This window comes from Acidimangrovimonas sediminis, from assembly GCF_002871005.1.
GTDB classification, from domain to species: domain Bacteria; phylum Pseudomonadota; class Alphaproteobacteria; order Rhodobacterales; family Rhodobacteraceae; genus Acidimangrovimonas; species Acidimangrovimonas sediminis.
This window is the reverse complement of record NZ_PHSN01000001.1, coordinates 230216-285155: the sequence shown is the minus strand read 5'-3', so window position 1 is coordinate 285155 and position 54940 is coordinate 230216. Positions and strand designations below refer to the sequence as shown.

The window sequence follows — 54940 nt, the reverse complement described above, 5'->3', positions numbered from 1 at the left end:
TTCGGCCCGATGTTCTGTGTCTTCTTCATCCAGAGGCGGATCGTGTAGCTATGCCCGATGGTCAGGTTGCCATAGGCGATCCCGCCGGCCGCGGGCGCGGCATAGCCCAGCCCGCTCTGGTTTTGCGTGGAGGACCCGAACTGCGCCCCGGTGTTCGCGTTTGCCCCGGAGGTGTTGTCGTAGATCTCAAGGTAGGCAAGGAAGTCGCACCCGTCGTCATGGTTGCAGCCGATGGCGAACCGCGCCGCGGCACTGACGAACCTTCCGGTCGCCGTGAACGTCACGCTCAGTCGGTTCTGGAACGAGGTGGTCAGATCGGAGGTGTCCCCGCCGGATGCGGAGATTGCCTGCTTGCGGCCCTCCATCTGCCCGAGGTTCACGGCGTTGCCGTCCTCGATCGCCGCCGGGACCGCGACCTGGCCGGTGAACGTGGCGCCGGCCGCCGTGGGCGACCAGGTGCCCGCCGCCTGGTCGAAGGTGCCGAGCACGATCCACCCGCTGTTCGTGCTGTTGCGCATCTTCAGCGTGCTGGTCGTGGAATTGTAGACAAGCTGCCCGGCCCATGTGGTGGAGGGATCGTCACTTCCGATGTTGGTCGAGATCACCGCCTCCAGCATGGTGAGGAGCTCCCGGAAGGCATCGGCCCCCGCAACGCCCGAGGTCAGTTGAAGATCGGTCTGGCTCATGCTGCCTCTACCCCATATCCGAGTGCCTGATAGTCCAGCTGGGCGGTGTGCGTGCTGACCGCGCCCGCGCTGTCATAGATGGTGATGGTGAACCCGCCGGGCCCTTTGCCGGTGATCTCGTAGCGATCGCCGCTCTCAAGGTTCGAGAGGGCGACCTGCAACGCCTTGAGCGAATGCAGCGGGCTTGCGAAGGCGATCGTCGCGGATCCCGTGACGTCGATATCGGCCCCGGAGATCCAGCGGTCCGGCATGTCGATCGCCACGGATATGCTTCTGACCACCGGCGTCAGCGAGCTGTCCTCGCTCGACAGCTTGAGGCGGAACCGCCAGGCGCGGGCGGTGATGTCCGACACGACGAAGGTCCGCCAGTCCGTCCACACGGGCGATCCGGCGGGATCGTCGTCGGTCGTGCTCACCTGGATCTGCACGTTGATCCGGTCGTAATCCTCGGCGGTGCCGTCCCAGGGCGCCGTCCATTCGTTCCAGGGGAGCGACAGCTCCTCCCACGAGACGTCATCGCGGTGGAGCTCGACCACGACGCGGGGCGTGATGCGCATCCTCATCGCCTGCGAAACCTCCGGCATCGCCCGCCGCGCCTTTGCCGCCCGGGGGCACGACGTCTGGTCCTGCGACCTCGACCCGGCCGAGGACGGCAGCAACCGGCACATCCGCTGCGACGTGCGCGACGGGATCCTCACCGAAGGCTGGGACCTGCTCGCGGTCCTGCACCCGCCCTGCACGCGCCTCTGCCGCTCCGGGCGGCGCTGGATGTCCGGTCCGGGCAAGTGGACCGCGCCGAAGGTACTGCCGCAGGGCCGCAGCTGGGCCGACATGCGGGCGGAGTTCGAGGAAGGCGTGAGCGTCTTCACCGCGTGCTGGTCGGCGCCGATCGCACGGGTCGCAATCGAGAACCCCGAGATGAACGATCTCGCGCGGGATCGCATGCCCGCGGATCTTCCGGCACCGCACATGGTGCAACCGTTCTGGTTCGGTGAACCACGGTACAAGGCCACCGGCTGGTATCTGCGCGGTCTGACCCCGCTGGAGCCGACCGACATGCTGGAGGAGCCCGAGCGCGGCTCCGACGCGTGGAAGCGCTGGAACGAGGTTCACCGCATGCCGCCCGGGCCGGAGCGGGCACGGCTGCGCAGCCGGTCATTAACCGGGATGATGGCCGCCGCAGCGGATCAGTGGGGCGGTCAGGCCGCTGCCGCAATCACAGCTTAACAGGGTGTCGCACACCATGCTGACCTTCGATTTCACCCCCCGCCTCCTGCCCGCGCCACAGGCCGCGCACTACATCGGCGTGTCGGTCAGCACCCTCGCGAAACTGCCAATCCTTCGGCGCGAGCTGCGCGGCAAGCGGGTCTATGACCGGCTCGACCTTGACGAGTATGTTTCGACGCTGCCCTATGAGGGCGCCCCAGAGAGCGAAAGCGAGGAGCAAAGCGCGTGCGACAAGGCATTCGGCCTGTGAAGCTTCCCCGCGTCAACAGGGTCGGCCGCTATCGGTATCACCGCGTCACCGGCGCCCGCCTCCCCGCCCTGCCGGAGACGCACCCGGATTTCGTAGCGGCATGGGCCGCGGAGGACGCGAAGGGCGCGCCGCAGAGGACCAGGGGCAAGCCCGGTTCGATCGCCGCCACCTGTGGGGCCTACCTGAAGTCGGAACAATATCTCGGCCTCTCGTCCGCCTACCGCCGCATCATCCGCCGGAACATTGACGAGATCTCGGAGAAGTACGGTGACGCGCCGATGTCTGGCGTGCTCGACCGGCATATTGAATCGGATCTGGCGAAGCTCAAACCGCATCCGTCCCGGCAGCGCCTCAAGGCCTGGCGCCAGCTCTGCACCTGGGCGAAGGATGCCGGACTGATCAAGCGCGACCCGTCAATCGCGATCAAGGCCAAGCGGGCGCCGAAAACCGAGGGCCACGTTGCCTGGACGAAGGACGACATCGCCAAGGTTCGCGAGAAATGGCCGATCGACAGCCCGCGGCGGCTCGCGGTCGAGCTGGCCTTCTGGACGGGCTGTCGGATCTCTGACCTTGTCACGCTGAATCGCGGAATGGTCGGCTCGGATGGCGTGCTGACGTTCCGCCAGGCGAAGACGGGTGGCCTTGCGCACGTGCCCTGGAGCTGCGCCCTCCCAGCGTTCGCGGACGTGGAGACCCATCGGCACCTGATGGCCTGCATCGAGGCGCAAGGAGGCGCCATGCTTTACTTGACGACGGCAGCAGGCAAGCCGCGCTCCGCGAAGGCCGTGGACAACTGGATCGCCGAGAGCGCGCGAGAGGCAGGCCTCACCGGCAGGAGCGCGCACGGGCTACGCAAGGCGCGGCTGACCGACCTCGCGGAGCGTGGCGCGCCGGCGCTGGCGATGATGAGCTGGGGAGGGCACGAGACGCTTTCCGAGGTCCAGCATTACATCGAGGCGGCGAACCGGAAGCGGTCGATTTATGGGGTGGAACAGGAGCAGAACATGCAAAAAGCTCGTTCCTAACTGCAAAATCACCACTTTTATAAAGCAATATCAGCAGCTTAAAAATTAGGTGGCGACCCCGGGAGGACTCGAACCCCCAACCTTGGACTTAGAAGGTCCCTGCTCTATCCGGTTGAGCTACGGGGCCGCTGCCGTCCAGATGCCCGAGCGCGCCGCAGGGTTCAAGTGAAACCTCGCGCAGACGCGGAGCGCGGCGCCCGAGCCGGGCGCCGTCGCGGGGGAGATGGGGCGCAAGGCAGGGCGTCAGCCCAGGGTGAGGGTCATGAACACGCTGTTGGGATCAGCCACATAATCGGCGAAGGGCGGGCATTCGGCGAACCCCGCCGCGGCATAGAGCGCGCGGGCCGGGGCGAAGGCGGGCTCCACCCCGGTTTCCAGCGACAGCCGTGCAAAGCCGGCCGTGCGCGCCTCGTCGATCAGGTGGGCGACCATGCGCCGGGCGTGACCGCGACCCCGAGCCTCGGCCGCGATATGCATCGACTTGATCTCGGCATGATCGGGTGTCAGCGCCTTCAGCGCCCCCATCCCGACCACCGCGCCCCCGTCGCTGAGCACGTAGAACCGGATCCCCTTCCCCGCCAGCGCGGCCGGGTCCAGGGCATGCACGCTCTCGGGCGGCGAGGTGTCGCGCATCAGCTGCAGGTGCCGCGCCAGCAGGTCGGCGACGGCGGGCGACAGCGGATCGCCGGTGGCGATGGTGGCCCCACCGGCCGTGGGAAGGGCCGGCGCGCTCATGGCTTGCTCCTCCCCTTCAGCGGCCCCATGTCCTGACCGTTGATCATGAGGTGCCCCTCGGGCGAGGACTGGATCGACCAGTTCAGATCGCCGTTCGCGCCGGGTTTCGAGAACCCGCGCGCCAGCATCAGCATCGGCACTGCCTTGGACTTGAGCTCATCCGGCATCCCGTCGACCGCCTTGAGCAGCGTGTCGTATCCCTTGGCCGTCACGAGGAAATCGAAGCTGGGCGTGCTGCCCTCGGGCGCGATAAGGGCGTTACCGTCGACCGTCAGCGCGTAGCCGTCGCCGATCACCGCGCTGTCCGAGGTGGCAAGCTTGAAATGCCCGTCGGGCAAGATCGCGGCGGCCAGCTTGTCCTTCATCTCGGGGCGTCCCGGGTCGGTGCCGCTGCGCAGCGCCTCGACCAGGATCTTCGCCGGCGCGGCAAGGTCGAAGCCGCTGCCGCGCAGATCCAGCACCACCTTCTCGGGCATCAGCGGCACGGTCCAGGGCGGCATCATCCCCTCGGGCACCGACAGGCCGTCGAGGGTGAGGGTTTCGCGCACGCGGCCGTCGGGCACGACCCCGGCCATGTCCACGTCGGCCGCCAGGTGATCGATGCCGAATTCCCCGATCGGCGTCTGGATCTTCACCGTGTCGGCACGGCTCGTGCCCTTGACCGCGTCGAAGAGCGGCAGCGCGGCCGAAATCGCATCGGCCAGCTCGTCCTTCGCCGCCTTGACCTCGAGGTCCGAGGGATGGGCAAGGAACCAGCGGTAGAGGCCGAGGATCCCGGCGATGCGCACCCCCTTGCCGTCAATGCTCTGCTGGCCGGTCTCGGCGGTCGCGGTGAAGCTCAGGCCCCGGCCCGACGGGCTGCCGTCGGCCTTCAACGGCGGGTCCATCGAGACCGTCTCGGTCAGGCCGGAAAAGCTCTGATCGACGCTGAAGTCGGCACTGTCGGCGCTGCCCCCGACGGTGGCGCGCGCCTCGACCCGGTCGAGCGCATAGCTGGTCCGGGTCGCCGGCGCGCCCTTGTCGTGGGTGGTCGAGGTCATCTTGACGTCACGCAGGCCGGTGCGGCTCTCGCGGAAGGCCATCAGCGCCTCGTCGAAGCTGCCGGTCGAGGTGACATCGGCGATCTGCAGCGACTGCTCCATCTTGCCGCGGACCTTCAGCGAGGCGTCGAAGTCCTTGATATTCATATCGGTCTTCCACAGGCCGCCGCCAAGATCGGTCAGCCTCTGCGTCAGCCTCGGCAGGGTCACGCTGACGTCCGGCGGCAGCTTCGCGATCAGCGGGGCCGGGTCGATCGTCAGGGTGTAGTGGTCGCCGTCCGGCACCACCGACACGACCCCGGGCACATCGCCAAAATAGCCCGAGATCGCGGTTTCAAGCCGGGTTGCCCCCGCTTGGGTGGCCGGACGGGCGGAGGGCGCCGCCGCAGATTGGCTTCCCCCGGTCTGCGCCCGCGCCGCGGTCAGGAGCGGCGGCGTCGCAAGCATCGGGGCGGCAAGGGCGAGCGCGGCGATCAGAACGGTCGCGGCGGGCTTCGGTCTCATCCGGAAAACTCCTGGCATCGGACTGGTCGTTTCGCGGGCCACCCGGGTGCCGGGGCCCTGATCCGACTGTGACGCCCCGCGCGCCCGGTGTCCAGTTCGGGGCGCCTCCTAGGGGGGATGACGCGGATGCGGGCGGCCCACCCACGCCTTCCGGCGACGCCAGGGGTTTCCCTTGGATTGACGCCATGCCGGGGCATTCGAGGATCGCCGCCGGACCGCCGCATTTCCCCGACGCGGCAGGCGCAGGTTCGGCCCCTAGTTCAGCGTGAACCGGATCGGCGCGGTCAGGGCCAGCTCGGCCCCCGGCGGCGGGGCCGGCATGGGCGAGGCGCGGCGCACCATCGCGACCACCGCGGCGTCGAGATCCGCATGACCCGAGGAGCCAATCACCCGAACCGAAACCACCTGCCCCGCCGGATCGAGCCGGAACATGACGGTGACGACGCCGGCCTCTCCCCTTGCCCGCGCCCCGGCTGGATAGCGCTTGTAGCGCATCAGATGCGCCTCGAGCCGGGCGTGCCAGTCGGCCAGAGCCCGCGACGAGGCCGCCTGACCGGCAGAGGAGCGCGGCGCCGTCGTCCGTGCCGCCTGCCGGACGGGCGCCGCCGCCCGCTGGCTGGCGCTTCGGTTGGCGCTCCGACTGGCACGCAGACTACGCGCCGGCGAGACCGCGGGCCGGTCATGGGGGCGCGGCGAGGCGTCCGGCGCCGCGGAAGACGCCGCCGGCGGTGGTCTTGCGGGGTTGGCGGGTTCCGGCGGCGGCGGGTCCGGCCGGAGCACCGCCACAGATTGTGGCCCCGATTGCGCCCCCGGCGGTGATGCCCGCAAGACAGGCGCCGCCGCGCCGACCGCTGGCACCGCCGGGGGAATATCCTGCGCCGGGGCGGTGGCGGGACGTGGTGGCGTCACGGCCGCGTCGGGGGCGGCTCTATCGGGTGACGGCGTGTCCGGCACGGCCTGCGGCTGGCGCCCCATGGCCATCGCGGCGCTGTCGGCCGCGCTGGCCTCCGGGGATAGGTCAACCATCACCGCGGGCGCCGCGGCTTGCGGCGACGGGCTCTGCCGCGCCTCCAGCGCCCAGCCCACCGCCCCGGCATAGGCGAGCCCCACGACCAGCGCGGCCCCGGCCCATCGGCCCCGGCCGCCGCGCTCTGCCTCCAGCCGCTGAGCCCAGCCCGTCACCCGCCCTGCCCTCCGACACCGCCCGTCTCCAGCCCGACCAGCGCGATCTTCAGGTAGCCCGCATCGCGCAACCGGTTCATCACCGCCATCACCGCGCCATAGCTCAGCCCCCTGTCCGCCCGCAGGAACACCCGCGTCCCGCGGTCTCCGCCGCTGGCCCGGTCAAGCGCCGCGCCAAGCGCCCCCGGCGTCACAGAATGCGCGCCCAGGGTCAGCGACCCGTCCGCCTGCGCGGTGAGGTAAAGCGGCGCGGGAGGACGCTGCGCAGGCCGCGCGGTGGATCCGGGCAGGTCGACCGGCACATCGACGGTGGCCAGCGGCGCCGCCACCATGAACACGATCAGAAGCACCAGGATCACGTCGATGAAGGGGGTGACGTTGATCTCATGCGCCTCCTCCGCCAGCCCCGCGTCGTCATCCCTCCGGCGGAGGCGCCGCGCCATGGCTCAGCCCTCCCGGCCGGGCAGGCGGCGGTAATCGGCATCGCGGCTGACCAGCCGCTCGATCCCGGCCGCCACGTCGCGAAGCCCGGCGCGGTAGGCCGCCGTACGCCGGGTGAAGAGGTTGTAGATCACCACTGCCGGGATCGCCGCCACCAGCCCCGCGGCCGTGGCCATCAGCGCCTCGGCGATGCCCGGGGCGACCACGGCAAGGTTGGTCGTCTGCGCCTGGCTGATGCCCACGAAGGCGTTCATGATGCCCCAGACCGTCCCGAACAGCCCGACGAACGGCGCCGTCGCCCCGATCGTCGCGAGGATGCCCGTGCCGCGCCGCATACGCCTGAGCGCATGCGCCTCGATCTGGTCGAGCGCCGAGGCGACCCGCTCCTTCATCCCCTCGGTCCCGGCCCGGTCCAGCGCGCCGGCCGACAGCGCCGCCTCCTCACCCGCCGCGGCGATCATGAGCGCGGCAGGCCCCGGCCCGGCGCCCGCCTCCGCCGCCTCGTCCAGCCTGCGCGCGGTGGCCAGCACCAGCGCCACGCGGCCAAGGGCGCGGCGGGCGCCCGCGAATTCCACCATCTTCGCAAGCCAGATCACCCAGGTCGCCAGGCTGGCCAGCCCGAGCAGGATCATCACCGCCTTCACCACCCGATCGGCGTGCAGGAACATCCCCGCGGGCGACAGGTCGCGCGGCAGGTCGGCGCGGGCTGCGGGGCCAGCGGTGGGGGGGGCGTGGGGCCCTGCCCGGGCGGTATCGGCAGGCGCACCGGGCGCGGGCACCGCCGCCCCCCGCCCCGCGGTGGGTCCGCGCAAGCCGTCCACCCCCGGGATCGCCCCCGGCGAGGTCCTCCCGCCCCGGACCGCAGACTCCCCGGCTTTCGGGAGGGGGCCGCCATCGGCACCGGGGATTGCACCGGGCGATGGACTTTGCGATGGGCTTTGCGAGGAGTTTTGCGGGACGCTCTGTTGCGGCACCGGCGCCGTCACCGCAGGCGCATCCTCCCCCGACGCCAGAGCGCTTTGCGACAGCGCCGGCCCGGGCAGCACCGCGGGGCCAATAAGTGCCAGCGTCACGAGACCCGCAACAAGCCAGTCCGGCAGTCGCTGCGGCAAAGCGGGAGGGGCGTGGCGGAGGGGCATGGCGCTGGCTCTCGGCTGGCATCCCCGGCGGGGACCTCGCCCCCCTCGTTACCCACTCGCAGGCGGGTTGTGAACACCATGCGCCGCCGCGAAGCGCCGCATCTCGGCCGGTGCCGGCCCCGCGCCGGTGAAGGTCTTCACGTAATCGGGGATCCGGGTCATGCGCAGGTCCATCGTCTCGGCCACCTGCATCGAGATATAGCCGATCTGCACGAGATAGACCGTCCGCGCCCGCACGTCCGCCTCCCCCTCGGCAAAGCCGAAGCGCGCGAACATCGCCCGGATCGCCCGCAACCGCGCCGCGTCGGCCGCGTTTACCCGTGCCGCCACCGCCGGGTCGCCATGCGCCCAGCCGCGCACCGCCCTCTCGAACCCCGCACCGAACGGCCCGTCCTCGAGGAAGATGCCGATGAGGTTGAGCACCGCCTCCTGCACCGTCTCGGAATAGCGTTCGGTCGCCGCCACCAGCGAGCCGGTATTCCCGGCCTCCCACAGCTCCAGCAGCGCGTCGAGAAGGGCCGCACGATCGGCAAAGAACCAGTAGAAGCTGGTGCGCGCCAGGCCCAGCCGGGCGGCCAGCGGCTGGATCTTGACCGCATCGAGCCCGCTCTCCTCAAAGGCCGCACGGGCCGCGTCGAGCCAGAGCGCGCGCGAGCCGCGCCAGCCGCCGGCTTTCTCCGCGCCGGTCTTCTCCGCGCCGGTCTTCTCTGCGCTCGTCTCGACGCTTTGTGGGGTGTCGTCCTGCATACCCCTGCATAGCCGCCGGGCAGCGGCAGGGCAAGAAAATGTCCACCGATGAACCCGGACTTGACACAAGTGAACATTCTGCGGAATCGTTCGCTCAGCAACCGGAGCCCCGCCATGTCGAACGATCCCCTGCTGCAGCCCTATCAGCTCAAGCATCTGACCCTGAAGAACCGCATCATGACCACCGCGCATGAACCCGCCTACCCCGAGGACGGGATGCCCAAGGCGCGGTACGTCGCCTATCACGCGGAACGGGCGAAGGCGGGGGTGGCGCTGGCGATGACCGCGGGATCCGCCGCCGTGTCGAAGGACAGCCCCCCGGTCTTCAACAACATCCTCGCCTACCGCGACGAGGTCGTGCCGCATATCCGCAACCTCACCGACGCCTGCCACGAACACGGCTGCGCGGTGATGATCCAGCTCACCCACCTCGGCCGGCGCACGACCTGGTCCAAGGGCGACTGGCTGCCCTCGGTCTCGTCCTCGAAGCACCGCGAACCGGCGCACCGGGCGTTTCCGAAACGCGCGGAGGACTGGGATATCGCGCGGATCATCGGCGATTTCGCCGACGCGACGGAGCGGATGAAGGCCGGCGGCATGGACGGGGTGGAGCTGGAGGTCTACGGCCACCTGCTCGACCAGTTCTGGTCGCCGCTGACCAACGATCTGGAAGGGCCCTACGGCGGCCAGACGCTGGACAGCCGGATGAAGCTGGTGCTGGACGTCCTCGCCGGGATCCGCAAGCGCGTGGGCGACGACTTCCTCGTCGGCGTGCGCTTCACCGCCGACGAGGTCGAGGCCCGCGGCATCGACCCCGAGGAGGGTCTGGAGATCGCCAACCGGCTGAAGGCCTCGGGCCACGTCGATTTCCTGAACGTCATCCGTGGCCGCATCCATACCGACCCGGCGATGACCGACGTGATCCCCGTGCAGGGGATGAAATACGCCCCCCACCTCGATTTCGCGGGCTCGGTCCGTGCCGCGACCGGCCTGCCGACCTTTCATGCCGCGCGCATTCCCGATGTCGCCACCGCGCGCCACGCCGTGGCCTCGGGCCTTCTCGACATGGTGGGCATGACCCGCGCCCACATGGCCGACCCGCATATCGTGCGCAAGGTCGTCGAGGGCCGCGAGGATGAGATCCGTCCCTGCGTCGGCGCCACCTTCTGCCTCGACCGGATCTATGCGGCGGGCGAGGCGCTGTGCATCCACAACCCCGCCACGGGGCGCGAGCTGACGATGCCGCACACGATCACCCCCGCCGCCATCCGCCGGAAGGTCGTCGTCGTCGGCGCCGGCCCCGCGGGGCTGGAGGCCGCCCGCGTCGCCGCCGAGCGCGGCCACGAGGTGACGGTGTTCGAGGCCCAGCCCGACCCTGGCGGCCAAGTCCGCCTGACCGCGCTGAACCCGCGGCGGCGCGAGATGATCGGCATCATCGACTGGCGCATGGCGCAATGCGCCGCGCGCGACGTGACCTTCCATTTCAACACCTTCGCCGAGGCCGCGGACGTGACCGCGCTCGCCCCCGACGTGGTGATCGTCGCGACCGGGGGCCTGCCCAACACCGAGCTCTACGAAAGCGGCCATGACCAGGCGAACGTCATCAGCGCCTGGGATCTGATCTCGGGCGACGCCAAGCCCGGGCAGGAGGTGCTGATCTACGACGAGAGCGGCGATCACCCCGGGCTGATGGCGGCGGAAGTGGCGGCGAAGGCTGGCGCGACGGTCGAGGTGATGACGCCGGACCGCATGTTCGCCCCCGACATCATGGCGATGAACCTCGTGCCCTACATGCGCGAATTGCAGTCCCGCGACGTGACCTTCACCGTCACCCGCCGCCTCAGGGACGTCACGCGCGAAGGCAACCGGCTGGTGGCGACGATCGGCACCGACTACAGCGATTTCACCAGCACCAAGAGCTACGACCAGGTGGTGGTGAACTACGGCACGATGCCGCTGGACGATCTCTATTTCGATCTCAAGCCGCTGTCGTCGAACCTCGGCGAGGTCGATTACGAGGCGCTGATCGCCGGCCGCCCGCAGCAGGTCTCCTCCAACCCCGATGGAGGGTTCCAGCTTTACCGCATCGGCGATGCGGTCAGCAGCCGCAACACCCATGCCGCGATCTACGACGCGCTGCGCCTGGTCAAGGATCTCTGACCCGCGCTGCCCCGCGCCCCCTCACCCGACGGGGCGCGGGGCAGCGCGGAAAATGAGCAGGAAAAGGAAAAGGGGGCCCGGAGGCCCCCTTCCCTGTCGTCCGTAAGGACCGGCAGATTACATCATGCCGCCCATGCCGCCCATGTCGGGCATGCCGCCGCCGGCCGGGGCACCATCCTTGGCGGGACGGTCAGCGACCATCGCCTCGGTGGTGATCAGCAGGCCGGCGATCGACGCGGCATCCTCGAGCGCGGTGCGCACGACTTTGGCCGGGTCGATGACGCCGAACTTGAACATGTCGCCATATTCTTCGGTCTGGGCGTTGAAGCCGAACTTCAGATCGTCCGATTCGCGGATCTTGCCCGCGACGACCGAGCCGTCGACACCGGCGTTCTCGGCGATCTGGCGCAGCGGCGCTTCCAGCGCCTTGCGGACGATCGCGATACCGGCGTTCTGGTCGCTGTTGAGGCCTTCGACACCGTCAAGCGCCTTGGCACCCTGGATCAGCGCCACGCCACCACCGACGACCACGCCTTCCTGCACGGCCGCGCGGGTCGCGTTCAGGGCGTCGTCCACACGGTCCTTGCGCTCTTTCACTTCGACTTCGGTCATGCCGCCGACGCGGATGACGGCGACGCCACCGGCGAGCTTGGCCACACGCTCCTGCAGCTTCTCGCGGTCGTAGTCCGAGGTGGTTTCCTCGATCTGGGTGCGGATCTGACCGACACGCGCCTCGATCTCGGCCTTGTCACCGGCGCCGTCGACGATGGTCGTCGCGTCTTTGGTGATCGTGACCTTCTTGGCGGTGCCGAGCATGTCCATACCGACGTTCTCGAGCTTCATGCCGAGATCTTCCGAGATCACCTGACCGCCGGTCAGGATCGCGATGTCCTGCAGCATGGCCTTGCGGCGATCGCCGAAGCCCGGAGCCTTGACGGCAGCGATCTTGAGGCCGCCACGCAGCTTGTTGACCACGAGGGTCGCCAGCGCTTCGCCTTCCACGTCCTCGGCGATGATGAGGAGCGGCTTCTGCGACTGGATCACCTGCTCGAGGAGCGGCACCATCGGCTGCAGCGACGAGAGTTTCTTCTCGTGCAGCAGGATGAGGCAATCGTCGAGATCGGCGATCATCTTGTCGGCGTTGGTGACGAAGTAGGGCGAGAGGTAGCCGCGGTCGAACTGCATGCCTTCGACGACTTCGGTCTCGGTCTCGAGGCCCTTGTTCTCTTCGACGGTGATGACACCCTCGTTGCCGACCTTCTGCATCGCGTCAGCGATCTGCTTGCCGATTTCGGCTTCGCCGTTGGCCGAGATGGTGCCGACCTGGGCCACTTCGGCCGAGTCGTTCACCGGGCGGGCCGCGGCCTTGATCGCGTCGACGACCTTGGCGGTGGCCAGGTCGATGCCGCGCTTGATGTCCATCGGGTTCATGCCCGCGGCGACCGACTTCATGCCTTCCTTGACGATGGCCTGGGCCAGCACGGTGGCGGTGGTGGTGCCGTCGCCCGCTTCGTCGTTGGTGCGCGAGGCAACTTCTTTCACCATCTGCGCGCCCATGTTCTCGAACTTGTCCTCAAGTTCGATCTCTTTGGCGACAGAAACACCGTCCTTGGTGATGCGCGGGGCACCGAACGATTTCTCGATGACGACGTTGCGGCCTTTCGGGCCGAGGGTCACCTTCACCGCATCGGCGAGGATGTTCACACCCTTCAGCATCCGGTTGCGGGCATCCGAATTGAACTTGACGTCCTTGGCAGCCATGTTGCTTGCTCCTGGTTGTCTGACGTTACGTTGAAAAGTCTGCGATCCCGGCGCCTATCAGGCGATGATGCCGAGGATGTCGCTTTCCTTCATGATAAGCAGCTCTTCGCCGTCGACGGTGACCTCGGTCCCCGACCACTTGCCGAAGAGAACGCGGTCGCCGGCCTTCACGGCCATCGCGATCAGCTCGCCCGAGTCCTTGCGCGCGCCTTCGCCGCAGGACACGATCTCGCCCTCGGCCGGCTTTTCCTTGGCGCTGTCGGGGATGATCAGACCGCCCTTGGTCTTTTCTTCGCTTTCGACGCGGCGGACCAGCACGCGGTCATGCAGCGGTTTGAATGCCATCTGAGAACACTCCCTAGGTTCCAGTTCAAATCTGATTAGCACTCACTCGGGGTGAGTGCCAACGAGATCGGACTTAGGCAACCGGTCTGGGCCTGTCAAGCATCCACCCTTGCATTTTGACCCTGCATGTCGGCCCCGCATTCCGAAGCTACCCGGCCTCGGCGACGAATGGCGCGGCTGTTGGCAATCCGGTGTTCCGGTGGCAGGTTTCCGCTGACGGCCGCCGGACCGGACGGCGCGGAGGGAGGCCGGGGGTAAGGCGTGTGAGGACAGGGGTGTGACGATGACGACAGGACGCTGGCTGAGGCGTGCAACGGCGGCAGGCGGGGCCCTCGCGCTGGCCGCATGGCTCGGGGCTCTCGCACCCGTGGACGCGGAAACCGCCGCCTCCCCTCCGGCACCGGCTGCCACCTGTTCGGGCCACGACCTGATCGCCGGCATAACGGCGGCGCAGAAGGCACGGCTGGTGGGCGACGCGCCCTACCCCACCGGCAATCTCTGGCAGGCGACGCGGGGCGACGAACAGGTGACGCTGGTCGGCACCTATCACCTCGACGACCCGCGCTTCGCGCCGATGCGCGCGCGCATCGCGCCGCTCCTCGAACGCGCCTCGGCGCTTCTGGTCGAGGCTTCCGCCGAGGACCAGCAGAAGCTGAGCCGGGAAATCGCCGCCGATCCGTCGCGGATGTTCATCACCTCCGGCCCCACCCTGCCCGATCAATTGCCCGAACCGCTCTGGCAGCAGCTGAGCGCGGCGATGAAGGCGCGGGGCATCCCCACGATCCTCGCCGCCAAGTTTCAGCCCTGGTACGTGGCGATGATTCTGTCGATCCCGCCCTGCGCGATGGCCAGCCTGCGCGACGCGCAGAAAGCGACCGGCGGCGGCCTCGACCGGCAACTGATCCGGATCGCCGAGGCGGAGGGCGTGCCGGTGCGCTCGCTCGAGCCCTGGAACACCACATTCAAGATCTTCGACACGCTGGGCACCGGAGACCAGATCGCGATGATTCGCAGCGCGCTGGCTATGGACGATCCCTCGGGCGACATGTTCGTGACCACGGCGAACGCCTATTTCCGCGGCCAGCACCAGCTGATCTGGGCGCTTGGCCGCGCGCGGTCGCTCGACCAGCCGGGCGAGGACCCGGCGGCGCTGAAGGCGGATTTCGCGCAGGTCCAGTCGGTGATGCTCGACGACCGCAACCGCGCCTGGCTACCGGTGATCGAGACGGCGGCAGCCAACGGCCCGGTGGTTGCGGCCTTCGGCGCCGCGCATCTGGGCGGCCGCGACGGCGTGCTCGCGCTGCTGCATGGGGCAGGATGGACGCTCACCCGCCTCGATCCCTGATCCCGGCCACCGCTCCGCCCCATCGCGTGGCCACATCGACCGGGCCCGCCGCGATCTGCCTCGCCGCGATCTGCCGCGCCGCGCCCCGCCGGGCGATGCCGCGGCGCGGCGAGGCCGGGGTGACAATCTTCGGCCGAGTGCCTATAAGACGCCCGAAATCTACCCTTTCGCAGCGGATGTTCCCCATGATCAAGGTCTTCGGCCACAAGTCCCCCGACACCGACGCCACCCTCTCGCCCGTCATCTGGGCCTGGTACCTGAGCGAGGTGAGGGGCACCCCCGCCACCCCGGTTCTGCTGGGCGAACCGAACACCGAGGCCGCCTTCGTCCTCGACCGCTGCGGCGTGACGAAGCCCGAGATCATCGCCGATGTGGCCGAGGGCGAGGAATGCGTCGTCGTCGACACCAACAACCCGGCCGAGCTGCCCCCCTCGATCAACGAGGCGAAGGTGCTGCAGGTGATCGACCACCACATGCTGGCCGGCGGCCTGAAGACCAAGACCCCGATCGAGATCACCATCCGCCCGCTGGCCTGCACCGCCACCGTGATGCACGACCTGATGGGCGACGATGCCGCCAAGATGCCCGCGGGTATCAAGACGGCGATGCTGTCGTGCATCCTGTCCGACACGCTGGAATTCCGCTCCCCCACCACGACCGACCATGACCGCGCGGTGGCCGAGAGACTCGCGGCCGACCTCGGCATCTCCGTCCCGGACTACGCGGGCGAGATGTTCGCCGCGAAATCCGATGTCTCGGCCTTCTCCGACGCAGAGCTGCTGCGCATGGATTCGAAGGAATACGAGCTGGGCGGCAAGCAACTGCGCGTCTCGGTGCTGGAAACCACCGCGCCGCAGGTCCTCCTCGACCGCAAGGACGCGCTGATGGGGGCCATGCCCGGCGTCGCCAAGGAAGACGGCGCCGACCAGGTCCTGCTCTTCATCATCGACATCCTGCGCGAAGAGGCCACCCTCCTGGTGCCCACCGGCCTCGTGAAGGAAATCGCCGAGAAAAGCTTCGGCGCCACCGTCTCGGGTGACACTGTGGTGCTGCCGGGGATCATGAGCCGCAAGAAGCAGATCATCCCGGCGCTCGCGATCTGAGGGCAGGACAGCGGGGGCCAGCCCCCGCACCCCCGGGATATTTTCGCTCAGAAGAAGGGAACGATCCGGCTCCCGGTTTCTTCTGAGTGGAAATATCCCCGCCGGAGGCCTCCGCCGCAGGCGGACACGGAGAATGCCATGAGCCACCCCACGACCCGGATCGTCAGTTCGCTGGCCGAGATGTCGCAGCCCTATCGCTCCATCCTGTGCGATCTCTGGGGCTGCCTGCACAATGGCAAGCAGGCCTGGCCCGAGGCGGTCGAGGCGTTGCGCGGGTTCAAGGCGGGCGGCGGCAAGGTGGTGTTGCTGACCAACGGGCCGCGGCCTTGGACCGAGGTTCAGAAGCAGCTCGACCGGTTGGGCGTGCCGCGCGATTGTTACGACGCGATCGCCAGCTCGGGCGATGCCGCGCAGGAGGCGATCGCCGGGGGAGCGGTGGGGCGGAAGGTGTTCCACCTCGGCCCCGAGAAGGACCTGCCGCTGTTCCGGACGCTGCCCGAGGCCACGCAGGTGGAGCTGGTGCCGCTTGCGCAGGCCGAGGGCATCGTCTGCACCGGCCCGTTCGACGACCGCACCGAGACGCCCGAGGATTATCGCGCGATGTTCCTCGAGGCGCGGACCCGGGGCCTGCCCTTCCTCTGCGCCAATCCCGACATCGTGGTCGACCTGGGCGAGACCCGGATCTACTGCGCCGGGGCGCTGGCCAAGGCCTACGAGGACGAAGGCGGTGAGGTCCTGTGGATCGGCAAGCCCTATCCGCAGGTCTACGACCTTGCGCGGCGACGGCTGGGCGAGGTCGGCGGCAGCCTGCAGGAGACCGACATTCTGGCGATCGGCGACGGCATCGCCACCGACATCCGCGGCGCGATGCAGGAGGGCTTCGACACGCTCTTCGTCACCGGCGGGCTGGCCGCGGCGGAGTTCGGCGCCGATCCGCTGGCCCCCGATCCCGCGAAGGTCGATGCGTTCTTGCAGGACAATCTGTTGTCCGTGACCGCGGCGATCCCCCGGCTGCGCTGATTTCGGCTGCGCTACCACCTGCCCGGGTGCCCCATGCCCGGATCCGCCCGCCAAACGGCAGGGCAGTAAAATTACACCCGCAAACACATATACGAAAGATTATTACGCACAATACTTGCGCAGTTTGGAAACCGGCGCTATGCTGCACTGCAACATAAGTGACGGAAAGCGCCAGATGCTCGACAAGCCCCAGCCATTCGGACCGAACCGGAACGACAACCTGCCGCGTGGCACGATCTACATCGAGGACCTCGAGGTAGGTATGGAGCGGACGCTGCTCAAGCAGGTCACCGACCGCGATATCGAGATGTTCGCCGAAGTGTCGAGCGACCGCAACCCCGTCCATCTCGACGACGCCTATGCCAAGGAATCGGTCTTCGAGGGGCGTATCGCGCATGGCATGCTGACCGCAGGGCTGATCTCGGCGGTGATCGGCGAGCAGCTCCCGGGCCACGGCACGATCTATCTTGGGCAGACGCTGAAGTTCGTGGCCCCCGTGCGGCCCGGAGATCCGGTGGAAACCCGGGTCAAGGTGCTGGCGATCGACCATGCGAAGCGGCGGGTCACCCTTGATTGTCGGTGCCTTGTGGGCGATACGGTCGTCGTGAAGGGCGAGGCGCTGGTTCTGGCGCCCAGCCGCAAGTTCGACTGACGGCGGGCCGCCCCGCCCGGGGGCGCCGATGAGGATTGTCACGACATGGCAGGGGCTTGAGCCCCTGGATCGGGGGGCATCCGTCGCCATGGGAAATTTCGACGGCCTGCATGTCGGCCACCAGTCGGTGATCGCGCAGGCCGCCGCCGCGGGCCGCCCCGGGGGGGCGCCGCTGGGCGTCATCACCTTCGAGCCTCACCCGCGTGAGGTCTTCGCCCCAGACGCCCCGCCCTTTCGCCTGATGAATCGCGCAGCCCGCGCCCACCGCATGGAAAAGCTGGGGGTGGAGCGGCTCTACGAGCTGCCGTTCTCGAAGGACCTGGCCGCGATGACGCCCGAGGGGTTCGTCGACGACGTGCTGGTTGGCGGCCTTGGCGTCGCGCATGTCGTCGTGGGCGCGGATTTCCACTTCGGCAAGGGGCGCGCGGGCGATGCGCAAACGCTGGTCGACCTGGGCCATGCGCGGGGCTTCGGCGTCACCATCGCCAGGCTGGTCCAGGCGGCGGGCGAGGAGGTTTCCTCCACGGCGATCCGCCGGGCGCTGACCGAGGGCCGCCCGCGCGATGCGCACCGGATGCTGGGCCACTGGCACCGGATCGAGGGCGCCGTGCTGCATGGCGACAAGCGCGGCCGCGACCTTGGCTTCCCCACCGCCAACATGGCGATCGCCGGGCTGCACCCGCCGCATTTCGGCGTCTACGCGGTGAAGGCGGATGTGCTGACCGGTCCCCATGCGGGGAGCTACCTCGGCGCCGCCAGCCTTGGCGTGCGGCCGATGTTCGGCGTGAACACCCCGAACCTGGAGACCTACCTGTTCGATTTCTCGGGCGATCTCTATGGCGCCGAGATGTCGGTCGCGCTGGTGGAGTATCTGCGCCCGGAGATGACCTTCGACGGGCTGGACGGCCTGATCGCGCAGATGAACGCCGATTGCGCCCGCGCGCGGGACGTCCTGGCAGCGGTCTGACCCTTGGCGCACCACCTGCGCCCTTTCCGGGGCCGACAGCGCCCCTTCCCACGATTGCCCGATGATCTTCTGACCGACACCTGACGGGCGTTGCGGCCTGCCGGTTCACCATGCGACGTGGGCTATTGCGCGGCGTGGCCAATGGTGCAGGCGCCGTGGCATTCGGCGCCCGGGGCCTCGACCTGCAGCGTCGCATGGGAAAGGCCGAATTCGCGCGCAAGGATGCGGCGCACCTCGGCCTCGGCGCCGTCTTCCGTCACCACGATATGCGCCTCGACCGAGGTGCTGCGCTCGTCGATCTGCCAGAGGTGCAGGTGGTGGATGCCGTCGACGCCCTGCACCGCGCGGATCCGGTCGGTCAGCGCGACAGCCTCGATGTCCGGCGGGGCGCCCAGCATCAGGATGCGGATCGCGGGGCCGATCTCGCTGACTGCGTGCCACAGGATCCAGGCCGAGATCGCCAGCGTCACCACAGGGTCGACCCAGCGCCAGCCGAAGGCCATGATCAGCAGGCCCGAAACCACCACCGCGACCGAGGTCCCCGCATCGGCGAGGTTGTGCAGAAAGGCCGCGCGGATGTTCATGCTTTCCTTCGACAGAGCGAAGGTCAGCGCCGCGGTGGCAAGGTTCACCACCAGCGCGATCGCAGCCAGCACGACGACGATGCCGCCGGCGACCTCGGGCGGATTGAAGAGCCGCAGCACGGCCTCGCCCGCCAGCCAGACCGAGATCAGGATCAGCGAGGTGTAGTTGACCAGCGCCGCCACCACCTCGGCCCGGCCGTAGCCGAATGTCATGGTGCTGTCCGCGGGACGCCGGGCGATGCGGCGCGCGGCATAGGCGATCACCAGAGTCGCCGCGTCTGACAGGTTGTGGATCGCGTCGGCGATCAGCGCGACCGAGCCCGAGACGATGCCACCCGCGATCTGCGCCACCGTCAGGATCAGGTTGACCGCCACCGCCAACGCCACCCGCCCGTCGCCCGCGTCGGGGTCGAGATGGTGGTGATGGTGCCCATGGGAATGGCCGTGCCCGTGAGAGTGGCCGTGGGAATGGTCGTGATGCGCGTGATCGTGGGGCATGTCCTACCTGAAGTTCGGTGCGCGTTCCTGCATGTTTGCCATCACCATCTCTATCTGGTTCGGCCCGCCGATGATACCCGCCTGCAACTCTGCCTCTCGCCGCAGCCCGGCACCGGGCGGCATGGTCCAGGTCTCGTCCACCAGCGCCTTGGATCCCGCCAGCGCCTCGGGCGAGCGGGCGGCAAGATCGGCCGCCATAGTCCGCGCGGCCGCCAGCGGATCGGCCGCGATGCGGGTCAGAAGGCCCAGGGATTGCGCCTCCTCTGCATCCAGAACCCGCCCGGACATCATCAGTTCCTTTGCAAGATCGGCGCGCATCAGTTTGGGCAGCGACTGGGTGATCCCCATGTCGGGGATCAGACCCCATTTCGCCTCCATCACCGAGAACCTCGCCCCCGGGGTCGCGATGCGGAAATCCGCCCCCAGCGCCAGCTGCATCCCAGCGCCGAAGGCCACCCCCTCGATCGCCGCGATCACCGGGACGGGCAGCGCGGCCCAACCGGTCACCGGCGCCTGGAAGCGGTTCGCGCCGGTCGCGTCGGCCTCGGCCATCTGCGCCTTCACCGCCGAGAGGTCGGCGGCGAAGCCCTGCATCACCGACAGGTCCAGCCCGGCAGAGAAACAGCCCCCCGCGCCCGACAGGATCACCGCCCTGAGGCCCGCGCGGCCCTTCAGCCCCCGCGCCGCCGCGGCGAGCGCGTCGAACACCTCCATCGTCCAGGCGTTCTTCTTCTCGGGACGGTTGAGCGTGACCTCGGCCACGCCGCCTTCGCCCATCGTCACGAGCACCGGCTCTGTCATCGGCTCTGTCATCGGCTCTGTCATCGTATCCTCCCCGTCGGCCTGGCGCCATCATGGCGCGGTGCGGCCGGGCGCGAAAGCGCGACGCCGGGTCAGGTAGCCGGCGATGGCGGCGGGGATCGGCGGCCGGGGAGCAATGGGGGGGGCGCCTCATGGCGGGCGACCGCAGAGTGGTTGGCGGCGGCAGTTGAGTATTTGGGCCAAGATGAAGGGGAACAATCCGGGCCGCCGCGGGTCAGTCGCAGCAGCCCCCGCCGGCGAGGTCGGACAGGATCGGGCAATCCGGGCGGTCGTCGCCCGCGCAACAATCGACAAGATGCGAGAGCGTGTCGCGCATCGCCTGAAGCTCGGCGATCTTGGCGTCGATGGCGGTCAGGTGCTCCTGCGCGATCCGCTTGACGTCGGAGGACGCGCGGCCCCGGTCCTCGTAAAGCGCCATGAGCGCGCGGCATTCCTCGATCGAGAAGCCCAGAGAGCGGGCGCGGCCGAGGAAGGAGAGCTTGTGCAGATGGGTCTCGGCAAAGTCCCGGTAGCCGTTGTCGCGGCGGTCAGGGTGGATCAGGCCGATATCCTCGTAATACCGGATAGTCTTGGGCGGCAGGCCTGCGCGGCGGGCGACCTCGGCGATGTTCATGCGTCTTCTCCCGTCATGTCCCGTTTCCCATCATGTCCTGTTGCCGGTCGGCCAGGGCCCCGCGCGTTTCAGGCGCAGGGCGTTCGAAACGACGATGACAGACGAGGCGGCCATGGCGGCGGCGGCCAGCATGGGCGACAGCATCGGCCCGCCAAACGGCGCCAGGATGCCCGCGGCCACCGGGATCAGGACCACGTTGTAGCCGAAGGCCCAGCCGAGGTTCTGGCGGATGTTGCGCATCGTCGTGCGCGAGAGCTGCACCGCCTGCGCCACGCCCGCCGGGTCGCCCGACATCAGGACGAGGTCGGCCGTCTCGATCGCCACGTCGGTGCCGGTGCCGATGGCGATGCCGGTCTCGGCGGTGGCGAGGGCGGGCGCATCGTTGATGCCGTCGCCCACGAAGGCCAGCGCGCCGTGTTCGGCCTGCAGCGCCTTCACCGCGTCGACCTTGCCCTCGGGCAGGACTTCGGCCACCACCTTGTCGATGCCGAGGGTCCGGGCGATGGCCTGAGCCGTGGGTTCGGCATCACCGGTGACCATCGCGGTCTTGAGGCCCAGCCGGTGCAGCGTGGCGATCAGCTCGGCCGCGCCGTCCTTGACCGGGTCGGCCACGGCCAGCGTCGCGACCAGCGCGCCATCGAACGCCGCGTAGAGCGGGGTTTTCCCCTCCACGGCCAGCCGATTGGCAGTGTCGGTCAGCGGCGCGATGTCCACCCCCTCGCGCTGCATGAGACGGGCATTGCCCAGAAGGACGCGGCGGCCAGAGACCGTGCCCGAGACACCGTGCCCCGCGATTACGGCGAAGTCCTCGACCGGGGCGGGGGCGGCCCCCTCTTGCTCGGCGGCCTTCAGCAGGGCGCGGGCGACGGGGTGTTCCGATTTTGCCTCGATCGCGGCGGCGGCCGACAGGACCGTGGCCCGGTCGACCCCCGCGGTCGTCACGAGGTCGGTGAGCGCCGGGTGCCCTTCGGTCAGGGTGCCGGTCTTGTCGAAGGCCACCACCTGCGCCTCGCTCAGCCGTTGCAGCGCCTCGCCCTTGCGGAACAGAAGGCCCAGCTCCGCCCCGCGGCCCGACCCCACCATGATCGAGGTCGGCGTGGCGAGGCCCATGGCGCAGGGGCAGGCGATGATCAGCACCGCCACGGCGGCGACCAGCGCATGCGCCAGCACCGGCGCCGGGCCGAAGATCAGCCAGATCCCCAGCGTCACGAGCGCCGCGGCCATCACCGCCGGCACGAACCACATGGTGACCTTGTCCACCATCGCCTGGATCGGCAGCTTGCCGCCCTGCGCATCCGACACCATGCGGACGATGCGCGAGAGGGTGGCCGCCTCGCCCGTCCGGGTGACTCGGAACGACAGCGCGCCCTCGCCGTTGACCGTGCCGCCGACCACCTCGTCCCCCACACCCGTCTCGACCGGGGCGGGTTCACCGGTCAGCATGGAACGGTCGATCCACGAGCGGCCCTCGGTCACCTCGCCATCCGCGGCGACGCGTTCGCCCGGGCGCAGTTCCACGATGTCGCCCTCGCGCAGCTCGGCCACGGGCAGGTCGATCGCCTTGCCCTGCCGCACGACGCGGGCGGTGGTCGGCGCAAGGCCGATCAGCTTCGAGATCGCGGCACCGGCCTGGCCCTTGGCGCGGGCCTCCAGCGTGCGACCAAGCAGGATCAGCGTCACGATCACCGCGGCGGCCTCGAAATAGACGTGGTCGGTGCCCGCCGGCAGGACGCCCGGGGCGAAGGTCGCAACCGTGGAATAGGCCCAGGCGGCGGTGGCCCCCAGCGCCACGAGAGAGTTCATGTCGGGCGCCGCGCGCAGGAGCATCGGCACACCATGGCGGAAGAACTGCCGCCCCGGCCAGGCCAGCACGATGGTGGTCAGCGCGAACTGGATCACCCGGTCCGCCGTCTGGCCGATCGTGGTGTCGATCAGGTGCTGCACACCGGGCACGAAATGCGCTCCCATGGCCAACAGGAACACCGGCAGGGTGAGGCCGAGCGCGATGAGGAAGGCGCGCCGCTGGGCGGCCATCTCCTCGTTGCGCTTGAGGCTGGCGTCGCGGGGCGCGCCGGTGTCCAGCGGATGGGCGTCATAGCCCGCCCGCTGGACGACCTGCGCCAATTCCGTGGGCGTGGCAGCGCCCGAGTACAGGTGCACCACCGCGCTGCCATCGGCAAGGTTCACCTCGGCCCCGGTGACGCCCGGATAGGCCTTCAGCGCACGTTCGACCCGCCCCACGCAGGAGGCGCAGGTCATGCCCTCGACCTCAAGCCGCGTGTCTTCGGTCTCCACCTGATAGCCGGCCTTCGCCACCGCCTCGGCCAGCGATCTGGCGTCGGTGCCCTCGCCGTATTCGGCGTTGAGCGTCTTCATCGCCAGGTTGACGTTGGCCGATGTGACGCCGGGCAGCGCGGCGGCGGCGCGTTCGACACGGCCCGCGCAGGAGGCGCAGCTCATGCCCTCGACCTGAAGTGTTGTACTCTGGCTCATCTTTTCCTCGCGGGTTTTCGCGGTTCAGATGAGGAGATAGGAGTTCCAGTCACTGGAAGGTCAAGGGGGCGCCCCGGTTTTGATGTGCGATCGGACCTCGGGGAAACGTCCCCGATCTTCCGTCGCTCCCGATCTTCCGTCGCTCCCGGTCTTCCGTCGCTCCCGGTCTTCCGTCGCGCCCGCGCCTGCCCCCGGCGGACGGGCGCCCGCCCCGCTTTCCCTGCTGGGACCGGGCCGCCTTCGCCCATGAAACGCGCAGCCGGGGCGCCGCCGCCGCCCGAACGACGGCCGGGGCTGGCATCCTGCCGCAGATCGGCCTAGGCCATGGGCAACAGATGGAGTCCCCCATGACCGCGCCGCGCGCCCCCCTCACCACCGTCGAGATCCTCGACAAGCTCATTTCCTTCGACACGGTCAGCGACCGGCCCAACCTGTCGCTGATCGAATGGATCCGCGACACCCTTGCCACTGCGGGGATCGAGGCGACGCTCGTGCCCGACGCCACCGGCACCAAGGCCAATCTCTACGCCACGGTGGGCCCACAAGACCGGCCGGGCGTCATGCTCTCGGGCCATACCGACGTGGTGCCGGTCGCCGGCCAGGCCTGGACCCGCGATCCCTTCCGCATGACGGAAGAAGGCGGGCGCTACTACGGCCGCGGCACGACCGACATGAAGGGCTTCGTCGCCAGCGCCATCGCCGCGGCCATCGCCGCCGCCGGGCGCGATCTGCAAACGCCGCTCCATCTCGCCTTCAGCCATGACGAGGAGGTCGGCTGCCTCGGCGTGAGGTCCCTGATCGCGCTGATGGAGGGCGCGCCGGTGACACCCGCGATGTGCATCGTGGGGGAGCCGACGCAGATGCAGGTGGCGACCGGGCACAAGGGCAAGACCGCCCTGCGCGCCACCGTCACCGGGCGCGAGGGGCATTCCGCCCTTGCACCGCTTGCCCTGAACGCGCTGCACCTCGGCGCCGAATTCATCGGCGCGATCCGCGCGGTACAGGACAAGATCGCCGCCGATGGCCTGAAAGACGGCGATTACGACGTGCCCTATACCACCGTCCATGTGGGCAAGATGTCAGGCGGCGTGCAGGTGAACATCGTGCCCAACGCCTGCGTCCTCGACTTCGAGATCCGCGCGCTGGCCGAGGACGACCCACAGGCGATCATTGCCGATCTGCGCGCGCGGGCCGAGGCCATCGTCGCCCCACGCCGCGCCGAGTTCCCCGAAGCCGCGATCGAGATCGAGGAGCTGTGGAATTATCCCGGCCTCGGCACGCCCTCGGACGCGGGGGTGGTGAATTTCGTCAAGGGGCTGACCGGCGCGAACGGCACGATCAAGGTGGCCTTCGGCACCGAGGGCGGCCTCTTCTCCCAGCGCCTCGGCATTCCCACCGTGATCTGCGGGCCGGGCAGCATGGCGCAGGGCCACAAGCCCGACGAGTTCGTCACCGCCGAACAGCTTGCCCGCTGCGACGCGATGCTGGCCTCGCTGACCGCCCGGCTGGAAGGCGGTCTCTGACGCCCCCTCCGACGCGACACCCCGGCGCGCGGCCATCACATTCCGCAACTTGAATTTGATGACAGGAATGGCTAGATGGGACGGGAACGGCCGGGCATTCCGCCCGGTCCCAGATCCGGAGCGATCCATGACCCTCGACCGTGCCGTCCTCGCCTTTGCCGGGCTGATGATCCTCGTGAGCCTCGGCCTCGCCCTCTACGTCTCGATCTACTGGCTGTGGTTCACCGCCTTCATTGGCGCGAACCTGATCCAGTCGGCCTTTACCGGGATCTGCCCCGCCGCGATGATCTTCAAGGCGTTCGGCCTGCGCGAAGGTTGCGCCTTCCGCTAAGTCCCTGCCCCGCCGCCGGACCCCGCGCGAACGGCGCTATTCGTCGCCCGGCACGCCGTAGCTCGGCGCCTCGCGCGGATCGAGGGCGCGGGTGACATAGGCCTCGGCCTGGGGGGCGTAGACCTCCCAGGCGGCCGCCAGATCGGCGATCGGGCTGTCGGACCAGTCGATCCTGAGATCGACGACCGGCCAGTCCTCGCGGTCGACGACCAGCAGGCCCGCCGAATGCACCGGCCCGGCCTCGCCGCCCGCCGCCAGCCCGGCGCCGAGCGCAGCCATCAGCCTGTCTCCCAGCGCCCCGCCGGCCGCCTCGAACCCCGCGACCATCGCCGCGGGCACCCCTGCATCGGCCAGCAGGTTGCCGCCCGCGGCGCAATCCCTGCCCTGCGCCTCGGCCCAGGTTCCCAGCGCCTTCGCGCCGGAATGGATCGCCACCCCGCCATGCCGGTCGACCGCAAGCAGCTGGCGATAGTCCGGGTGCGCCATCTCGCGCGCTAGGATCGCCACCGCCTCCGCGGCACGCGCGCCCCCGGCCATGAGCGACAGCGCCCGCGGCCCCAGTCGCGGATCGGTGACGTTCTGGCTGGCCACCGCCCCCACGCCCGCCCTGGCGTGCGAACAGCGCGCCGCCACCGCGGGCGACGAGGACGAGATCACCATCCCGAAACGCCCGGTCTCCGGGCAGCGCGCAACAAGCGAAAAGGTCATCGTGATCCCTCCTCGGACGAGCGGGCGGCTAAGACGCCCGACCGCCCCTCGTGTGAAAATACGCGGCCTCGCCCCCCCTGCCCGGGGGGAGAAGATACCCCGGCTCGAGGGTTCGATTCCGGGCCTTGCTCAATCCGGGATCACCGCCGTCGCGTCGATCTCTACCAGCCAGCCGGGGCGGGCCAGCGCCGTCACCGTCACCCCGGTCGAGACCGGGTGCACGCCCTGGATGTATTCGCCCATGGTCCGGTAGACCGCCTCGCGGTGGCGCACGTCGGTGAGATAGACCACCACCTTCACGAGGTGCTCCATCCGGCCGCCGGCCTCTTCGATCAGCTGGCGGATGTTCTGCATCACCTTGTGGGTCTGCGCCACCGGATCGGCGCTGGCGATGTCCTCCGACGTGTCCAGATCCTGCGGGCACTGGCCACGCAGGAACACGGTGGTGCCGCGTGCCACCACCGCCTGCGCGAGGTCGTTGTCGAGCTTCTGCTCGGGGTAGGTGTCGCGGGTGTTGAACGGGCGGATCCGGGTATGGGCCATCGCGCGGGTCTCATCGTGTGTCGGGGCGGCTGTCAGGGCGGCGGCCGTGCTCGCGGCTATCGGAGAGGCGGGTTTCGCGACCTCGGGCCCAGCCAGCGGCACGGCGGAGCGGTAGGCACGGGCGGCATAGACCAGCGGCTTGCCCTCCTCGGCCATCGCCACCTCGGCCACCTCGCCGATCAGGATGTGATGCGTGCCCACCCGCTCGGCCGAGACCAGCCGGCAGTCGAAGGACACCAGCGCCCCCCCGACCATCGGCGCGCCGGTGAGCCCGGGGCGAAAGCTGGCCGCGGCGAACTTGTCGCCCCCCGGGGCCGGCAGCCGGCGGGCGAAGACCTCGGCGATGGCGCTCTGGTCCTCGGCCAGCACGTTGATGCAGAACACCCGGTTTTCCAGGATCGCGGGCGTGGCCGAGGCGGCATGGTGGACACAGACCAGCATGGTCGGCGCGTCGCCGTCGGCCGAGACCGAGGACATCGCCGAGACGGTGACGCCCGCGCGCCCCGCTGGGCCGTCGGTGGTGACCACGTTCACCGTGGCTGCGGCGCGCGACATGCCGGCAAGAAAGCTCTGGCGAAGGGTGTCGGTCGGTATCTCGGTCAAGGCGGCAAAGCTCCGGTCGTCGTTGCGCCCCCAACGTAGTCACTTCGTCCGCGGCGGCAACGCCGATTCGTGCAGATCGGCCAGCTCGGGCCGCCATTGCGGGCAGTCGTTCCGGATCCCCGCGTCCGATGGCCATGCCCGATTACGGCGTCCGGCCCCATTCCGGGCAAGCGCCGCCCCCCTCCGCCGCCCCTCCCGCCAGCCGCATCCCCTCACTCGGGCATGCGCCCCGCGATGTAGCGGGCGAAATCGTAGTTCGGGCGTTCGAGGTGGCTCAGCGGTCCCGGCTCGGACAGCCCCGCGCAGAGACCGCGGTAGACCTTCTCGACACAGCCCTTGTCCTCCATGTTGACGTCGTCGAGAAGCGCGCGAAGCCTATCGAAATGCTCGGCCGCCTGCGGGTCGGCGACGAATTCGGGCGCGAGCCCGCCACCGTAGAGCACCCGCACGTGGCCCGGCCCGTCGGGGGTGAGCGAGAGATACCAGAAATAGCCCGGCGACAGCGTGATCATCAGCGAAGGATAGATCGAGATCAGCCAGGTCGTGCGCCGCGCGTCGCCCGTCAGCGTGGTGTTCGACGGATGCGCAAGCGTCAGATCCAGCGCGTCGTTCTTCAGGATGTAATGGTAGTTGAAGGCCGGCTCGCCCTCGGGGCAGGTCATCTTCAACAGGTCCACGGTGTGGCCGATGGTTCCCGCGTGGCAGACCGGCAGGTGGTAGCTTTCCATGAAGTTCTCGGCCAGCACCTTCCAGTTGGTGGCCCAGTGGAATTCCTTGCGGAACGCCTCGTGATACTCCTCCATGTGGAAGTCGCCGATCAACTCCGACAGCCGTGCCAGGCGCTTCGCCGGCGGGGGCGCCTCGGGGTCGAGGGTGACGAGGATCCAGCCCAGCCAGACCTCGCAGCGCACGGCGGGCAGCGCGATGGCCTCCTTGCAGAACCCCTCGTTCAACGCCATCGCCGGGGCGCCACGCAGCGCGCCGTCAAGGTTGTAGGTCCAGGCGTGATAGGGGCAGACGATGGCGCGGACATTGCCGCGCCCCTCCAGCAGAGTCGACATCCGGTGCCGGCAGACGTTCGACAGCGCGCGGATCGCGCCGTCGCGATCGCGCAGCACGACGACCGGCTCGCCCGCGATGGTCATGGTCAGGTAGTCGCCCGGCTCCGGCAGCGCATCGGCCCGCCCGGCGCAGAGCCATTCGCGCCCGAAGATGTATTCCTCCTCCAGCGCCAGGAATTCCGGCGAGGTATAGACCGACTTCGGCATCGCCCTTGCGGCCTCGAACGGCTGGGCGACATTGGCGCGCAATTCCTGAAGCGGGGTAAGCAGGCTGTCGTGGCGGGTCATCCGGGAGGCTCCGTGAGGTGGTCGCGCGAAGTGAAGCACAGCCCCACCCCCCAGTCAGCCGGAAACCGCGCCGAGGCAGCAGCTTCGGCCCGAGGTCCCGCCGCGCGCCGGTTTTCATGCGATGACGCAACGGGCCCCCGCCAAGGCACCCTGCCGTCTTCCTTGCACGCAGGTCGAAGGGCGCCCTTGGCAGAAACGGCCGGCAACCGCAGATGCGCATTGCCTGAACGGGGCAGCCAGACCGGGCAGCCAGACCGGGCAGCCAGGTGACCCACGAGGCGCAGCCTCCCAACGTCAGGCCAAGGATCAGCCCTTCAGATTTCCATCCAGATCGTGACCGGACCGTCGTTGGTCAGGCTCACCGCCATGTCGGCCCCGAATTCGCCGTTCTCGACCGCGATCCCCTGCCCGCGGACCGCGCCCGAGAAATACTCGTAAAGCCTGTGCCCCTCGTCCGGCGGGGCGGCGGCGGAGAACCCGGGGCGGTTCCCGCGCGAGGTGTCGGCGGCAAGGGTGAATTGACTGACCACCAGCGCCGCGCCCCCGGCGTCGACCACCGATCGGTTCATCTTGCCCGCGTCGTCCTTGAAGATCCGGAGCCGGGCGATCTTGGCCGCCAGCTGGTCGGCCTGCGCCTCGGTATCGCCCTGCATCGCGCAGACGAGGATCAGCAGACCCGGGCCGATCTCTCCCGTGATGCGGTCGTCCACCGTCACCCGTGCGGCGCTCACTCTCTGGATCAGGGCTCTCATGGCCGCCGTTGTGACGCGGAACGCGCGGCGTCGCAAGGCCCCGTAGGGTGCGTTTCAACGCACTCCCGCATGCCCGCCCGCCCGCATTCCCCTCAGTCCAGCGTGCGGCGGAACCTGCTCAGCGCCAGCAGCGCGAAAACCACCACGAAGGCCGTCAGCGCCCCGATCTGCGGCTGCACCGTAGTCAGATCCGCGCCCTTCAGCATCACTGCCCGGACCAGCCGCAGGAAATGCGTCAGCGGCAGCACTTCGCCCACCGCCTGCGCCCAGCCCGGCATGCCGCGGAACGGAAACATGAACCCCGACAGAAGGATCGACGGCAGGAAGAAGAAGAACGCCAGTTGCATCGCCTGCATCTGGTTCCGCGACAGGGTGGAGATCGTGTAGCCCAGAAGCACCAGCGCCAGCACGAACAGCAAGACCCCCAGCAACAACAGCCACATCGCCCCCACGAAGGGCACGTGAAACAGGATCTTGGCCGCGAACAGGATCACCGCCATCTGCACCGCCCCCACCATGAGAAAGGGCAACACCTTGCCCAACATTATCTCCAGCGGCGTCACGGGCATCGCCAGCAGGTTCTCCATCGTCCCGCGCTCCGTCTCGCGGGTCAGGGCCATGGAGGTCATCATCACCATGGTCATCTGCAGGATCACCCCCAGAAGCCCCGGTACGATGTTGTATTGCGTCACCCCCTCGGGGTTGTAGCGCTTGTGCACCACGACCTGCAGTGCGCCGGGCTGATCTGCGGGGGCGGAGGCCCCCTGCTCGCGCCTGAGCGCCTGCGCCGCCACCGTGCCCAGCGTCGAGACCGCGCCCGAGGCGACCGCCGGGTCGGTCGCATCCGCCTCGATCAGGATCTGCGGATGATCGCCGCGCGCCACCCGGCGCCCGAAATCCGACGGGATGGTCACGACGAAAGATACCGTGCCGTCCGAGATCAGCCGCTCGGCCTCGGCCTCGGACACGCCGACCTTGGTGAAGTGGTAATAGCCCGTCATCTCCAGCGCCGTCACGATGGCGCGGGTGTAGCGGTCCTGCGTGGGCGCCACCAACGCCGCGGGCAGGTGCTTGGGGTCGGTGTTTATGGCAAAGCCGAACAGCACCAGCAGGATCAGCGGGATCCCCAGCATCATGGCAAAGGTCACCCGGTCGCGCCGCATCTGGATGGTTTCCTTCACCAGCATCGCGCGCAGGCGGCGAAGCGACAGGATCCCGTTCATGCCATGTTGTCCTTTGCCCCGCCCATGAAGTGGATGAAGGCATCCTCGAGGCTGGTCTCGGCCGGTGTGACCCGCGCCCCCGCCCCACCTGCGATCCGGGTGACCGAGGCTTTCAGCGCCCCGGCATCGCGCCCCACCACATGGAGCACCGACCCGAAGGGCGCCACCTGCTCGACCCCCGGCGCGCCGCGCAGCCTCTCGTCGAGGTCGATCATCGCCGCCCCGTCCAGCCCCTCGACCACAAAGGTCGTGAGGCCCGCGCCCTTCACCACCTCGGCCACCGTTCCCCGGGCGACAAGACGGCCGTAGGAGATGTAGTTGATCCGGTGGCAGCGCTCGGCCTCGTCCATGTAGTGGGTGGAGACAAGCACCGTCATGCCGCCCGCCGCCAGCCGGTGGATCTCGTCCCAGAACTCGCGCCGCGCCTTGGGGTCGACGCCTGCCGTGGGTTCATCCAACAGCAGCAGTTTCGGGTCGTGCATGATGCAGGCGGCCAGCGCGAGGCGCTGCTTCCAGCCGCCCGAAAGGCTGCCTGCAAGCTGGTCGCGCCGCGAAGTCAGGCCAAGGTCGGCAAGCGTCTCGTCGACGTATTTGCGCACCGGCGTCAGGCCATAGAGCCCGGCCACGAAAGCAAGGTTCTCGGCGATCGACAGATCCTCGTAGAACGAGAACCGCTGCGTCATGTAGCCCACCTCGCGCCGGATGCGGCGGGCATCGCGGCGCAGGTCGTGGCCCAGCACCTCGCCCGTACCCGCATCGGGCGTGAGCAGGCCGCACATCACCCGGATCGTCGTGGTCTTGCCCGATCCGTTCGGCCCCAGGAAACCCGCGATCTCGCCCCGCGCGACCTGCATGGTCACGTCGTCCACCACCCGCCGGCCGCCGTAGCTTTTCACCAGTCCGCGCACGTCGATCGCCGGTGCCGTGCCTTGCGGCGGGGGAACGGGAACCGCGCTCACTTCTCCGCTCCCGGCAGATCGACATCGACGATCTGCCCGGGCTTCAGCCGGGTCGCGCGCGCCTCGGGGCGGGCCTCGACCAGATAGACCAGCTTCTGGCGGTTCTGCAGCGAATAGATGACCGGCGGGGTGAATTCCGGCGCATCCGAGACATAGGTCACATGCGCCGTCTCACCCGCGCCACAGCCATCGCAATGAACCGTCAATGTCGATCCTGCATGGATCCGGGCCACCGCGGTTTCGGGGAAATACAGCCGCAGCTTCACCGCCCCGTCGGGCAGGAACGACAGCACCGGCGCCTGCGGGCCCGCGATCTCGCCCCGCGTGCGCAGGATGTCATAGACCGTCCCCGTCCGAGGCGCGGTCAGCGTGCGTTTGGACAATTGCCACGCCGCCGCGTCGCGTCGCGCCGTGGCCTGCGCCACCGCGGCCTCGGCGGCCGCGATCTCCTGCGGCCGGGCCGGCAGCCGCGCCACCGACAGGTTCGCCTGCGCCTGCGCCACCTGCGCATGCGCCACGTCAAGCCGCGTCGTCGCATCGTCCAGCTCGGCCTGCGAACTCACCCCCCGGTCGCGCAGCGAGGTGAGCCGCGCCACCTCCTTGCCCACCTCGGCCTCCTGCGCCTTGGCCGAGGCCAGCGTGGCCGCGATCACCGCGATCTCCTCCGGCCGCTTGCCAAGCTGGAGGTTCGCCAGCCGGCTCTCCGCCTCGGCCAGCGCGGCGGTGGCCTGGGCCACCGCGATCTGGGCGTCGCGCCGTTCGGTCAGCGCCAGCACCGCCCCCGCGGCCACGTGATCGCCGCGCTTGACCTTGACGTCCGAGACCTGCGCCACCGCAACCGGCGCCACCAGCACGTATTCCCCCTCGACATAGCCGGTGGCGAGGGGGGCGGGCACCGCGCAGGCCGACAGAAACGCCGAAAGCACGGGAATGGAACACAGGATCATCGGGGGACCTCCCGTATCGCCGCATCTAGGGCGGCATCAAGGGCTGCATCGAGGTTTCGGATCAGGATGCGGGTCAGCGCCTCGGGGTCCAGCCCGGCGTCGCCCATGCGGCGCAACACCACCGGGCGGCCGATACGGAAATAGACCACCTGGCCGATCATCGCGAAGACCGAAAGCCGCGTCTCCTCCGCCTCCGGATCGGTCCCCGTCGCAAGCCCCCACAGCGCGCAAAGCTGGCGGTGCCGCGGCCCCACCGTGGTCTCGTAGAGGCGGTCGAGGACCTCGCCCTCCTCGGTGATCTCGCGCAGCAGGAAGGCCGCAAGATCCGCGGCCTCGGGCGCTGCCGCCAGATAGCCCGTGATCGCCCGCAGCGCGGCCCGCAACCGCGCCCGCGCCTCGCCGGGCGTCGCGGGTCTCGGCCCCGCCCCAAGGTCACCCAGAACGTGACCGATCCGCGCCGCGACCTCCTCGGCACAGGCGCGCCGCAGCCCCGCCTTCGACCCGAAATGATAGGCGATCGCCGCCACGTTCGCCCCCGCCCGCGCCGCGATCTCGCGCGTCGAGGCGGCGGCGAACCCCTTGTGTCCGAAAAGATGCAGCCCCGCCGACACCAGCGCCGCTCGGGTCGCCTCCGCAGGATCCGCAGATAGCGGCGTCTCGGCCTTCGACCTCTCGGGCATCGCGCACCTCCTCACTTCAATCAAACGATTAAATCATTTGATTAGCGAGTCAACAGGGAAAACCTACCCCCCGCGGCCGAACCGCCTTCTCCTTCTTCTGAGTGACAATATCCTCGGGGGGGTGCAGGGGGGCAGACAGCCCCCCGCGCCGCCCTCACCGCTCACGCGTCCGCCGGGGCACCGCGCGACAGCGCAGCCTCAGCCCGCGTCCGTACGTCCCCGCCGATCGCTGCGCAGGTTGGCGTAAAGCACATGGTTGCGCCAGCGCCCGTTGATCTGCAGATAGCTTTGCGCGACGCCTTCGTACTTGAAGCCGCATTTCTCCAGCACCCCGCGCGAGGGCGCATTCTCGGGCAGGCAGGCCGCCTCGATCCGGCTCAGGTCGAGGTCGGCGAAGGCGTAATGCACCACCGCCGTGATCGCCTCGTGCATGTAGCCCAGCCGGGCGTGATCCTGCCCGACCCAATAGCCCAGGGTCCCCGCCTTGGCGGGTCCCAGCCGGATATTGTCCAACGTGATCCCGCCCACCAGCGCCTGGTCCTTGCGGCGGATCAGGAACAGCGGCACGCCGCGGCCCTGCGCATAGGTGCGCTGCGCCCAATAGACCCGGTTGGTAAAGGCCTTCCGGGTCAGGTGGTCAGTGGCCCAGCTGGGTTCCCAGGGTTGCAGGAACTCGAAACTTGCCCCGCGCAGCTCTGCCCAGTTGCGGAAATCGCCATGCACGGGAAGCCTGAGCGTCAGGCGTTCCGTCTCGAGCCGCAACTTGCGGCGGACGAGGCGCATCAGGCGGCAAGCCTTCTGCGCAGCGCCTCCAGGTCCGGGGCATCCGCCACCGGCCCATAAAGCGCCATCGCCGCGGGCATGCCCTGCGCCATCTGCGCGGCCTGGGCGCGCACGCCGTCACGGGTGACGGCATCGATCTTGGCCACGGCCTCCTCGACATCCGGCACCCGGCCCCAGATCGCGAGAAGACGCGCCAGCCGCTCAGCCCGGGCCGAGGGGCTTTCCAGCCCCATCAGCAGCCCCGCCTTCAACTGCGCACGCGCCCGGGCGATCTCGGCCTCGGACATGTCGTCAGCCGAACGTTTCAGCTCATCCACCGTCAGCCCCGCCAGATCCGCAACCTCCTCGGCCGAGGTGCCGGCGTAGATCGTCATCATCCCGGTGTCGTCATAGGCACCCACCTGCGAGAAGATCGTGTAGCACAGCCCCCGCTCCTCGCGCAGCTTCTGGAACAGGCGCGAGGACATCCCGCCCCCCAGCGCGGTGGAAAACACCTGCGCGGTGAAGAGATCGTCGTCGCGGTAGCCCGGCGCCTCGAAGGCCAGCGCGAAATGCGCCTGCTCGAGGTCCTTCACAACCCGCTTCTCGCCGCTCTGGAACTGCGCCCGCTGCAACTGGAACGCGCCGCGGCGTCTCAACCCGCCGAAGGCCTCCGACGCCAGCGCGACGATGCGGTCATGATCGACCGCCCCCGCCGCCGACAGGATCATCTGCTCCGGCCCGTAATGCTCCCCCACGAACCCCTCGAGGTCGCCGCGCTGGAAGCTCGAGACACGCTCGGTCGGCCCCAGAATGGTGCGCCCCATCGGCTGGTCCGGATAGGCCGCCTCCTGCAGCCAGTCGAAGATCACGTCGTCGGGGGTGTCCAGCGCCTGGCCGATCTCCTGCAGGATCACGTGGCGCTCAACCTCGATCTCTTTCGGGTCGAACACCGGGTTCAGCACGATGTCCCCGATCACGTCGAGCGCGAGCGGAACATCATCGGCCAGCACCCGGGCGTAATAGGCGGTCATCTCGCGCGAGGTATAGGCGTTGATGTAACCGCCCACGTCCTCGATCGCCTCGGCGATCTGAAGGGCCGAACGCGTCTTCGTCCCCTTGAACGCCATGTGTTCGAGGAAATGCGCGATGCCGTTCTGTTCCAGCCGCTCGTGCCGCCCGCCGGCCCCGATCCAGATGCCGATAGAGGCAGAGGCAAGACCGGGCATCGCCTCGGTCACGATGCGGAAACCGTTTTCCAGTGTCGTCAGGCGGGGGCTCATCTTCCGGTCCTCTCGCGGATCAGGGACTTGAGCGCGTCCAGGTCGTCGGCCATCCGCGTCACCCGCTCCTCCCTGTCAAATAGATCGGCCATGCGGGGCGGCAAACCGGGGCGCACGCCCGTCGCCGCCTCGACCGCGTCGGGAAACTTCGCCGGATGCGCGGTGGCCAGCGTGATCATCGGGGTGGCCCCGACATGTTCGGACGCCACCTTCACCCCCACCGCGGAATGCGGGCAGAGCAGTTCTCCGGTCGCGGCCAGCGTCGCCTTGATGGTGGCCGAGGTCTCGGCCTCCGAGGCGCGGCCCGTGGCGAAGGTCTCCCGCAGACTTTCCAGCGCGCCCTGGCTGATGGCAAAGCTGCCGCCGGCCTTCAGCTCGTCCATCAGCTGCGCCACGGCGGCACCATCGCGGCCATAGGCGTCGAAGAGGGCCCGCTCGAAATTCGACGAGACCTGGATATCCATCGACGGACTGATCGACGGCACCACCCCGGTGGGGGTGTAGCTGCCGGTTTCCAGCGCGCGGTGCAGGATGTCGTTCTGATTGGTCGCGATCACCAGCGTCTCGATCGGCAGGCCCATCCGCCGCGCGATGTAGCCCGCGAAGATGTCGCCGAAATTGCCGGTCGGCACCGTGAAGCTCACCTTGCGGTGCGGCGCGCCAAGGGAGACGGCAGAGGTGAAGTAATAGACGACCTGCGCCAGCACCCGTGCCCAGTTGATCGAGTTGACGCCGGCAAGGCCGACCGCGTCGCGGAACTCGAAATCGTTGAACAGGTCCTTGAGGCGGCCCTGGCAGGTGTCGAAATCGCCGTCCAGCGCTATCGCGTGCACGTTCGCCTCGGACGGCGTGGTCATCTGCCGGCGCTGCACCTCGGACACCCGGCCATGCGGGAAAAGGATGAAGACATCGACGTTGTCGAGGCCCTTGAACGCCTCGATCGCGGCGGATCCGGTGTCGCCGGACGTCGCGCCCACGATGGTGATCTTCTGCCCCGAACGGGCCAGCGCAGTCTGGAACAGCTGGCCGATCAGCTGCATCGCGAAATCCTTGAAGGCCAGCGTCGGCCCGTGGAACAGTTCCAGCAGGAAATGGTTCGGCGCGAGTTGCTTCAGAGGCGCGCGCGCCGCATGGCCGAAGCCCGCATAGGCGCGCGAGATGATGACCCCCAGCTCATCGTCGGCGAAGCTTTCGCCGAGGAAGGGGCGCATGACGCGAAACGCCGCCTCCTCGTAGCTGAGCCCGGCCAACGCCGCGATCTCGTCGGCGCTCATCTCGGGGATCGTCTCGGGGACGTAGAGCCCGCCGTCACGGGCAAGGCCCGTCAGCATGGCCTCTTCGAAGTTCAGGACCGGGGCGGCGCCCCGGGTGGATACATAACGCATGGTGCGGCCTTCAATCTGTCCGCCGCGTGATACGCCAGAGCAGAAGGCCTGTCATCCCCAACCACACAAGGGCCAGCGAAAACCACGTCAGCGCGTACTGCCTGTGGTCATTCGGTATCCCGTCGGTGGAGACCGGCATCGGGTCGGCCCGGGTCGCCACGCCCTCGACCCGGCGCGCGGCGATCAGCACCGGCTCCGCCCCCAGCACCCGCGCCATCGCCGGCACGTCGCGGGCGAACCACAGATGGCGGGAAAGATCCGGCGCCGGGGTGAAGCTGTCGACCTCATCGGGCCAGATCAGGTTGCCGGTGATGCGCGCCTGCCCCGCCGGGATCGCGGCCAGAACGCGCCCGTCCCCGCCTCTGCCGGCGCCCCCGGTGGAGCCTCCGGTGGCGCTCCGGTCCCCGCCCTCCGGCCGAAAGCCGAGATCGACCATCAGGCGCCGCCCGCCCGCGGTCTCCAGCACTGCCACGATCAGGTGCCCGGGGCCGCGAAACTTCACCCCGGTCAGGACGCGCAGCCCCTGCCCCGTCAGCCGCCCCCCGGCCACGACCGGCAGATAGGCATCGCGCACCGGGTCGGGTGCCGCGGGCACCGCCACCGGATCGGCGGCGATCTTCGCCTCGATCCGCGCGATCAGACCTTCCTTCCAGTGCAGCCGCCGGACCTGCCAGACACCCAGCCCCACGAGGAGCGCAGCCCCCGCGAGACCGAAGACAAGCGCCGAGACAAAGCGGCGCCGCACGCCGGGCCTGGCCCAAGAATTTTCCAAAAATTCTTGGCAAAATCCTTTGAAAGGATTTGGGGCGCTAATGGGCCGCGACACCGCTGCTGCCCCAGATGTAGACCGCCGCGAAGAGGAACAGCCACACCACATCGACGAAGTGCCAGTACCACACCGCCGCCTCGAACCCCACGTGCTGGCGTGGCGTGAAATCCCCCCGCATCGCCCGCATCATGCACACGAAGAGAAAGATCGTACCGATGATCACATGGGTGCCGTGGAACCCGGTCGCCATGAAGAAGTTCGCGCCGTAGATGTTGCCCGAAAAGCCGAAATGGGCATGGGTGTATTCATAGGCCTGCACGCAGGTGAACATCAGCCCCAGAAAGATCGTCAGCGCCAGCGCGCGCACCATCTGCTTGTGGTCGTTCTCCTCGACCAGCGCGTGATGCGCCCAGGTCGCCGCGGCGCCGGAACACAGCAGGATCAGCGTGTTGATCAGCGGCAGGTGCCAGGGGTCGAAGGGCACGATGCCCTCGGGCGGATAGGTCTGGAACGCCGCGGGCTGTTCCGGGCCGCCGGGGTACATGGCGTGCTTGAAGAAGCTCCAGAACCAGGCGGCGAAGAACATCACCTCGGACATGATGAACAGGATGAATCCGTAGCGCAGGCCCAGCCGGACCACCGGGGTGTGGTCGCCGTGGTTGCCCTCGAACACCACCTCGGACCACCAGCCGAACATCACGTAGGCCACGAGGATCGCCCCGCCCGCGAACATCCATGCCCCCCGGTCGTGCATCCACAACACCAGCCCGAACAGCATGATGAAGGCCCCGAGCGCGCCGAGAAACGGCCAGATCGACGGCTTCAGGATATGATAGTCGTGGTTCGTCTCATGCGCCATGGTCTCCTCCCTCGCAGGCTCCGGCACGTGTCTGTCGTAGTCTTCCCTTCAGTATACCGCGCGCGCAGGCACCGCGGCCCCGTCTCCCCCCGGGGCGGTGGCCGGCGCGGCCGGCAGGTCGGTTTCGTGAAAGCTGTAGGTCAGCGTGATCTCGTGAAGGCCGTCCGCCGCCCGGTCGTACAGGATCGCCGGATCGATCAGAAAGCCCATCGGCACCTCGGCCCGCTCCCCCGGGGCCAGCACCTGCGTCTCGGTGCAGAAGCACGCGACACGGATCAGGTAGCGGTCGGCCCCGGGCGGGGCGACGGCATAGGTCGAGCGGCCGGCCATCGGCCGCTTGCCGGGATTTTCCACGTCGAAGAAGGCAAGGCCGGTCTCGCCGAGCGCCAGCTGCATCCGCTCCTGCTGCGGGTGGAACTGCCAGCCCATGCCGGAGGCGTCCGAACGGAAGCGGATCGTGACCTTGCGGTCGAGCGGATTGGGGCTGAGGACCGCGTCGCCGTGGTACCAGACGTAAAGCGGCCCGGCGGCGAAGATCACGCAGAGCGCGGCGAGGCCCGCCCAGATCCGGGCCCGGATCGACCCGCGATGCGATCCCGCCCCAGCACTCATCCCCCCTGCCCCTTTGGCTGGCCATGTGCCTGGCCCTGAAGGGCGGGTGCCGCGCCCAGCGGCGCGGGCTGCTCGCCCACCTTGACGATGGTCAGGGCGAAGACGAGGATGACGAAGAACAGGAGCGCCAGCCCGAGACCGAGGTTGCGCCCGAAGCGGCGTCTGTGGATCTCGTGTTCCGGCGCAAGCCCTGTCACCACCACCCTCCGAACCCGAAGTGATGCAACCCCGCCTCGGCCAGCAGCGCCGCGAACAGCGCGGCAAGGTAGATCAGCGAGAAGCGGAAGGTCTTGCGTTCCACCTTGTACTTGTCGGCGATCGCCGCGGCCTCATCCCGGCGCCAGATCTGCCAGGCGCCCCAGAGAAAGCGGGCGTGCAGCAGGGTGGCGATGGCAAGGTAGACCCCGCCGCCGATCTGGGTGAAGCCGGTGCCGATCGTCACCGGCGCCAGCAGCAGGGTGTAGACGAGGATATGCGTGCGGGCCGACTTGCGCCCGTGGGTCACGGTCAGCATCGGCACACCGGCGTTGGAATAATCGTCCTTCATGAACAGCGCGAGCGACCAGAAGTGCGGCGGCGTCCACATGAAGATCAGCGCGAACATCGCCACGCTTTCCACGCTGATGCCGCCGGTGGCGCAGGCCCAGCCGATCATCGGAGGGAAGGCGCCCGCCGCGCCGCCGATCACGATGTTCTGCGGCGTCGTGCGCTTGAGCCACATCGAATAGACCACGACGTAGAAGAAGATGGTGAAGGCCAGAAGCCCCGCCGCGACCCAGTTCGCCGCCAGCCCCAGCATCGCGACCGACAGGATCGACAGTCCGAGGCCGAGCGCCAGCGCCTCGTTCGGTTCCACCCGTCCCGCGGGGATCGGGCGGGCGCAGGTGCGGCGCATGACACGGTCGATGTCGCTGTCCCACCACATGTTCAGCGCGCCCGACGCCCCGCCCCCCAGCGCGATGAACACGATGGAGGCGAAGGCGATCACCGGGTGCACCGAAACCGGCGCCACGAGCAGACCGACCAGCGCCGTGAAGACGACGAGCGACATGACGCGCGGCTTGAGCAGAGCGACGTAATCGCCGAAGCCCGCCTCACCCGATTGCTCATCGACCCGGATATCGGCCATCACGTCCTCGCAAAGTCAGGGAATCCCGACGCACCCGATACTCCGATCATTCGCGCAACGCCACGCGGATCGCGGGTTTGTGACCGACTTTCTGCAGGCCGCGCGGAGGTGTCGCACCTGCCTCCGCAAATTGCTGTTTCGCCTTGGTCAGCCAGGTCGCGTATTCCGCCTCGCTCACCGCGTGCACCTCGATCGGCATGTATGAATGATCCTTGCCGCAAAGCTCCGAGCACTGGCCGAAATAGACGCCGGGCTTGTCGACCTTGAACCAGGCTTCGGCCAGGCGCCCCGGCACCGCGTCCTGCTTCACCCCGAAGGCCGGCAGCGCCCAGGAATGGATCACGTCCGCGCCGGTGATCTTGACCACCACGGTCTTGCCCACCGGCACGACGACCGGGTTCGTCGTGGCCAGCAGGAACTGGTCGCGGCTGTAGCCCGCCTTCTTAAGCTTCTCCTCCATCGCGGCGTTCAGGATATAGGGCTTCACCCCGGGCTCGGCCGCGTCGTCGATCGAGGCGGGAGAGCCGATCATGTAGCTGTCGAAGGCAATCTTTTCCTCGGGGTATTCGTAGGACCAAAACCACTGGTTGCCGGTGACCTTGATGGTGACATCGGCCCTGGGGATCTCCATCTCCTTGAACAGCGTGGGCAGGGAAAAAGCCCCGATCATCACCAGGATCGCCACCGGCACCATGGTCCAAGCGACCTCCAGCGGGGTGTTGTGGGTAAAGCGGGCGGGCACCACGTTGCGCCCCGCCCGAAACCGGAAGATCACGTAAAGTAACAGGCACGTCACGAAGACCACGATCACCGCCATGACCACCGTCATCATCCCGTCGAGCCATTGCAGATCGTGCGCAACAGGGGTTGACGCGGGCTGGAACCCGGTCATGCCGGATCGCGGCTGGCCAATGATTTCAACATCTTCCGCCACGGCCGCCGCGGCGCTCGAGATCAGGATCGACAGGGCGCCGACGCCCCGCTTGAGGATCGTGTTGCGCATTGCGTGTTCCCATGTTGTGCCGCGGCTTCGGGTCCGCTTGTCGGGGTCCGCGTCAGGCGGGCTCCCGGTTGTTTCTCTTTTTTGTGAAAACATATTACGAGGGAATCGACAAGAAAAACCCATGCTGCAAAGCGGCATAGGTTGATCTGGATCAGGGACATGCTAGGCACTTGGCTATGACACATGAAAGCTTTCGTCCGTTCGAGACGGACCTTGACGAGGGGCGCGCGCTGACGATCCTGCGCAGCGCCACCGATGGCGCGGACGATGGTGAGCTGTTCCTGGAACGGCGCCGGTCCGAGGCGCTGGTGCTGGACGACGGACGCATCCGCAACGCCAGCTACGACGCCTCGGAAGGCTTCGGCCTGCGCGCGGTGAAGGGCGAGGTGGCGGGCTATGCCCATTCCACCCATCTCACGGAAAAGGCGCTGCTGCGCGCGGCCGAGACCGCACGTCTGGCCGTGGGCGACGGCGGCGGCGTGATGGCGGACGCACCGCAGCACACCAACCGCCGGCTCTATACCGATGCCGACCCGATGGCGGGCGCGACCTTCGGCGTGAAGATCGACACGCTGCGCGAGATCGACGCCTTCGCCCGCGCGCTGGACAAGCGGGTGGTGCAGGTCTCGGCCACGCTGGCGGCCTCGCTTCAGGAGGTCGTGATCCTGCGCCCCGAAGGCGGCGCGGTCTCGGACACCCGGCCCATGGCGCGGCTGAATGTCGCAGTCATCGTCGAGGAGAACGGGCGGCGCGAGAGCGGCAGCGCGGGCGGCGGCGGGCGGATCGGCCTGACCGGCCTGATCGCGCGCGAGAACTGGGAAGAAACCGCGCGCGAGGCACTGCGCATCGCGCTGGTGAACCTGCGCGCGGAACCCGCGCCGGCGGGCGTGATGGACGTGGCACTGGGCGCGGGCTGGCCCGGGGTCCTGCTGCACGAGGCCGTGGGGCACGGGCTGGAGGGGGATTTCAACCGCAAGAAATCCTCGGCCTTCGCCGGGCTCATGGGGCAGCAGGTGGCCGCGAAAGGCGTCACCGTGCTGGACGACGGCACGATCCCGGACCGGCGCGGATCGCTGACCGTCGACGACGAGGGCACCCCCTCGGGCAAGAACGTCCTGATCGAGGACGGGGTGCTGGTGGGCTACATGCAGGACCGCCAGAACGCCCGCCTCATGGGGGTGAAACCCACCGGCAACGGCCGGCGCGAGAGCTTTGCCCATATCCCGATGCCGCGGATGACCAACACCTACATGCTGGGCGGCGACGCGAGCCCCGGTGAGATCGTGGCCGAGGTGAAGGACGGGATCTATGCCGTGGGCTTCGGCGGCGGTCAGGTCGACATCACCAACGGCAAGTTCGTGTTTTCCTGCACCGAGGCCTACCGGGTGAAGAACGGCGTCATCGGCGCGCCGGTGAAGGGCGCCACGCTGATCGGTGACGGCCCCACCGCGATGCGGCACATCCGGGCAATCGGCAACGACATGGCGCTGGATCCCGGGGTCGGGAACTGCGGCAAGGCGGGGCAATGGGTGCCGGTGGGCGTGGGGCAGCCCACCCTGCTGATCGGCGGACTGACGGTCGGGGGATCGGCGGCCTGAAGCCGCGGGAGGCGGAGAGCGCCGGGGGGCCAGCCCCCCGGACCCCCCGGGATATTTCCGCTCAGAAGAAAGGCAGGCGGTCGGGGGTCACTCGGCCGCCTTCTTCTTGGCAGTGGTCTTCTTGGCCGCGGGTTTCTTTTCCGCGGTCGTCTTGTCGGAGGCCTTGGCGGCGGCGGTCTTCTTCGCGGCAGGCTTCTTGGCCGCCGCCTTCTTGGGAGCGGCCTTCTTCTTGGTACCCTTCCCGCCCTTGGCCGCCTTCTCGTTGACCAGCGCGATCGCCTCTTCCAGCGTCACCGCCTCGGGGTCCATGTCCTTGGGCAGGGTGGCGTTCACCTTTTCCCATTTGACATAGGGGCCGTAGCGGCCCGGCATCACCTGAAGCGCGCCGCCGTCGGGGTGTTCGCCCAGCTCCTTGAGCGGCTTGGCCGCGGCACCGCGGCCGCCGCGGGAGGCGAGCTTTTGCGCCAGAAGCTCCACCGCGCGGTTCATGCCGACGGTGAAGACCTCCTCCACCTCCGGCAGGTTGGCGTAGGTGCGGCCGTGTTTCACATAGGGACCGTAGCGGCCGATCCCGGCCTCGACCAGTTCGCCATCCTCGGGGTGCGGACCGATCGGGCGCGGCAGCGACAGCAGTTCCAGTGCTTTTTCCAGCGTCAGATCCTCGGGCGACCAGCCCTTGGGCAGGCTGGCGCGGTCGGGCTTGGGCTGCTCCTCGGTCGCCTCGCCGCGCTGAACGTAGGGGCCGAAACGGCCGTTGCGCAGCGAGATGTCGTTGCCTGCCTCGTCCTGGCCCAGCACCTTGCCGTCGAGCATCGCGGCCTCTTCCCCGCCGGGAGCGGAGATCGGGCGGGTGTAGCGGCATTCGGGGTAGTTGCCGCAGCCGATGAAGGCCCCGCCCGAGCGCGCAGTCTTGAGGTGCAGCCGCCCCTCGCCGCAGACCGGGCAGATGCGCGGATCGGACCCGTCGGGGCGCGGCGGATACAGATGCGGGGCAAGCACCTCGTCGATCTTTTCCAGGACCTCGCCGATGCGCAGTTCCGACGTCTCGCCGATCGCCGCCGAGAAATCGCGCCAGAAGCGGGCCAGAACCTCTTTCCAGTCGCGCTGACCATCCGAGATGTCGTCGAGCTGTTCCTCGAGATCCGCGGTGAAATCGTATTCCACGTAGCGGCGGAAGTAGTTCATCAAGAAGATCGTCACCAGCCGACCCTTGTCCTCGGGGATCAGGCGGTTCTTGTCCTTGCGGACGTATTCGCGGTCCTGGATCGTGGTGATGATCGAGGCATAGGTGGACGGCCGGCCGATGCCCAGCTCTTCCATCCGCTTGACCAGCGTCGCCTCGGTGTAGCGCGGCGGCGGCTGGGTAAAGTGCTGTTCCGGCTCGATCTTCTTCTTCGCGGCGGGTTCGCCCTGGCTGATCTGCGGCAGGCGGTTCGCATCCTCGTCGCCGTCGTCATCGCGCCCCTCCTCATAGACCTTGAGGAAGCCGTCGAAGGTGACGACCTGGCCGGTGGCGCGCAGGCCCACCTGGCCATCGGACGAGGCGACATCTACCGTCGTCCGCTCGAACTGGGCGGCGGCCATCTGCGAGGCGATCGTGCGCTTCCAGATCAGATCGTAGAGCTTGCGCTGATCAGCGTCGTGGATCTTGAGCTTCGAGGGCGTGGCCGACATGTCGGTCGGCCGGATGCACTCGTGCGCTTCCTGTGCGTTCTTGGCCTTGTTCTTGTACATGCGCGGCGAGTTGGGAACGTAGCGGTCTCCCCATTCCGACTTGATCTGGTCCCGGGCGGCCATCACCGCCTCGGGCGCCATGTCGATGCCGTCGGTCCGCATGTAGGTGATGTGGCCGGCCTCGTAGAGCCGTTGCGCCGCCGACATCGTGGCCCGCGCGCCCATGCCGAACTTGCGGCTGGCCTCCTGCTGCAGGGTCGAGGTCATGAACGGGGCGGACGGGTTGCGGGTCGCCGGCTTGGCCTCGACCGAGGCGACCTTCAGATCGCGCGACGTCACCGCCTGCACGGCCAGTTCGGCGGCTTCGGCGGTGGGGATGTCGAACTTGTCGAGCTTCTTGCCCCCCAGCACCGTCAGGCGTGCATCGTATTCCTGCCCGCGCGGCGTGGCGAGAACGGCCGAGACGGTCCAGTATTCCTGGGCGCGGAAGGCCTCGATCTCCATCTCGCGCTCAACGATCAGGCGCAGGCAGACCGACTGCACCCGGCCCGCCGATTTCGCGCCCGGCAGCTTGCGCCAGAGCACCGGCGAAAGGTTGAAGCCCACGAGGTAATCCAGTGCGCGGCGGGCGAGATAGGCCTCGACCAGCTCCATGTCGACGTCGCGGGGCTTTTCCATAGCCTGGGTGACGGCGGCCTTGGTGATCGCGTTGAAGGTGACGCGCTGCACCGTCTTGCCCTTCTTGATCGAGCTTTGCAGCGCCTCGCTGAGGTGCCAGCTGATCGCCTCGCCCTCGCGGTCGGGGTCGGTGGCGAGGATCAGGGTATCGTCGGATTTCAGCGCCTCGGTGATGGCACGCACGTGTTTCTTGGAATCGCTGGCCACCTCCCACTTCATCGCGAAATCGTGGTCGGTATCGACCGAGCCGTCCTTGGGCGGCAGGTCGCGGACATGGCCGTAGGAGGCGAGAACCGTGTAGCCGGAGCCGAGATATTTGTTGATTGTCTTGGCCTTGGCGGGGGACTCGACGACGACGACTGCCATGAAAACCTCTGCATGAATTCCCGGTAACGGGCGGCTGTAGATGGGGGTCTGCCGCCGGGAATGTCAAGGAAGCGGGGGAGAAAGCCTGTGTGAAGGGGGGCCGCCTCCGCCCGGGCGGACAGCTTTCGGGCGATGTCGCGCCGGCGGGGGCACGGGCCCGTGCCACAGGGGAATTTCGGGAGAACGCGGGTCAGTTAAGGCGCGAGATCAGGCCGCCCGGCTGACGCTGGACCTTGCCGTCAAGTTCCAGCGTCAGAAGCTCCGGCGTGACCCGGGCGGCCGGGAGCGCGAGGTCGCGGATCAGCTGATCCTCGGCCAGGGGGCTGGGGCCCAGGCGATCGAGGATTGCGGCGTGCAGGGCCGCGACCTCGCGCAGGGCGGGGTTCGGCGCGCGCGCCGGGCGCGGACGGGCGGCGGGGGCGTTTGTGGGGGCGGGCGCCTCTGACGGGCGGGTATCGGCCGGGGCGGCCTTGCGCGCGGCACGGCGGGCCGCGGCCTCGGCGGGGGCGAGCAGGTCGAGCACGTCCTGCGCGCCACGCACCAGCGTCGCGCCGTCGCGGATCAGCATGTTGCAGCCGCCGGCGCGGGCGTCGAACGGGTGGCCGGGCACGGCCAGGACCTCGCGCCCCTGGTCGAGCGCGGCGCGCGCGGTGATCAGGCTGCCGGAGCGGGCCGCGGCCTCGACCACCACGACGGCACGCGCGAGCCCCGAGACGAGGCGGTTGCGCAGCGGGAAGTGGCGCGCCATCGGGGCCGCACCCATCGGCTGTTCCGAGATCCGGCAGCCCTGCGCCGCGATCATCGCCGCGAGATCGCGGTTCTCGGGCGGGTAGATCACGTCGACACCGCCCGCCTGCACCGCAACGGTGCCGGTCGGCAGCGCGGCCCGATGGGCGGCGGCATCAATACCGCGCGCAAGCCCGGAGACGACGACGAAGCCCGCGGAACCCAGCGCCGATGCCAGGTTGCGCGCCATCCGTTGCCCCAGGCTGGAGGCGTTGCGTGCGCCGACCAGCGCCACCATCGGTCGCAGCAGCCAGGCCGGATCGCCCAGCACCCACAGAAGCGGCGGCGCATCCGGCAGATCCATGAGCGCGGGGGGATAATCCGGCGCGCCCCAGAGTACCATTCGCGCGCCCGCGCGGCGGGCGGCGTCCATCTCGGCGCCAGCTTCGTCGATCGTGACGGGGCGGTAATCCTTGGCCCCCGCGGCCCGCGCCACGGCGGGCAATGCGGCCAGCGCGGCCCCGGCAGAGCCATGTTCGGCCAGCATACGGTGAAAGGTGGTGGGCCCGACCCTGCGGGAACGAATGAGACGCAGCCACGACAACCTGTCTTCTTCCGTGGTGGGTGGGGTGAAGGGTGTGGGGGAAGAGAACAAATCTTCTACCATCGTGGCTTCGCCTCATTCGCAGGATGGACATTGCCCGCAGGAGGTTAACGAGAAGTAAATCAATGAACGTTTAGCGCGAAAATCTTCGCAAGATTTTTCGCGGCACGGGATGCGGGCGTCGCCGCCCCCTCTGGTCCCGACACTCCACCCGCCCCGATGGCCATTCTCGGCAGGCCGCGACCTCGGCCGGCGTGGGCAACCGTTCCCCGGGCCGCTCCCGCCCAGATCGCGCAGAATCTATATCGTATTTCCCAGTGGACCGCCGACCGCGCCGGCCCGCTATCCGCCCATCCCGCACGACCTGCCGCGCGCGCGGCACGACCCGGATTACTGTCAGGTCAAAGAACGGTGCCACTGCCTGCCCAAGGAGACGACACGTCTAGAGCGCAGATCCTGCGCGGCCCCACTCCGAGCTGACGACAACCTTCCCTTGCCCCGCCCTGCCCGGCCAGGGTGCGGCTCATGCCCCCCAGGTCCGGTCGAGAACCCTGAACCAATTCTCGTGGCTCAGCTTTGCGATCAGCGGATCGTCGTAGCCATGCGCCCGCATCGCCTGCTGGAAGGCCGGCAGGCCGGTCACGTCGCCAAGCACCTCGGGCACCGTCGCGCCATCGAAATCCGAGCCGAGGCCGACGTGATCCTCGCCCAGTGCTTCGATCAGATAGTCGAGGTGGCGCAGCATCGGCTCCCACCCGGTGTCCGCGGCTTGGCGCCCATCCTCGCGCAGGAACACCGTGGCGTAGTTCAGCCCCACCATACCCTGCGATTCGCGAATCGCGGCCAGCTGCCGGTCGGTCAGGTTCCGGGCGTGCGGGGTGACGGCATGAGCGTTGGAATGGGTGGCGACCAACGGCGCGTCCGTCAGCTTTGCCACATCGTCGAAGCCCTTCTCGTTGAGATGGCTGAGGTCGATCATGATCTTGAGCTCGTTGCACAGGCGGACCAGATCGCGCCCCGCATCGGTCAGCCCCGGCCCGGTATCGGGCGTCGAGGGAAAGCGGAACGGCACGCCGTGGCCGAAGACCGTGGGCCGGCTCCACACCGGGCCAATGGAGCGCAGGCCCATGGCATGGAACAGGTGCAGCGCGTCGAGATCCGCGGCAATCGCCTCGGCCCCCTCGATATGCATGATGCCTGAGATCACGCCCTCTGCCATCGCGGCGCGCAGCTCGGTCGTGTCGTGGCACAGACGGAAATGCCCCTCCGAGGCGCGTTCCATCCATTTCAGATGTCCGGCCATGGCCAGCGCCACCGGCTGCGCCGCCTGGTGACTGATCAGGTCGGGCAGCGGCAGGTCGTAGGGCGGATGTTCCATCATCGCCTCGAAATCGCGCGCCCCGGGCGGGCGCGGCGACGAGACGTAGATCGCGAAGAAACCGCCGGCGAAACCGCCCGCCTGCATCCGCGGCAGGTCCAGATGGCCGCGGCCGGTGTCGGTCAGCCAGGTTTCCGCGCGCATCTCAGGCGCATGCAGCAGCCGCAGCAGGAAATCGTTGTGGCCATCGAAGACCGGGATCGTCTCGCGCATTCTGTCTCTCCGCTTCCAACGCGCCGGAGCGCGCTCCTGAACAGGACCTCCGGCGCCGGCAGAGACTTGCACAGCACCACGCCGCACGCCAGAGGGCGGCCACCCCGACGCATCCGGGCACCCTAGGGCCCCGAAGGCGCGGCGGGCGAAGACGCCGGGCCTGCATGACCTCCCCGCCACCGACCCGCAGGCGCTACCGGCCGAGCGGCCCGGGATGCCCCACGTGCCCCGGGGCGCCGCGGCATTTCTTCTGACGGGATGATCCAGATCAAATTCCCGTGTACGGAATCATGCAATCTTGCCGCACCTTTTTCAGAACCCCGGCCGACAGGAGGCTCCGGCATGAGACTGACGACCCGCACGAACCTTGCCATGCGCACGCTGATGGTCTGCGCCGTGAACCAGGGCCGAACCGTGCGCAAGCACGAGATCGCAACCGCGTCCGAGGCGTCGGAAAACCACCTTGCGCAGGTGATCAACGCCCTCGGCCAGCATGGCTATGTCAAGACGACCCGGGGGCGGAACGGCGGCCTGCGGCTGGCCTGCGCGCCGTCCGAGATCTCCGTCGGCGAGGTGTTCCGCCGCTTCGAGGGCGTCGTGCCCTTCGCCGATTGCTTCGACCCCGACAGCCAAGGCTGCCCGCTCCTGCCGGGCTGCCGCCTGCGCCAGGCGCTCAGCGCTGCGGTCGATGCCTTCTACGCCTCGCTCGACGGACACACGCTGGCCGACATGGTGACGGGAGGCGACGGCTTTGATCACCTGCTCGATTTCTCGCGCCCGATCACGCCGTTGGGGACGCCCTGCACCCGCGGAAGCAGCAGGATTGCCGCAGTTTGACATAAATGTCACGGATCTGTCGCAATACGGCTATCCGAGGACCCCGAACCCGTCCTATTCTGGTTGTACCTGGGAATGACAACGCAAGGCGGCCCTGCCAGGCCGCTGCAAGGCCGGAGGTTCGACATGGCCAGCCAGTATCCCCAGACGCGCACCCAGGTGCCCGCCGAAAACCCCCAGAAATCGACCGGAGCACGCCCCGTTTCCGGTGCCCCGACCCCCGAGACCGAGGAACAGGACCCGCGCGAGATGCCGCCGCTCTTGCGCCCGGCGAGCGCGCGGGCGGAAGTGACCTACCGCGACTGGGCCGCGATCTGACCAGACGCCGCCCCAGTGCCTACCGCCCTGGGGCAGAGCCCCCTCCCCCGAGATCACGGAAGGGCGGCACACAACGAAAAGGGCCGCTCCGGCGACGAAGCGGCCCCTGTCAGAATTGTGCGGCACCTCGCCGCCCGTCAAATTCCTTGTCCAAGGAATTTGCCAAGAGTTTTAGATAAAACTCTTGGGTTGGGCTCAGCCGACCAGCTCGAGCCCCGAGAAGAAGTAGGCGATTTCCTGCGCCGCGGTTTCCGGCGCGTCCGACCCGTGGACCGAGTTCTCGCCGACCGAGAGGGCGAATTCCTTGCGGATGGTGCCGTCGGCGGCGTCCGCCGGGTTGGTGGCGCCCATCACTTCGCGGTTCTTCGCGATCGCGCCTTCGCCTTCCAGCACCTGCACGACGACCGGGGCCGACACCATGAACTCGCACAGTTCGCCGTAGAACGGGCGGTCCTTGTGGACTTCGTAGAACTTGCCGGCCTGTTCCATGGTCAGCTGGATGCGTTTTTGCGCGACGATGCGCAGACCGGCTTCCTCGAACTTGGCATTGATCTTGCCGGTGAGGTTGCGGTTGGTCGCGTCGGGCTTGATGATCGAAAGGGTGCGTTCGATGGCCATGTCGTATCTCTCCTAGTGCCCCTGCCACTGTCCCTGAGGGGCTGTCGGCGTCCTGCTAGCACGGGGCGGCGGGGTTGAAAAGGCGCCAAAAGGCTAGGCGCACCTCGCCATCCGGGGACCGCCCGGCAGGCATCGTACCCCGTCGGCGCCGCTTTCATGCCGCGCGCCCCGCGCACATGATTGACGCGGGCACGGCGATCGGGCAAGCCCCGCGCATGCTCACGATCTCGGACATCACCTATTCCGTCGAAGGCCGCCCCCTGTTCGAGGGCGCCTCGGCACGTATTCCCGCAGGCCACAAGGTGGGCCTCGTCGGCCGCAACGGCGCGGGCAAGACGACACTCTTCAAGCTGATCCGCGGCGAACTGGTGCTGGAGGGCGGCGCCATCTCCCTGCCGTCGCGCGCCCGCATCGGCGGGGTCGCGCAGGAGGTGCCCTCGAACGAGGTCTCGCTTCTGAACACGGTGCTGGCCGCCGACACGGAACGCGCCGAGCTGATGGCGGAATCCGAGACCGCTACCGATGCCCACCGCATCGCCGAGATCCAGGCCCGGCTGGCCGATATCGACGCCTGGTCGGCCGAGGGCCGCGCCTCGGCCATCCTCAAGGGCCTGGGCTTCACCGCCGAGGAACAGCAGATGCCCTGTTCCGCCTTCTCCGGCGGCTGGCGGATGCGCGTGGCGCTGGCGGGCGTTCTCTTTTCGCAACCCGACCTGCTGCTCCTGGACGAGCCGACCAACTACCTCGACCTCGAGGGGGCGCTGTGGCTGGAAAACTACCTGCGCAGCTACCCGCATACCGTGCTGATCATCAGCCACGACCGCGAACTGCTCAACCGTTCGGTCCAGGCGATCCTGCATCTCGACAACCGCAAGCTGACGCTGTGGCAGGGCAATTACGACACCTTCGCCCGGTCGCGCGCGGAACAACGCATGGTGCAGGCGGCCGAGGCCAAGAAGCAGGACGCGCGGCGCGCCCATCTTCAGGCCTTCGTCGACCGCTTCAAGGCCAAGGCCTCGAAGGCCCGTCAGGCGCAGTCGCGCGTGAAGATGCTGGAGAAGATGACGCCGATCACCGCGCCGGAAGAGGCCGCGAAGCACGTCTTCTCCTTCCCCGCGCCCGAGGAGCTGTCGCCGCCCATCGTCAACCTCGAAGGTGCTGCCGTTGGATACGACGGCCCGCCGGTGCTGCGGCGCCTGAACCTGCGCATCGACCAGGACGACCGGATCGCCCTTCTGGGCCGGAACGGCGAGGGCAAGTCGACCCTGTCGAAGCTGCTGGCCGGCAAGCTTCAGGCCTGCGAGGGGCGCATCACCCGCTCGACCAAGCTGCGGATCGGCTATTTCGCGCAGCACCAGGTCGACGAGCTGCATATAGACGAGACGCCGCTTCAGCACGTCATGCGGCTGCGCCCGAACGAGGGGCAGCCGCGGCTGCGCGCCCGTCTCGCGAGCTTCGGCCTTGGCGCCGACCAGGCCGAGACCGAGGTGGGCCGGCTTTCGGGCGGACAGAAGGCGCGCCTGTCGCTCCTGCTGGCGACGATCGACGCGCCGCACATGCTGATCCTCGACGAACCGACCAACCACCTCGACATCGAAAGCCGCGAGGCGCTGGTCGAGGCACTGACCGGCTACGCGGGCGCCGTGATCCTCGTCAGCCACGACATGCACCTTCTGTCGCTGGTGGCCGACCGGCTGTGGCTGGTCTCCGGCGGCCATGTCACGCCCTACGAGGAGGATCTGGAGGCTTATCGCAAGTTCCTGCTTCAGGGCGACGAGCCGAAGACCGAAAAGCCCAAGCCCGAGAAGAAGAAGGCCAGCCGCGACGAGATCCAGGCGCTGCGCTCCGAGGTCCGCAAATGCGAGGAGCGGGTGGCCAAGATCGAGGAGATGCGCGGCAAGCTGGCCAAGAAGCTGGCCGATCCCGCGCTTTACGAAGATGGCCGGGCGGGCGAGATCGAGGTCTGGCAGAAGAAATACGCCGAGGTCATGGACGGGCTCGACCGGGCCGAGGCGATGTGGCTGAAGGCGCAGGAAAAGCTCGAAGCGGCGGGGGTCTAGCCCGGGGCGCAGGTTCGGGCCCGGTTTTGGGCCCCTGTTTTGGACCCCGGTGCGCCACGGGCGCCAGGATCGCCTCGGGTTCGCCCCGGATTCCGCCACGCCCGCGGGGCCACCGCCCGGCCATAGGGCACGGCAACACGGAATGGGAAATGGCACGGGAACCGGCATGGACACAGCCCACCTGATCACCGCCTTCGTCACCCTCTTCGTGATCGTCGATCCGGTAGGCCTTGCCCCGGTCTTCGTCGCGCTGACCCGCGGCATGGGCAGGGTGGAGCGCCGGGCCATCGGGTTGCGCGCGGCCCTCGTGGGCGCGGCGCTGATGACGCTGTTCGGGCTGGCCGGGCAGTCGATCCTCGATTTCGTCGGCATCTCGATCCCGGCCTTCCGCATCGCCGGGGGCCTTCTGCTGTTCGTCACCGCCTTCGACATGCTGTTCGAACGCCGCGCCCGCCGCCGCGAAGACCGCGCCAGCGCCGACGAGGTGCAGGACGACGCGCACGATCCCTCGGTCTTTCCGCTGGCGACGCCGCTGATCGCGGGGCCCGGGGCGCTGGTGACGATGATCCTGCTGGTGGGCCGCGCGGGCCCGGGTTGGCAGGGCATCGTCGCGGTGCACCTCGTGATGCTGGCGGTGGTGGTGCTCTGCGTCGTGAGCTTTCTCCTTGCCGGGCCGATCGAGCGGGCCCTGGGCAAGACCGGGACCGATGTCGTATCGCGGCTGCTGGGGATGCTGCTCGCGGCGCTGTCGGTGCAGTTCGTGATCGACGGCATCATGGGGGCGCTGCGCGCGGCGGGGCTGATGGTGGCCGGCTGAGCCCGGCGGCACGCGCCCGCTCCACCACCTGCGCGAAGAGGCCAGAAGGAGGGATGACAGCGGCGCCCTGCCTCCCCAGATAAGGGAAAACGGAGATCCCGATGGACGGCGACAGCTTTGCCCGCGTGACCTATTTCGTGCTGATCGCGCTGGCGATCGGCGGGGCGCTGATCACCCAGGCGCGGGGCAACTGGGGCCGCTTCGCGACCCAGGCCGCGACCTGGGGGCTCATCTTCGTAGGCGTGATAGCGGGCTATGGCCTGTGGTCCGACATTGGCCCGCAGCTGATCCCCCGGCAGGAGCTGATCCGCGGCACCGGCCAGATCGTCCTGCCGCGCGGGCCCGACGGCCACTTCTACGTGACCGCGAAGATCGGGGGAAAGCCGGTGGAGTTCGTCGTCGATACCGGCGCCTCGACCGTGGTGCTGTCGCAACGCGACGCGCGGCGGCTGGGGTTCCACCCCGACCAGTTGAACTACGCGGGGCGGGCGAGCACGGCGAACGGCTATGTCCGCACCGCCCGCGTCACGCTGCATGACGTGCAGGTGGGCGGGCTGACGGTGGCCCGCGTCGGCGCCTCGGTGAACGACGGGGCGATGGACGGATCCCTGCTGGGGATGACGTTCCTGCGGCGGTTCTCCAAGGTCGAGATTGCGGGAAACAGGATGGTCCTGACGCCCTGACCGGGGCGCCCGGTGCGCAGGCGGATGCCTGCGGACAGTGGCGAAGGGAAGTACGCAGGGAGGCTTCTGCCCCACGCGCCAATGTCTCCTGGACATCGGCGAAGGCAAACGACGCAGGGGGGCCTTCTGCCCCCCTGCACCCCCCGAGGATATTTTCGCTCAGAAGAAGTGGGGGGACGGGAGACAGTCGGGGCGGAGTAAGGGTTATCTTTCCGCCTTCATCTGCCAGCGGCCCTGTTCCTCGGACCAGTATTGCGCCGAGGCGCCCGCGTCGGTGAGAGATTTCCACTGGACACGGGCGCGGGAGAGCGCGTCGGGGTTGGCGCCGTCGAAGAGGATGCAGACACGTTCGAGCGTCGCGATCTCGGCCGCCGTCACCTCTGCCCCGTCGATCGCCATCAGGCAGGCGGCGCCGTTGGGGCTGGTGGCGGCCGTGGTCAGCAGCACCGGCTGATCGGCATCGTGCGGACCGCCGGCGAGGCCATGGGGCAGGAAGCCCTCCTCCGGGCCGAGCCAGAGCCTGTCGTCGAGCCAGCGCAGCCGCCCCTCGTCGGTGCCGCGCACCGCGACACGCCAGCCGGCCTCGAGCGACTTGGGCACCAGGAGCGCCAGCGCCTGGTCGACGCTCGAGTCGGTCAGATGATAGAAGCGCGCGGCGCCCACCGGGCCCTCACTTCGTCTCGTACTTGTCCATCACGAGGCGGTTCAGCGCCATCACGCCCCATCCCGTCGCGCCCTTGGGCGAGAGCGGCAGGTCGGATTTGACCGAGGCCGTGCCCGCGATGTCGAGGTGGATCCACGGCACCTCGGGCTTGATGAAGCGCTGGATGAACTGGGCCGCGGTGATCGAGCCGCCGGGGCGGCCGCCCACGTTCTTCATGTCGGCCACGCGCGATTTCAGCATCTTGTCGTAGGCATCGCCCAGCGGCATGCGCCAGGCGCCCTCGCCCTCGGCCTTCGCGGCGGCGAGGAAGCTGTCGCAGAACGCATCGTTGTTGGAGAAGACGCCGGTATGCTCATGCCCGAGCGCGATGATGATGGCGCCGGTCAGGGTGGCGAGGTCGACGATCCCCGCGGGCTTGAAGCGTTCCTGCGCGTACCAAAGCACGTCGGCCAGCACGAGGCGCCCCTCGGCGTCGGTGTTGATCACCTCGACCGTGTCGCCCTTCATCGAGACCACCACGTCGCCCGGGCGCTGCGCGCGGCCGTCGGGCATGTTCTCGACGAGGCCCACGAGGCCCACGACATTGGCCTTGGCCTTGCGCAGCGCGAGCGTGCGCATCACGCCCGACACGGTGCCCGCGCCGCCCATGTCCATGGTCATGTCTTCCATGCCGCCGGCCGGCTTGATCGAGATGCCGCCGGTATCGAACACCACGCCCTTCCCGACGAGGGCCAGGGGGGCTGCGTCCTTCTCGCCGCCCATCCACTGCATGACGACGACCTTGGAGGGGCTTTCCGACCCCTGCCCCACGCCCAGAAGCGCGCCCATGCCGAGCTCCGCCAGGTCCTCCTCCTCGAGGATCTCGACCTCGAGGCCGAGCTCCTGCATCGCGGCGAGGCGGGCGGCGAAATCGTCGGTGGTCAGCACGTTGGCGGGTTCGTTCACAA

General features: G+C 68.7%; 54 protein-coding genes, 1 tRNA gene and 1 pseudogene (2 of these 56 cut by a window edge). 17 read left to right on the top strand and 39 right to left on the bottom strand.

From position 1 onward, the window contains the following. On the bottom strand, positions 1–686 hold the 5' portion of the coding sequence (locus CVV76_RS01235; protein ID WP_102222789.1) for a hypothetical protein. It extends 40 nt beyond the left edge of the window; only the first 686 of its 726 coding nucleotides appear in the window; the start codon lies at positions 684–686; its stop codon lies off the left edge, out of view. Beyond that, positions 683–1243, bottom strand: coding sequence for a hypothetical protein (locus tag CVV76_RS01230; RefSeq protein ID WP_146010221.1), 561 nt, complete (start codon positions 1241–1243; stop codon positions 683–685). The genes CVV76_RS01235 and CVV76_RS01230 overlap by 4 nt, the downstream gene beginning before the upstream one ends. Between CVV76_RS01230 and CVV76_RS01225 the strand changes: the two genes are divergently transcribed. Genes CVV76_RS01225 through CVV76_RS01215 form a run of 3 tightly spaced genes read left to right on the top strand, consistent with a single transcriptional unit; the run spans position 1236 to position 3188 of the window. After that, positions 1236–1913: a hypothetical protein gene (locus CVV76_RS01225; protein ID WP_102222787.1), complete on the top strand. Its 678-nt coding sequence runs from the start codon at positions 1236–1238 to the stop codon at positions 1911–1913. The genes CVV76_RS01230 and CVV76_RS01225 overlap by 8 nt on opposite strands. Before the next feature lie 16 nt (positions 1914–1929). Beyond that, complete coding sequence (locus tag CVV76_RS01220; protein WP_102222786.1) at positions 1930–2163, top strand: DNA-binding protein; 234 nt, start codon at positions 1930–1932, stop codon at positions 2161–2163. Next, on the top strand, positions 2139–3188 hold the full coding sequence (locus CVV76_RS01215) for a tyrosine-type recombinase/integrase (protein WP_158243083.1): 1050 nt from the start codon (positions 2139–2141) through the stop codon (positions 3186–3188). Before CVV76_RS01220 ends, CVV76_RS01215 begins: the two co-directional genes overlap by 25 nt. A gap of 50 nt (positions 3189–3238) precedes the next feature. On the opposite strand, the gene CVV76_RS01210 is transcribed toward CVV76_RS01215, so the two are convergent. The 7 genes from CVV76_RS01210 to CVV76_RS01180 form a co-directional block, all read right to left on the bottom strand. Next, a tRNA-Arg gene (locus CVV76_RS01210) sits at positions 3239–3315 on the bottom strand. A 116-nt stretch (positions 3316–3431) separates the two neighbouring features. Beyond that, positions 3432–3923: a GNAT family N-acetyltransferase gene (locus CVV76_RS01205; protein ID WP_102222784.1), complete on the bottom strand. Its 492-nt coding sequence runs from the start codon at positions 3921–3923 to the stop codon at positions 3432–3434. Continuing rightward, complete coding sequence (locus CVV76_RS01200) at positions 3920–5467, bottom strand: hypothetical protein (protein ID WP_102222783.1); 1548 nt, start codon at positions 5465–5467, stop codon at positions 3920–3922. The genes CVV76_RS01205 and CVV76_RS01200 overlap by 4 nt, the downstream gene beginning before the upstream one ends. Before the next feature lie 255 nt (positions 5468–5722). Then, entirely contained in the window at positions 5723–6649 is a 927-nt protein-coding gene (locus tag CVV76_RS24575; protein ID WP_146010220.1) for an energy transducer TonB, read from the bottom strand. Then, positions 6646–7092, bottom strand: coding sequence for a TonB system transport protein ExbD (gene exbD / locus CVV76_RS01190; protein WP_102222781.1), 447 nt, complete (start codon positions 7090–7092; stop codon positions 6646–6648). The genes CVV76_RS24575 and exbD overlap by 4 nt, the downstream gene beginning before the upstream one ends. Positions 7093–7095: 3 nt before the next feature. Then, positions 7096–7902 (bottom strand): tonB-system energizer ExbB, encoded by an 807-nt coding sequence (exbB, locus tag CVV76_RS25290; protein WP_269844474.1) that lies wholly within the window; start codon positions 7900–7902, stop codon positions 7096–7098. A 375-nt stretch (positions 7903–8277) separates the two neighbouring features. After that, complete coding sequence (locus CVV76_RS01180) at positions 8278–8976, bottom strand: TetR/AcrR family transcriptional regulator (protein ID WP_102222779.1); 699 nt, start codon at positions 8974–8976, stop codon at positions 8278–8280. A 114-nt stretch (positions 8977–9090) separates the two neighbouring features. On the opposite strand from CVV76_RS01180, the gene CVV76_RS01175 reads away from it, so the two are divergent. Beyond that, positions 9091–11136, top strand: a complete 2046-nt coding sequence (locus tag CVV76_RS01175) for an NADH:flavin oxidoreductase (RefSeq protein WP_102222778.1) — start codon at positions 9091–9093, stop codon at positions 11134–11136. Positions 11137–11253: 117 nt separating this feature from the next. Here the strand turns inward: CVV76_RS01175 and groL are convergent, their stop codons facing one another. Together groL and CVV76_RS01165 are read right to left on the bottom strand one after the other, a co-directional pair. Continuing rightward, a complete protein-coding gene (groL, locus tag CVV76_RS01170; RefSeq protein ID WP_102222777.1) occupies positions 11254–12897 on the bottom strand; it encodes a chaperonin GroEL in 1644 nt (547 codons plus the stop codon). A gap of 57 nt (positions 12898–12954) precedes the next feature. Further along, positions 12955–13242, bottom strand: a complete 288-nt coding sequence (locus CVV76_RS01165) for a co-chaperone GroES (RefSeq protein WP_102222776.1) — start codon at positions 13240–13242, stop codon at positions 12955–12957. A gap of 283 nt (positions 13243–13525) precedes the next feature. Between CVV76_RS01165 and CVV76_RS01160 the strand changes: the two genes are divergently transcribed. The 5 genes from CVV76_RS01160 to CVV76_RS01135 all read left to right on the top strand — a co-directional run bounded on the left by CVV76_RS01160 (position 13526) and on the right by CVV76_RS01135 (position 18329). Further along, a complete protein-coding gene (locus CVV76_RS01160; protein ID WP_102222775.1) occupies positions 13526–14587 on the top strand; it encodes a TraB/GumN family protein in 1062 nt (353 codons plus the stop codon). Positions 14588–14772: 185 nt separating this feature from the next. Next, positions 14773–15690 carry a manganese-dependent inorganic pyrophosphatase gene (locus tag CVV76_RS01150; RefSeq protein ID WP_102222773.1) on the top strand — a complete coding sequence of 306 codons (918 nt, stop codon included), beginning with the start codon at positions 14773–14775 and terminating at the stop codon, positions 15688–15690. A gap of 138 nt (positions 15691–15828) precedes the next feature. Continuing rightward, a complete protein-coding gene (locus CVV76_RS01145) occupies positions 15829–16710 on the top strand; it encodes a TIGR01459 family HAD-type hydrolase (RefSeq protein ID WP_102222772.1) in 882 nt (293 codons plus the stop codon). Positions 16711–16885: 175 nt separating this feature from the next. Next, entirely contained in the window at positions 16886–17362 is a 477-nt protein-coding gene (locus CVV76_RS01140) for a MaoC family dehydratase (RefSeq protein WP_102222771.1), read from the top strand. Between the two features lie 28 nt (positions 17363–17390). After that, on the top strand, positions 17391–18329 hold the full coding sequence (locus CVV76_RS01135; protein ID WP_102222770.1) for a bifunctional riboflavin kinase/FAD synthetase: 939 nt from the start codon (positions 17391–17393) through the stop codon (positions 18327–18329). 122 nt (positions 18330–18451) lie between these two features. Here CVV76_RS01135 and CVV76_RS01130 read toward each other — a convergent pair whose 3' ends face one another. From CVV76_RS01130 to CVV76_RS01115, 4 genes are all read right to left on the bottom strand, one after another. Continuing rightward, positions 18452–19411, bottom strand: a complete 960-nt coding sequence (locus CVV76_RS01130; protein ID WP_102222769.1) for a cation diffusion facilitator family transporter — start codon at positions 19409–19411, stop codon at positions 18452–18454. Positions 19412–19414: 3 nt separating this feature from the next. Then, positions 19415–20236: a crotonase/enoyl-CoA hydratase family protein gene (locus CVV76_RS01125; protein WP_199178459.1), complete on the bottom strand. Its 822-nt coding sequence runs from the start codon at positions 20234–20236 to the stop codon at positions 19415–19417. 211 nt (positions 20237–20447) lie between these two features. After that, positions 20448–20846, bottom strand: coding sequence for a Cu(I)-responsive transcriptional regulator (cueR, locus tag CVV76_RS01120; protein WP_102222768.1), 399 nt, complete (start codon positions 20844–20846; stop codon positions 20448–20450). Positions 20847–20876: 30 nt separating this feature from the next. Next, positions 20877–23339 (bottom strand): heavy metal translocating P-type ATPase, encoded by a 2463-nt coding sequence (locus CVV76_RS01115; RefSeq protein ID WP_102222767.1) that lies wholly within the window; start codon positions 23337–23339, stop codon positions 20877–20879. Positions 23340–23686: 347 nt separating this feature from the next. On the opposite strand from CVV76_RS01115, the gene argE reads away from it, so the two are divergent. Together argE and CVV76_RS01105 are read left to right on the top strand one after the other, a co-directional pair. Further along, a complete protein-coding gene (gene argE, locus CVV76_RS01110) occupies positions 23687–24862 on the top strand; it encodes an acetylornithine deacetylase (RefSeq protein WP_102222766.1) in 1176 nt (391 codons plus the stop codon). A 127-nt stretch (positions 24863–24989) separates the two neighbouring features. After that, on the top strand, positions 24990–25193 hold the full coding sequence (locus CVV76_RS01105) for a YgaP family membrane protein (RefSeq protein ID WP_102222765.1): 204 nt from the start codon (positions 24990–24992) through the stop codon (positions 25191–25193). Positions 25194–25229: 36 nt separating this feature from the next. Here the strand turns inward: CVV76_RS01105 and CVV76_RS01100 are convergent, their stop codons facing one another. The 18 genes and pseudogenes from CVV76_RS01100 to coxB form a co-directional block, all read right to left on the bottom strand. Next, positions 25230–25901 (bottom strand): DUF1028 domain-containing protein, encoded by a 672-nt coding sequence (locus CVV76_RS01100; RefSeq protein WP_102222764.1) that lies wholly within the window; start codon positions 25899–25901, stop codon positions 25230–25232. A gap of 129 nt (positions 25902–26030) precedes the next feature. Next, a complete protein-coding gene (locus CVV76_RS25285) occupies positions 26031–26444 on the bottom strand; it encodes a RidA family protein (protein ID WP_102222933.1) in 414 nt (137 codons plus the stop codon). A 117-nt stretch (positions 26445–26561) separates the two neighbouring features. Then, positions 26562–26999: pseudogene (locus CVV76_RS25280) on the bottom strand (flavin reductase family protein); the annotation flags it as partial. Positions 27000–27259: 260 nt separating this feature from the next. Beyond that, the gene (locus CVV76_RS01085) at positions 27260–28396 is read right to left on the bottom strand and encodes an aromatic ring-hydroxylating oxygenase subunit alpha (protein WP_102222763.1); all 1137 of its coding nucleotides are present in this window, start codon (positions 28394–28396) and stop codon (positions 27260–27262) included. 314 nt (positions 28397–28710) lie between these two features. Then, entirely contained in the window at positions 28711–29148 is a 438-nt protein-coding gene (gene dtd, locus CVV76_RS01080; protein ID WP_102222762.1) for a D-aminoacyl-tRNA deacylase, read from the bottom strand. Positions 29149–29240: 92 nt separating this feature from the next. After that, a complete protein-coding gene (locus CVV76_RS01075) occupies positions 29241–30371 on the bottom strand; it encodes an ABC transporter permease (RefSeq protein WP_102222761.1) in 1131 nt (376 codons plus the stop codon). Then, positions 30368–31330: an ABC transporter ATP-binding protein gene (locus CVV76_RS01070; RefSeq protein ID WP_233192657.1), complete on the bottom strand. Its 963-nt coding sequence runs from the start codon at positions 31328–31330 to the stop codon at positions 30368–30370. The genes CVV76_RS01075 and CVV76_RS01070 overlap by 4 nt, the downstream gene beginning before the upstream one ends. Beyond that, positions 31327–32277, bottom strand: a complete 951-nt coding sequence (locus tag CVV76_RS01065) for an HlyD family secretion protein (protein WP_102222760.1) — start codon at positions 32275–32277, stop codon at positions 31327–31329. Before CVV76_RS01065 ends, CVV76_RS01070 begins: the two co-directional genes overlap by 4 nt. Then, positions 32274–32957: a CerR family C-terminal domain-containing protein gene (locus tag CVV76_RS25565; RefSeq protein ID WP_102222759.1), complete on the bottom strand. Its 684-nt coding sequence runs from the start codon at positions 32955–32957 to the stop codon at positions 32274–32276. Before CVV76_RS25565 ends, CVV76_RS01065 begins: the two co-directional genes overlap by 4 nt. Positions 32958–33155: 198 nt before the next feature. Further along, complete coding sequence (locus CVV76_RS01055; RefSeq protein WP_199178457.1) at positions 33156–33740, bottom strand: GNAT family N-acetyltransferase; 585 nt, start codon at positions 33738–33740, stop codon at positions 33156–33158. Then, positions 33740–35002, bottom strand: coding sequence for a M16 family metallopeptidase (locus CVV76_RS01050; protein WP_102222757.1), 1263 nt, complete (start codon positions 35000–35002; stop codon positions 33740–33742). Before CVV76_RS01050 ends, CVV76_RS01055 begins: the two co-directional genes overlap by 1 nt. Then, complete coding sequence (thrC, locus tag CVV76_RS01045; RefSeq protein ID WP_102222756.1) at positions 34999–36387, bottom strand: threonine synthase; 1389 nt, start codon at positions 36385–36387, stop codon at positions 34999–35001. Before thrC ends, CVV76_RS01050 begins: the two co-directional genes overlap by 4 nt. Before the next feature lie 10 nt (positions 36388–36397). Further along, entirely contained in the window at positions 36398–37132 is a 735-nt protein-coding gene (locus CVV76_RS01040; protein ID WP_102222755.1) for an SURF1 family protein, read from the bottom strand. A gap of 64 nt (positions 37133–37196) precedes the next feature. Continuing rightward, positions 37197–38015 carry a cytochrome c oxidase subunit 3 gene (locus tag CVV76_RS01035; RefSeq protein ID WP_102222754.1) on the bottom strand — a complete coding sequence of 273 codons (819 nt, stop codon included), beginning with the start codon at positions 38013–38015 and terminating at the stop codon, positions 37197–37199. Between the two features lie 48 nt (positions 38016–38063). Then, the gene (locus CVV76_RS01030; protein ID WP_102222753.1) at positions 38064–38627 is read right to left on the bottom strand and encodes a cytochrome c oxidase assembly protein; all 564 of its coding nucleotides are present in this window, start codon (positions 38625–38627) and stop codon (positions 38064–38066) included. After that, positions 38624–38824, bottom strand: coding sequence for a hypothetical protein (locus tag CVV76_RS01025; RefSeq protein ID WP_102222752.1), 201 nt, complete (start codon positions 38822–38824; stop codon positions 38624–38626). The genes CVV76_RS01030 and CVV76_RS01025 overlap by 4 nt, the downstream gene beginning before the upstream one ends. Next, complete coding sequence (cyoE, locus tag CVV76_RS01020) at positions 38821–39756, bottom strand: heme o synthase (protein WP_102222751.1); 936 nt, start codon at positions 39754–39756, stop codon at positions 38821–38823. Before cyoE ends, CVV76_RS01025 begins: the two co-directional genes overlap by 4 nt. A gap of 46 nt (positions 39757–39802) precedes the next feature. After that, positions 39803–40759 (bottom strand): cytochrome c oxidase subunit II, encoded by a 957-nt coding sequence (gene coxB / locus CVV76_RS01015; RefSeq protein WP_102222750.1) that lies wholly within the window; start codon positions 40757–40759, stop codon positions 39803–39805. A gap of 176 nt (positions 40760–40935) precedes the next feature. On the opposite strand from coxB, the gene tldD reads away from it, so the two are divergent. Beyond that, positions 40936–42357 carry a metalloprotease TldD gene (tldD, locus tag CVV76_RS01010; protein ID WP_102222749.1) on the top strand — a complete coding sequence of 474 codons (1422 nt, stop codon included), beginning with the start codon at positions 40936–40938 and terminating at the stop codon, positions 42355–42357. An 87-nt stretch (positions 42358–42444) separates the two neighbouring features. Here tldD and topA read toward each other — a convergent pair whose 3' ends face one another. The 3 genes from topA to CVV76_RS00995 all read right to left on the bottom strand — a co-directional run bounded on the left by topA (position 42445) and on the right by CVV76_RS00995 (position 47996). Then, positions 42445–45075: a type I DNA topoisomerase gene (gene topA / locus CVV76_RS01005; protein WP_102222748.1), complete on the bottom strand. Its 2631-nt coding sequence runs from the start codon at positions 45073–45075 to the stop codon at positions 42445–42447. 190 nt (positions 45076–45265) lie between these two features. After that, complete coding sequence (gene dprA, locus CVV76_RS01000; protein ID WP_102222747.1) at positions 45266–46468, bottom strand: DNA-processing protein DprA; 1203 nt, start codon at positions 46466–46468, stop codon at positions 45266–45268. A 460-nt stretch (positions 46469–46928) separates the two neighbouring features. Further along, positions 46929–47996 carry a dipeptidase gene (locus CVV76_RS00995; RefSeq protein WP_102222746.1) on the bottom strand — a complete coding sequence of 356 codons (1068 nt, stop codon included), beginning with the start codon at positions 47994–47996 and terminating at the stop codon, positions 46929–46931. Positions 47997–48338: 342 nt separating this feature from the next. On the opposite strand from CVV76_RS00995, the gene CVV76_RS00990 reads away from it, so the two are divergent. Continuing rightward, the gene (locus CVV76_RS00990; protein ID WP_102222745.1) at positions 48339–48833 is read left to right on the top strand and encodes an RrF2 family transcriptional regulator; all 495 of its coding nucleotides are present in this window, start codon (positions 48339–48341) and stop codon (positions 48831–48833) included. A 126-nt stretch (positions 48834–48959) separates the two neighbouring features. Then, positions 48960–49151: a hypothetical protein gene (locus CVV76_RS00985; RefSeq protein ID WP_102222744.1), complete on the top strand. Its 192-nt coding sequence runs from the start codon at positions 48960–48962 to the stop codon at positions 49149–49151. Between the two features lie 195 nt (positions 49152–49346). Here the strand turns inward: CVV76_RS00985 and ndk are convergent, their stop codons facing one another. After that, positions 49347–49769: a nucleoside-diphosphate kinase gene (gene ndk, locus CVV76_RS00980; protein ID WP_102222743.1), complete on the bottom strand. Its 423-nt coding sequence runs from the start codon at positions 49767–49769 to the stop codon at positions 49347–49349. A gap of 215 nt (positions 49770–49984) precedes the next feature. Here ndk and CVV76_RS00975 point away from each other — a divergent pair, with 215 nt between their 5' ends. The 3 genes from CVV76_RS00975 to CVV76_RS00965 all read left to right on the top strand — a co-directional run bounded on the left by CVV76_RS00975 (position 49985) and on the right by CVV76_RS00965 (position 53329). Continuing rightward, positions 49985–51829, top strand: a complete 1845-nt coding sequence (locus tag CVV76_RS00975; RefSeq protein WP_102222742.1) for an ABC-F family ATP-binding cassette domain-containing protein — start codon at positions 49985–49987, stop codon at positions 51827–51829. 166 nt (positions 51830–51995) lie between these two features. Beyond that, positions 51996–52646: a MarC family protein gene (locus CVV76_RS00970; protein WP_102222741.1), complete on the top strand. Its 651-nt coding sequence runs from the start codon at positions 51996–51998 to the stop codon at positions 52644–52646. 101 nt (positions 52647–52747) lie between these two features. Further along, positions 52748–53329 (top strand): retropepsin-like aspartic protease family protein, encoded by a 582-nt coding sequence (locus tag CVV76_RS00965; protein ID WP_102222740.1) that lies wholly within the window; start codon positions 52748–52750, stop codon positions 53327–53329. Between the two features lie 204 nt (positions 53330–53533). Here CVV76_RS00965 and CVV76_RS00960 read toward each other — a convergent pair whose 3' ends face one another. Both CVV76_RS00960 and CVV76_RS00955 read right to left on the bottom strand, forming a co-directional pair. Further along, the gene (locus tag CVV76_RS00960) at positions 53534–53992 is read right to left on the bottom strand and encodes a DNA polymerase III subunit chi (protein WP_102222739.1); all 459 of its coding nucleotides are present in this window, start codon (positions 53990–53992) and stop codon (positions 53534–53536) included. Positions 53993–53999: 7 nt separating this feature from the next. After that, positions 54000–54940 carry the 3' portion of a leucyl aminopeptidase gene (locus CVV76_RS00955; protein WP_102222738.1) on the bottom strand. It continues 532 nt past the right edge of the window, so 941 of the gene's 1473 nt are visible here — the last part of the coding sequence; the start codon falls outside the window, past its right edge; the stop codon is at positions 54000–54002.

What these genes read in the sequence shown, in the direction of transcription:
- CVV76_RS01225 (WP_102222787.1), top strand. Translation starts at nt 1,236, where the DNA reads ATGCGCATCCTCATCGCCTGCGAAACCTCCGGCATCGCCCGCCGCGCC.
- CVV76_RS01230 (WP_146010221.1), bottom strand. Translation starts at nt 1,243, where the DNA reads ATGCGCATCACGCCCCGCGTCGTGGTCGAGCTCCACCGCGATGACGTC.
- CVV76_RS01220 (WP_102222786.1), top strand. Translation starts at nt 1,930, where the DNA reads ATGCTGACCTTCGATTTCACCCCCCGCCTCCTGCCCGCGCCACAGGCC.
- CVV76_RS01205 (WP_102222784.1), bottom strand. Translation starts at nt 3,923, where the DNA reads ATGAGCGCGCCGGCCCTTCCCACGGCCGGTGGGGCCACCATCGCCACC.
- CVV76_RS01200 (WP_102222783.1), bottom strand. Translation starts at nt 5,467, where the DNA reads ATGAGACCGAAGCCCGCCGCGACCGTTCTGATCGCCGCGCTCGCCCTT.
- exbD (WP_102222781.1), bottom strand. Translation starts at nt 7,092, where the DNA reads ATGGCGCGGCGCCTCCGCCGGAGGGATGACGACGCGGGGCTGGCGGAG.
- CVV76_RS01180 (WP_102222779.1), bottom strand. Translation starts at nt 8,976, where the DNA reads ATGCAGGACGACACCCCACAAAGCGTCGAGACGAGCGCAGAGAAGACC.
- CVV76_RS01175 (WP_102222778.1), top strand. Translation starts at nt 9,091, where the DNA reads ATGTCGAACGATCCCCTGCTGCAGCCCTATCAGCTCAAGCATCTGACC.
- groL (WP_102222777.1), bottom strand. Translation starts at nt 12,897, where the DNA reads ATGGCTGCCAAGGACGTCAAGTTCAATTCGGATGCCCGCAACCGGATG.
- CVV76_RS01165 (WP_102222776.1), bottom strand. Translation starts at nt 13,242, where the DNA reads ATGGCATTCAAACCGCTGCATGACCGCGTGCTGGTCCGCCGCGTCGAA.
- CVV76_RS01160 (WP_102222775.1), top strand. Translation starts at nt 13,526, where the DNA reads ATGACGACAGGACGCTGGCTGAGGCGTGCAACGGCGGCAGGCGGGGCC.
- CVV76_RS01150 (WP_102222773.1), top strand. Translation starts at nt 14,773, where the DNA reads ATGATCAAGGTCTTCGGCCACAAGTCCCCCGACACCGACGCCACCCTC.
- CVV76_RS01145 (WP_102222772.1), top strand. Translation starts at nt 15,829, where the DNA reads ATGAGCCACCCCACGACCCGGATCGTCAGTTCGCTGGCCGAGATGTCG.
- CVV76_RS01140 (WP_102222771.1), top strand. Translation starts at nt 16,886, where the DNA reads ATGCTCGACAAGCCCCAGCCATTCGGACCGAACCGGAACGACAACCTG.
- CVV76_RS01135 (WP_102222770.1), top strand. Translation starts at nt 17,391, where the DNA reads ATGAGGATTGTCACGACATGGCAGGGGCTTGAGCCCCTGGATCGGGGG.
- CVV76_RS01130 (WP_102222769.1), bottom strand. Translation starts at nt 19,411, where the DNA reads ATGCCCCACGATCACGCGCATCACGACCATTCCCACGGCCACTCTCAC.
- CVV76_RS01125 (WP_199178459.1), bottom strand. Translation starts at nt 20,236, where the DNA reads ATGACAGAGCCGATGACAGAGCCGATGACAGAGCCGGTGCTCGTGACG.
- cueR (WP_102222768.1), bottom strand. Translation starts at nt 20,846, where the DNA reads ATGAACATCGCCGAGGTCGCCCGCCGCGCAGGCCTGCCGCCCAAGACT.
- CVV76_RS01115 (WP_102222767.1), bottom strand. Translation starts at nt 23,339, where the DNA reads ATGAGCCAGAGTACAACACTTCAGGTCGAGGGCATGAGCTGCGCCTCC.
- argE (WP_102222766.1), top strand. Translation starts at nt 23,687, where the DNA reads ATGACCGCGCCGCGCGCCCCCCTCACCACCGTCGAGATCCTCGACAAG.
- CVV76_RS01105 (WP_102222765.1), top strand. Translation starts at nt 24,990, where the DNA reads ATGACCCTCGACCGTGCCGTCCTCGCCTTTGCCGGGCTGATGATCCTC.
- CVV76_RS01100 (WP_102222764.1), bottom strand. Translation starts at nt 25,901, where the DNA reads ATGACCTTTTCGCTTGTTGCGCGCTGCCCGGAGACCGGGCGTTTCGGG.
- CVV76_RS25285 (WP_102222933.1), bottom strand. Translation starts at nt 26,444, where the DNA reads ATGGCCCATACCCGGATCCGCCCGTTCAACACCCGCGACACCTACCCC.
- CVV76_RS01085 (WP_102222763.1), bottom strand. Translation starts at nt 28,396, where the DNA reads ATGACCCGCCACGACAGCCTGCTTACCCCGCTTCAGGAATTGCGCGCC.
- dtd (WP_102222762.1), bottom strand. Translation starts at nt 29,148, where the DNA reads ATGAGAGCCCTGATCCAGAGAGTGAGCGCCGCACGGGTGACGGTGGAC.
- CVV76_RS01075 (WP_102222761.1), bottom strand. Translation starts at nt 30,371, where the DNA reads ATGAACGGGATCCTGTCGCTTCGCCGCCTGCGCGCGATGCTGGTGAAG.
- CVV76_RS01065 (WP_102222760.1), bottom strand. Translation starts at nt 32,277, where the DNA reads ATGATCCTGTGTTCCATTCCCGTGCTTTCGGCGTTTCTGTCGGCCTGC.
- CVV76_RS25565 (WP_102222759.1), bottom strand. Translation starts at nt 32,957, where the DNA reads ATGCCCGAGAGGTCGAAGGCCGAGACGCCGCTATCTGCGGATCCTGCG.
- CVV76_RS01055 (WP_199178457.1), bottom strand. Translation starts at nt 33,740, where the DNA reads ATGCGCCTCGTCCGCCGCAAGTTGCGGCTCGAGACGGAACGCCTGACG.
- CVV76_RS01050 (WP_102222757.1), bottom strand. Translation starts at nt 35,002, where the DNA reads ATGAGCCCCCGCCTGACGACACTGGAAAACGGTTTCCGCATCGTGACC.
- thrC (WP_102222756.1), bottom strand. Translation starts at nt 36,387, where the DNA reads ATGCGTTATGTATCCACCCGGGGCGCCGCCCCGGTCCTGAACTTCGAA.
- CVV76_RS01035 (WP_102222754.1), bottom strand. Translation starts at nt 38,015, where the DNA reads ATGGCGCATGAGACGAACCACGACTATCATATCCTGAAGCCGTCGATC.
- CVV76_RS01030 (WP_102222753.1), bottom strand. Translation starts at nt 38,627, where the DNA reads ATGAGTGCTGGGGCGGGATCGCATCGCGGGTCGATCCGGGCCCGGATC.
- cyoE (WP_102222751.1), bottom strand. Translation starts at nt 39,756, where the DNA reads ATGGCCGATATCCGGGTCGATGAGCAATCGGGTGAGGCGGGCTTCGGC.
- coxB (WP_102222750.1), bottom strand. Translation starts at nt 40,759, where the DNA reads ATGCGCAACACGATCCTCAAGCGGGGCGTCGGCGCCCTGTCGATCCTG.
- tldD (WP_102222749.1), top strand. Translation starts at nt 40,936, where the DNA reads ATGACACATGAAAGCTTTCGTCCGTTCGAGACGGACCTTGACGAGGGG.
- topA (WP_102222748.1), bottom strand. Translation starts at nt 45,075, where the DNA reads ATGGCAGTCGTCGTCGTCGAGTCCCCCGCCAAGGCCAAGACAATCAAC.
- dprA (WP_102222747.1), bottom strand. Translation starts at nt 46,468, where the DNA reads ATGGTAGAAGATTTGTTCTCTTCCCCCACACCCTTCACCCCACCCACC.
- CVV76_RS00995 (WP_102222746.1), bottom strand. Translation starts at nt 47,996, where the DNA reads ATGCGCGAGACGATCCCGGTCTTCGATGGCCACAACGATTTCCTGCTG.
- CVV76_RS00990 (WP_102222745.1), top strand. Translation starts at nt 48,339, where the DNA reads ATGAGACTGACGACCCGCACGAACCTTGCCATGCGCACGCTGATGGTC.
- CVV76_RS00985 (WP_102222744.1), top strand. Translation starts at nt 48,960, where the DNA reads ATGGCCAGCCAGTATCCCCAGACGCGCACCCAGGTGCCCGCCGAAAAC.
- ndk (WP_102222743.1), bottom strand. Translation starts at nt 49,769, where the DNA reads ATGGCCATCGAACGCACCCTTTCGATCATCAAGCCCGACGCGACCAAC.
- CVV76_RS00975 (WP_102222742.1), top strand. Translation starts at nt 49,985, where the DNA reads ATGCTCACGATCTCGGACATCACCTATTCCGTCGAAGGCCGCCCCCTG.
- CVV76_RS00970 (WP_102222741.1), top strand. Translation starts at nt 51,996, where the DNA reads ATGGACACAGCCCACCTGATCACCGCCTTCGTCACCCTCTTCGTGATC.
- CVV76_RS00965 (WP_102222740.1), top strand. Translation starts at nt 52,748, where the DNA reads ATGGACGGCGACAGCTTTGCCCGCGTGACCTATTTCGTGCTGATCGCG.